Genomic DNA, 55,105 nt, shown 5'->3' on the forward strand with positions numbered 1-55,105 from the left:
TTAAAAATTTTATTAAATTACAATCAGATAAACCGCTGGTATGAATATCGATGTGTGGTAAATAAGCCGCTTGTCATATATGACAACCGAATGTTAAATATTTATTGTTTGGTATTCAAACGGCATTAATATTCTTTCACATAACTAGGGTTGGCGCTTACTTTTATTTAATAGCAATGATTAAAATTGGAGATTCTTTATGACATACGGTGTTAAATCTAGTAAGCAAAGCAGTGGTTACACAACAGCAAAAAATGATGCCGCTTGGTGCGACGATGGTTTTAGCGGCGGTTATAATTCCTACGGTCATTATTATGATTATGGCTTCGGTGAAATTTTTTGGGGCGGTTCGGGCCAGGATACATTCGGCTGGCATTCTGGCTCTTGTACCATGAAGGGCGGTGCGGGCAATGATATTTATTGTATAGACGACGAACGTGATTTGATTGTTGAAGACAAAAATGGCGGCTGCGATACGGTACAGACTAAGATTGACTGCGTGTTGGGTGAAAATCTGGAAAATCTGGAAGCCATCGGCAGCAATAAAGTGGTGTTGACCGGCAATGCTTGCGACAACGTTATCAAAGGAAACGATGCGGACAACCATATCAATGGCGGCGACGGCAATGATGTGATTCATGGAAAAGGCGGCAACGATACCATTAATGGCGACGGCGGTAACGACACGCTTTATGGCGGCGACGGTTGCGACACCTTAGACGGCGGTGAAGGTTGCGATACATTGTATGGCGGCAAAGGCGACGATATTCTGATTGGTGGCGGCGGTGAAGACAAATTGTATGGCGGCGACGGCAATGACAATTTGTATGGCAGCAATCAAGCCGACTGCCTGTATGGTGAAAAAGGCGACGATTTGCTCGACGGCGGTTATGGCAACGATTACCTGAACGGCGGTGCGGGCGGCGATACTTATATCATCGGTGCGGGTTACGGCCATGAAACGATTGAGGATTGCGGCAATTCATGCGATACCGATACGGTTTCATTCAAATCGGATATTAACTTGAGCGATGTATGCTTCTCGGTTTGCGGCAGTGATTTGGTGGTTACGGCCAGCAAGTGCGATACGGTAACGATTCAGAATTGGTTTGAAAGCTGCAATAATCAAATCGAAGAATTCAGTTTCTGCAACGGCAGCACGATTACCAACACGCAAATCAACTGTGCGTTAAACGATTGCACCGGTTCCGTGAGCGCTTCGTCTTTATTGAATACAGTGCAGGATCAGGCGCAAAGCGCGGCGGCAACGGGAATGGCCTAACATATTATAGGGATAATGTCTAAATCAGGGAGAGTTATGGGCCGGTTTATCCGGCCTTTTTTCATTTCTATGGCATCATAGTAAGTGGTGCTTGTGAAGCATAATGCCTGTCTGAAACGGGATTTTCAGACAGGCATTTTGTTTTGGGTAGAGAGGTTTAACCGCTTGACCTATCAATTCGGGGTAACGACTTTGCCGTTGATGGAAACGGACGTGAGCTTCAGGTTGTAAGTTTTGCCGTCGTCGGAATAGCTGATTTGTGCCGGAATGTTGTCGATGGCGGTGGCGAAAGAATAATTGACGGTGCTGTCGCCGCGGTTGACGCGGTAGTTTTCAACTTGGGTTTTTCCGCCGGAGAAACGGTATTGTGCGCTGCCGGTTTTGCTCAAACCGCCGACGGAATACAGTTTTTTGCCGTTGGTGATTTTTAGGCCGGCCGGCAGTTTGGCATCGTTGGCGGCAAGCTGCCAGGCCAAGGTGAATAAATCCATTGCCGGGCCGGATACGGTTTCGGTTTTTTGCTCGTTGATTTTGCCGTAGGTAATCTGGTTGCCGTTGAAGCGGGCTTCGGCGTAGGTTTTGCCGCCCCGTACGTCGCGGTAATAGGCGGGTTTCAGAACGTTGCCCGAAATGGTGCCGCCGCTTTCAAAACGAATGCTGTAAAGGGGAACTTTGATGTGGGATACGATGGTGTAATTGTTGCCGTTGCGAGTAAAGGTCATGGTGGCCGGAATGCCGTAGGAGCCGCTGTATTTTAATACGGCGCTCTGCGGTAATTCTGCCGCCAAGGCGGGCAGGGCGGCCGATGCGGCGCCGATGAAGGCAAGAGAGCGGATGAGTTGTTTCATGTTTTTCCTTTCTTGATGTCAGGCAAGCAGGCGGATGTCGGCGTCGGGCATCAGGCTGTTATAAACGCGGTTGCCGCGGATGCTCAGTTTGCCGGCGGCAAAATCGGCCACGGCCTGCGGTAAAAGCTGGTGCTCGGCGGTTAGAACCCGCTTGGCCAAAGTATCGGGCGTATCGTTATCGAAAACGGGCACGACACCTTGTGAAATAATCGGGCCGCAATCCAGTTCAGCCGTAACAAAATGGACGGTGCAGCCGGCGATGCGGCAACCGGTTTCAAGTGCTTTTTCATGTGTGTGGAGGCCGGGGAAGGCGGGCAGCAGCGAGGGATGGATGTTGATAAGACGGTTTTCGTAATGGGCACAGAAATCGGGAGTCAAGATGCGCATGAAGCCGGCCAGCACCACTAAATCAGGTTGATATTGGTCAATCAGGGCCATCATGGCGTGGTCGAAGGCCGCGCGGTCGGCAAAATTTTTGTGATTGAGCGCATGGGTGTCAATGCCGCGTTTGGCCGCCCATGCCAAACCCTGCGCGGCTTCGTTGTTGCTCAAAACGGCACGGATGCGGATATTGGGAATCTGCGCTTCAATAATGGCCTGCATATTGCTGCCGCGGCCGGAAATGAGGATGACGATGTTTTTCATATGGTATGGAATATCAAATCATTGCGGGAAAATTAATGCCTGTCGCTGAGGGCGGCAAGCGGTTTAGCTTATTTTAACGGGATTTTAATCTGAAAACGGTTTTTCAGACAGGCATTGCAACACGGCAATTTTGACGGGCTGGCAAAAGAGGCCATATTCTTTATTTGCTATGCCTATCTGGTTGCGATTTGTGTTTAAAACATTTTAAAGCATGGGAGTTAAGAGCGGGCGGGCCGCTCGGCTTGTAAGCGTATGGCGCGTGCAATGGTTTCGCCGATGAGGCGGCTGCCGGCTTCGGTGTAATGCAGGCCGTCGGATTGTAATAAAGATTCGTATCCGGCCGAGGTTAAAACGGCATGTAAATCGTTGACGGCAAAGCCGTAGGCCGTTGCCAACTCGACGGAGCAGGCATTATACCGCATGATGTCTTCGTCATATCTATGTGATGCTTTAACCGTGTTGTGAACGATTTGGTTAAACGGGGTGCTGGTCGCCCAGATTACGCGGCTTCGGCGCGCTGCCAAATAATCGAAGATGCGGCGCAGGTTGGCTTGGTATTGTGCGAGGCTGTTAACCGGCTGATCTGAGCCGGTATTGTGGCGGATATCGTGCAGGCCGCAGTTGAGATGAACGATGTCGCCTGACTTGGCCGGTGCCCATTCTGCGATGTGCTCGGCCAGAATGTCGGAAGAGCGGCAGTTTTCCGGTGGGGAAGCTACGGTTAGCGGCGCGAGGGCTTGCCGGATGTAGAATTCGGCGTGCAGGCGGATGGAATCGCCAATCAGGTAAATGGTCATCGGGGAGGGCTTTCAATAGAGAACGGCGGATCAAATGATTCGGCTAGGTGCTGCTCAGTAATGCCTGTCTGAAAAATCAGTGTTTGCAGTGCGCTTGCCCTACCGGCTCCCAGAATATGCCTTCCACTTGATTGCTTCGTTTATGGAAAACGATTTTGTATTGGCATTGTTGTATTTTGCCGTTGAACGGGTAGCGGTAAAGGTAATTCCATTCGTTGATGTAAATGTTTTCCTGATACCAAGGTTTGCCCAGAAGCGACCTGACGCTTTCGGCTGCCATTCCGGGGCGGATTTGATCCAGCTTGTTCCAATCGGGTTGGCTGCCGAGCTTGGCATCGTTTACCGTGCGCCATTTGAGCGGATGGTTGACCTTATAGGCTTTTTGTTGGTAAACCACTTCAAACGGCTTGCCAGAGGATTGGCTGTGTGCGGCTGTAACGGGTCTGGGCAAAGGAGCAGTAGAATGCCGGGTAGCGGTGCAGGCGGCCAGTATCACGATGCCGACGGAGATAAGGTATGGTTTCATAATCATGTTGAGCGTAAATAAGCCGATTAGGTTGGGTTAAGGGGCGGGCGTTTTTTATCATTTCGGTAGCCGTGCGTGCCATCTGAGTTGCATCAAAGGTTTTGTCGTTTTTATCATAGAAACAACGGTCTTACCGGTCGTGCTGAGTGTTGTTATTGTACCGCATCCTTTAGGTTTGAGCAGATGATGTCATAAATTACATGTGCGTTTTTTTACGAAGAAATGCCTGTCTGAAAAGCAATTTCAGACAGGCATTCGGTTTGACAGGTTTTTAAAAAACGGCGGCAGGCAGTGAGGCGGCGAGGCGGCGGCTGTTTTCGACGAGTCCGTTATCTTTGCCGTCGATGGACAAGGCGCTTTTCATGATAAGCAGATTGGCCGGCCGGCCGGAATGCAGGCTCATTTGGATGTGCGCGGGGGTGAAGGGCAGGTTATGGCGGCGGGCAAAGGCTTCGGCGCGGCGGTTGGCGGTTTCCAGCATGAATTTCAGGCTGATGTCGAGGTGGAAAACGCGTACCTGTAAAATTAAGATGCGGGCGGCAAACCAATCGGCTTCGTCGGTAATAATGTCGGGTGTTTTTTGATCGGCATTTAAGCGGGAAGCGGCAATCATCAAGGCGTATGTGCGGATTTGCGGCAGCATGGCTTCGCAAAACAGCGCGCCTTGGTTGGTTGGCAGTGTAGTTTGCAGCAAGTCGCTGCGGTGGGCATTGCCGTCAACGATGAGATTGCAGCGGCTGAGGGTTTCTGGTTGGGTTCGGTTGAGGCGGGCGGCTCGGGCTTGCATAATCATGTTCCTTTGCAGGTTTGTTAAGCGGCGGCCGTTGGATTTTTCAGGGAAAACAAAAAACCGCCTGTGGTTGTACGGGCGGTTGGGTTTGTTTTCAATCTGTTTTCAGACAAGCACAAACAGGCACCGCGCGTTTGGGCGGTACCAATAAGAAAAAATGTTTGTGCGCAAGGTATTCATAAAAATTTCGCTTGAGGTTTGAAACCGGAAAAGTGGGTTCAAGATTAAAACAGCTTGCCTAGGATTGTCAATATCCATTTTACGAATGTCACAATCATTGCAATAAATTCGCGTAATCCGTCCATTTATCCCCCCCATTTTGGCATAAGAGTGTGTGGAATACTCAATTGATCGAGAATTCTTGCGACAACGAAATCGACGAGGTCGTTTAAGGTTTGCGGATGGTGGTAGAAACCCGGCGAAGGCGGCAGGATAACGGCGCCGAGCTGAGATAAGCGGAGCAAGTTTTCGAGATGTAGGGCGGAAAAAGGCGTTTCGCGGGGCACGATGATCAAAGGGCGGCGCTCTTTCAGGGCAACATCGGCCGCGCGTTCGATAAGGTGGTCGGACGTGCCGTGCGCCACGGCGGCTACCACGCCCATGCTGGCGGGGCAGATAATCATGGCATCGGCCGGATTGGTGCCGGAAGCGGGCGGGGCAAACCATTCGTCTTTGCCGAAGACGCGCAGTTTTTCAGGCGAAATTTGAAAACGTTGGCAAAGCATTTCGCGGCAGGCTTGCGGGTTACCGGGCAGCGTGATGCCCATTTCTTGTTGCGCCACCACTTGAGCCGCTTGGGAATAAAGCAGCCAAACGGTTTTTTCGGCTTTCAGCAGGCATTCGAGCAGGCGCATGCCGTAGGGCAGGCCGGATGCGCCGGTGAAGGCTAAGGTAACGGTTTGAATGGGGCTGCTTGGAGTCATGTGCACAAGTTATTTGGAAAGCTCTGATTATACAGTAATTTAGAATAGGCCAAAATAATGGCAGGTGTAGGCAATCGATAAAACCAGCGGAATAAAGAGCCATTGCAACCGCTTTTTGAGCGCGGTTTGTTTTTTCAAATGGGCGGCCAGCACTTTGAATAACACGTATTTGAATAAAAAAGTGCATTCGCAGGCCAAAATAATGCCGTTGAGCAGATGTTTGGACGGCGTTTGTGCCGGGTTGACGGAAAAATAGGCGATGGTTAGCAGCGGAATAAGGCAGACAATCAGCCAATGTTGCCAAACCCGTGTGTCGGAGGCAGTGTTCATGAGTAATGGATAAGATGAATAAAAAAATAATTTTAACGAATAAATGCCTGTCTGAACATTCTTCAGCTTTTAAGACAGAAATGATTTTTTAAGACAGAAATGATTTTTCGCTTTCAATCTGCATGAGAAATAGCAATTAGGCTATGATGTTTTATATTTCCTTTTGTTTTTACAATACTTTATGTTTATTGGTTAATGAGTTATCATAATCATTATTATTTAATCGAAATACCGGAGGGTATGATGGAAAACAAAGTGTCGCCTGATAAGATAAGCGGGTTGTCGTCTACATTGTTGATTCCTTTGTGGGCCAAAGCGGTGGAATATAATCGGCCGGATGCGCTGTTGCGCGATGCAGAAGCGGTTAGGATGATGGCGTTAATCGATTATGATTTCGACGAGTTTGCTTCGGCCAAAGCCAGTCAAGTGGGCTGCTGCGGAAGGGCGGGCCTGATTGATAAAGAAACGCGCCGTTTTATCGAAGAAACCCCCGATTGCGTGGTGGTACAAATCGGGGCGGGATTGGATGCGCGTTTTGAAAGGCTGGGCAGGCCGCAAGGTGTGGTTTGGTATGACTTGGATTTGCCCGAGGTTATCGATGTGCGCCGTAAGCTGCTGCCGGAAGCCGGTAATCATTATTTGAGCTGTTCGATGTTTGACGAAAGTTGGATGGACACGGTGGCATCTCATGGCAAGCCGGTTTTGGCTGTGTTTGAGGGGGTGTTGATGTATTTTGATGAAGCGGAGGTTAAGGGGTTGCTGGGTAAGATAGCCGGTAAGTTTCCTCAGGTTTCCGTGGTGGCCGATATTCTGCCGAAAATGGCGATAGGAAAAGCCAAGCGTCATGATGCTCTTAAGAAATTAAGCGAGGATAAGCGGCCTGAATTCAAATGGGGGCTGAAAGATCCGCTTGAAATCGAGCAATGGCAGCAGGGCTGGAAACTGACTGCGAAGCATTTTCTAAGTAGTGTCTGCATGCCGCGTTATCCGTTCCTTCTTAGATTGCTTTACAGTACAGGATGGGGGCGGCGGAATCTTGATTTTCCGACCATTCGATTGGATTGTGTGAGAAACGCTTGATATGATGGCATCGTGTTGTTTTGCGAGCGGGTTTGCTGAAGCAGGAATGATTTTTAAAAAGCGACCCGCTTAGATTGGCGATTGTTGATTGTATGATTTGACAATTGTTTTTAAAGCCGATGCCTGTCTGAAAATATTCAGACAGGCATCGGCTTTTTGACTTTAAATGAAATTCTATTCATTCATTTTGATGCAGGCTGCTTGTACGCAATGATAGGGTTTTATCTAACCATCTACCCGAATGCGCTGTTGCGCGGTTTCGGCTTGAGTTTGGGCAGCTTGGTATTCGTTTTCTGTTTCAAAGCGCAACGGGTACAAATCTAATTTGTGCATCAGGAGGCGGTCGCCGTCTTCTTCGGGGTTTTCCGTAGTTAAGAGTTTGTCGCCGTAGAAAATCGAATTGGCACCGGCCAAAAAGCACATGGCCTGCATGGCTTCGGGCATATTGCTGCGGCCGGCCGAGAGGCGAACGTAGCTGCGGGGCATAGCGATGCGAGCCACGGCGATGGTACGCACGAATTCGGTCCAATCCAAGTCTTCGGCATCGGCCAGCGGCGTGCCTTCGACTTTGACCAGTTGGTTAATCGGCACGCTCTCCGGCTGCGGGTCGAGGTTGGCCAGGCTGGCGATGAGGCCGGCGCGCTGCGGGCGGGTTTCGTTCATGCCGACGATGCCGCCGCAGCACACTTTCAGGCCTGCGCCGCGCACTTTACCCAGCGTATCCATGCGGTCTTCATGACGGCGGGTGTGGATGATGTCGTTGTAGCGATCGGGGTCGGTGTCGAGGTTGTGGTTGTAATAATCCAGCCCGGCTTGTTTTAAATCTTCGGCCATGCCGTCTTCCAACATGCCGAAGGTGCCACAGGTTTCCAAGCCCAGCCCTTTAACTTCTTTGATGATTTCGCTGACGGTGGCGACGTCTTTCGGCTTCGGGCCGCGCCATGCGGCGCCCATGCAGAAGCGGCTGGCACCGCGGGCTTTGGCGATTTTGGCTTTTTCAACGATTTCTTCGACGTCCATCATGCGCGATTTTTCCAAGCCGGTGTTGTAGTGCGCCGATTGGGGGCAATATTCGCAATCTTCGGGACAGCCGCCGGTTTTGATGGAAAGCAGGGTGGAAAGTTGGATTTCCTGCGGGTTGAAATGTTGGCGGTGGATTTCGGCGGCCTTGTATACCAAATCGAGAAACGGTAGGGCGAATAGTTCTTCAATCTGGCATTTGCGCCAATATTGGGCGGTTTGGTGCGGCTTGCGCTCGGTTTTGCGGCGCAAGGCAATGGGTGAGACAGTCATGATTTCATACTTTCTTTAAAGGTTTGCAGCGGCGCAATGACGCTGACGTGCCGCCGCAGGCGCAATGACTGGGGCAGCGGTTGGGTAAAACGTAAAACGGTGTGGCAAGTTTAGCGGGTTTGCCGCTTGCGGGCAATGGCTGGATTGGGTGGGATTTTTGAGAATGCTTGTCTGAAAATAAGGCGTTGCGGTTGGGATGAGGTTAGGCAAGCAGCATTTCTTGCATGAGTTTCATGCCCCATTGCCAGCCGCCGAGTGCGCCGTTTAAGTGGCCGGGGTGCGGCGATACCAGCAGGCGGGCGCCCCATAATGAGGCTTGTTCGGCCGCCCATTTTTGCGGCTCGCCGCTATTTTGCCCGACAACCAATGCGGCTTTGTTGCACATGAGGCGGACGTAGCGCACGGCGTTGTGTTGGCAGGCGGCTTGCGGCGGTGCGGCCAGAATCACGCCTTTGATGCGGCGTTGCGCCAGCATGCCGAGCGTGCCGTACCATGCCATGAAGGCGGCGGCGCCCGCGCCGTGAGCCACAACCATAATGCTTTCGCTATGGATGCGGGCAAATGCTTGCGCCACGTGGCTTTGCTGTTCGGCAAGCGGCTGCGTGGCGGCGCATTCGGCGCGTTCGGTTATTGGATAGCTGAGTGCCCAGCGGTCTATCCACATATCCGCTTCGTCGGCATCGCGTATCAGCAGTAGGGTTAAATCTTCCAAGTCGCCCGGTTTCATGATTTCAGGCAGGCATTTAGTAATCGCGCAACGGTTTTTCGGGCTCGTAGCTATCGCCGATTTCTTTGACGATGGCTTGGCCTACCCAGATGCTGGTTCCGTTGTGGGTCATGGTTGGGCTGCCGTGCAATTCCCAGCCTTTTTGCAGTGCTTCGGTTATTCTGCGGCAAAACGTTGAATCGTCGGGGCCGGTTAGCATGCGGTACACTTTCATGGTTTGTCTCCGTTTGCTTTTCAGACAGGCTTTGGTTTGCGGCATGGCTTGTCTGGAAAGGATAAAAAGTGGCTTGAAATGCCTGTCTGAAAAAGGTTTTTGTGTTTCAGACAGGCATTAGCATTAATCAGCGTTTTTCTTGCTTGCGGATGAGATAGACCGCCCATGTGGCGAAAATGGCGGTAGGCAAGATGGCGGCGAGGAAAGGGGGCACGCCGTATAGCTCGCTGGTAAAGCCAAACAGGCGGCCGGCGAAATGGAAGGCCAAGCCGAGGCAGATGCCGCCGAACAGTTTCAGCCCCATATTGCCGTTGCGCGTTGATTGCGGTGTGAAGGCAAAAGCCACCAGCGCCATCACGGCGGCGGCCACCGGATACATCAGCTTGCGCCACCATTCAATCTGATAGCTTTGAATTTGCTGGCTGTTGGATTTCAGGTGGTTGATGTAAGTGGTGAGCGAGCTGAGCGACATTTTGGCCGGATCGGCCAGTAATACGTTGAGCAGGCTGCTTTTGAGGCCGCTTTGCCATTTTTCTTCGGCCGCGGTGGCGGTGCGCACGCTGTCGGAGCCAATCAGGCTGCGTTGGATGTTGTGCAGCGTCCATGTGCCGTCGTTGTCGATGCGGGCGGATTCGGCTTGCAGGCTTTCGGTGAGGCGAAACTGGTCGTTATGCCGATAGATTTTGATGTTGCGCAATGTGCGGTCGGGCAGCATTTCGCCGACGTTGATGATATCGTTGCGCTCTTTCACCCATAAGCCTTGCGAGCCGGTGCTGATTTTGCCGCTGGTGGCGGTGTTTTTCATATTTTCTGCATACTGGCTGGCGCCCGGCGCGGCAAATTCGCCCAGTAAAATGGTTACCAAGGCGAAAATCAGGCCGAACTGAAGCAAAATGGTCAGCAGATTGCGCGTGCTCATGCCGCTGGTTTTGATGACGGTCAGCTCGCTGTTGGCAGCAAGCTGGCTCAGCGCAATCAAGCCGCCGATTAATACGGCCAGCGGCATCAGCTCGTAAGCATGGGCGGGGATTTGCAGAATAACGTATTGCATCATCTTCATGCCACCGTAGCTGCCTTTGCCCATATCGCCGATTTCGTTGATGATATCGAAAAAGCTATAGAGCGCAAGCAAGGCAAGGAGGGCGTAGGCCGACATTACGGTCAGCTGCTTAATCAGATAGCGGTTAATCAGCTTCATCGGGCACCGCCTTTCAGCGCGGCTTTCAGGGCTTGGGTAAACGGCTGGGCAGGCATCGAGCGGATGCGCAGCAGGATAACGGCGGCGGCCAACATCATTAGGTGCATCGGCAGCAGACCGAGCCAGAAATGGATTTTGCCGTCTTCCACCGCGTTGCGCAGGAAGGTCAGGCCGTTTTGGTAAATCAGGAAAAAGCCAATGGCAAACAGAATGTTGTAAGTGTGGCCGGTGCGCGGATTGAAATAAGACAAAGGCACGGCGAGCATGCACAAGAGCAAAACGGAAACGGGCAGGCTCAGCCGCCACATCAATTCGGCGCGGTATTGCGGATTATCGCTGCCGAAAAGTTTCATCGTCGGAATGGTGCGGCGGTGGTCGATGGGGTTGATGATTTTCGGTGTGGTGCTGATGATGAGGCCTAAATGCTGAAAAGAAACCTCGTTCCAGTCGGCCTTGCCGGCAGTGCCGTTGTAACGGTAGCCGTTGCTCAATTCCAGCGTGCGTTTGTTGTCTTTCAGAGAGAAAGTGCCTTCTTTGGCAAACACGATGCTTTCCCGTCCTTTGTCGTCGCGTTCGCGCAGAAACAGGTTTTTCATCACGCCGGAATCGGCATCGAATTTTTCAACGAAATAAACGCGGCCGTTGCTTTTGCCCAGTGCGCGGAACACGCCTTGCTCCACCAGCGAAAGCTCCTGCTTCTGTTTGAGAATTTCGGCAAATTCGCGGCTGCGCAGTTCTGCCCACGGTAAAACGGCAAGCTGCATAACGGCAATTAAAATGGCAAACGGCACGGCAAACTGCATAACTGGCCGAATCCATTGTTTCAAAGCCAAACCGCAGGAAAGCCAAACCGACATTTCACTGTCGCGCCAGTAGCGGGTCAGCACGGTCAGCACGCTGATGTAGGCGGTGAGCACCAATAAAAGCGGGGTCATGCCCAAGGTCCAGAAGCCGATGAGGGCGGCCACCGCATCCACGGCAACCCGGCCGTCGGCGGCGCGGCCGAGCAGGTTGATGGCTTGCGTTGATACCAAAATCGCCAGGAGCACGATGAAAATGCCCATGGCGGTCAGGGTGAGTTCTTTAATAAAATGTCGCTGATAAATCATGTCGGGGTTTCAGACAGGCTCGATTGGAGTACAATCAAATCTTTCTGCTTTATTTATTTTAAGCTTCAGACTAACACAATGCCTGTCTGAAAAAATTAGGAGACGAACGTGGAATTTAGCACAAAAGCCGAAAAATTGCAGCCGGATAGCGCCGCCGCGCTTTATGTTTGCACAAACGACGCCCCCTGCTGCGCCAATAATGCGGAACCTGCCGCCATTTTACTGTGCGACGCATTGGAAGAAGGCGAAAGCTTTACCGCCGCGCAGGCCGTGGAAAACGGCGCTTTGAAAGCGTTGGCCGTGATTCGGCTGGCGGAAACTGAGCGTCAGGCAATGGAAAAAGCCGCTGCCGAAGCGGCGGCTTGGGCGCAAAAGCAAGAAAAGGTAAATGTTTGCTTGGCTGCTTTAGACGAAGCGGCTGCGGTTTTATTTGCGAGCGTGTTCGTGCAGGCGGCGGGGCAGGCGGTTTACCGTTTCGACCGCTTTAAAAAAGAAGCCAAACCGGCCAAGCTCGCTTCGGTAACGTTTTTCCACCCGCAAGCTGCGGATAAAGTGCAGGCTGCCGCGGAAGCCGCCTCTGCTTTGGTGTACGGTATGAACCTCTGCAAAGATTTGGGCAATACCGCGCCGAATGTCTGCACGCCGACTTATCTGGCCGAAACCGCCAAAGCCGAAGCCGAAAAACTCGGTGCGCAAGGCAAAATACTCGGTCGCGACTACATTGAAAAAAACATGCCTTCGTTTTGGGGCGTGGCCAAGGGCAGCGTGCAAGAGCCGAAATTGCTGGAATTGAGCTGGTTCGGCGCCGCCGATAAAAACGCCGCGCCGATTGTGCTGGTGGGCAAAGGCCTGACCTTCGACAGCGGCGGCATCTCGCTCAAACCCGGCGAAGCGATGGATGAAATGAAGTTTGATATGTGCGGTGCCGCCAGCGTTATCGGTGCGTTTGTTGCCGCTGTAAAAGCCAAGCTGCCGATTAACCTGATTACCGTGGTTGCCACTTGTGAAAACATGCCCGACGCCGCTGCAGCCAAACCGGGCGACGTAGTCAAATCGATGAACGGCACCACCATCGAAAACCTCAACACCGATGCCGAAGGCCGTTTGGTTTTGTGCGACGCGTTGACTTATGTCGAGCAGCAATTCAAACCCAAAGCGGTTATCGACGTGGCTACGCTGACCGGCGCCTGCATCATAGCGTTGGGCCACGTTGCCAGCGGTGTAATCGGCAATAATCAGGAATTGGTTGATCAATTGCTGGCCGCATCGAAAGAAGCCAACGATAAAATCTGGCAATTGCCGTTGTTCGACGAATATAAAGAACAGCTCAAATCCAATTTTGCCGATCTACAAAACATCGGCGGCCGCCCGGCCGGCACGATAACCGCCGCCGCCTTCCTTTCCCATTTCACCGAGCATTACCCGTGGGCGCATCTGGATATCGCCGGCACGGCTTGGAAATCGGGCAAAGAAAAAGGCGCTACGGGCCGCCCCGTACCGCTCTTGCTGCAATTCTTGCGCAACGCCGCATCAGCGTAAGGCAGAGTCGCCAAACCGTTTTCAGACAGGCATCAATAATGCCTGTCTGAAAACATATCATCCCGACCGGAAAACCATTTATGAGCCAAGCCACGTTTTACACCCATGTTGCCGATTGCGCCGGATTCATCTGCCGCCTCAGCGCGCGCGCAGTGTCGAAAGGCGAGCGGGTATTGGTGTGGGCTGACGACGAAGCGCAAATGGCGCGTATCGACGCCGATTTGTGGGCCAATCCGCCGGAAGGTTTTTTGCCGCACGAAATCTGGCAGGAGGGCAGCACCTATCCGGAGGATGTGCCGCTGGTGCTGGCGTTTGGCATCGACTTGCCTGCCGTCAGCGATAACACCGTGGTGTTGAACGTTTCCGAAAGTTTCTGGTGTGATGCGCCCGTGCCGCCCAAGCGAGTGCTGGAAATCGTAGGCGGCACGCCTGACGATCTGGCCGCCGCGCGCGAGCGTTTCAGAGCATACCGCCAAAAAGGCTTTGCCATCGACCATCACAATATGCAAGGCAAAGGCTGAAAGAGCCGTTTGATTGGATTTTCCTTTGCGAATCCGACGGCGCTCTTTTAAAATAATATTTTCCAAACAATCATTGCGTTAAGCATCTATGGATCAACCGGATCTGTTTTCCATTCCCAGCCCGTGCATCGGCGTATGCCAAGCCAATGAAAAAGGCTTTTGCAAAGGCTGCTTTCGCAGCCGGGAAGAAAGGCATTACTGGCTCCGGATGACCGACGATCAAAAACACCAAGTGATGCGATTGATTGCTGTACGGCGTAAAAAAGAGCGGCTCGCCCGCTGGGAAGCCGCGCAGCCGCAAGAAGAAGCACCCGAACAGCAAGGCTTGGCGTTTTAACTCAACAACGCCGGCCCTTACCATCATGCCTGTCTGAACATTTTCAGACAGGCATTCGCAGGAACTCACATGAAAACCGACCAACGCAAAACCGCCGCACTTAACCATATTGAACGCGGCCTGGCCTACGCCTTTCGCGACCGCACCCTGCTGGAGCGTGCGCTAACTCACCGCAGTTACAGCGCCAAAAACAACGAGCGTTTTGAATTCGTAGGCGATTCCATCCTCAACTACACCGTTGCCAAAATGCTTTACGACACCTTTCCACGGCTATCCGAAGGCGAACTTTCCCGCCTGCGTGCCAATCTCGTCAACCAAGACATGCTGGCGCAGCTTGCCGGAGAATTGAAAGTGGGCGACGGCCTGTATCTCGGCGCAGGCGAACTCAAAAGCGGCGGCTTCAACCGCCCTTCCATTCTGGCCGACGCAATGGAAGCCATGTTTGCCGCCGTGAGCTTCGACGCAGATTTTCAAACCGCCGAACAAACCGTTCGCCGCCTGTTTGCCGCCAAAATCCGCAGCATCGATTTCAGCCATCAAAGCAAAGACCCGAAAACCCTATTGCAAGAAGCCCTGCAAGCGCGCCGCCTGCCGTTGCCCAAATACCGCATAGAAGCGCAGAAGGGCGAAGGCAGCGAAGCCATTTTCGACATAGCCTGCGATTTGGGCGAACTCGGCTTTATCGCCTACGCACAAGCCTCCAGCCGTCGCGCCGCCGAGCAAACCGCAGCCAAAGAGGCCTACGCATGGCTGGAAACCAACCATCCTTTGAAACAGAAAGCGAAATAAACGATAACTGCCGCCTGTAATATAGAATAAGCCCTCCGCCAAGAATGGGCGGATGGTTTAAAGCAAACGGCTTATAATAAGGCTGCCTGAACTTTTTCAGACAGCCTTATTTCATTCATAAAAAGAGCCTGTTATGAAACCCTTTACCTTCCTATTAACCGCAGCTTTATTATCCGCCGCAAATTTGAGTGCTTGCAGCGGGTCGGATAGCGTTCAAGAACAGACTGAAAAGCGTTTTCAGCTGAATCCCCATCCCAAACAAGCCTACCGGATTAAAGTCAAAATTAATGATGCGCCCGGGCCGTTGAAGTTAATGGATGATATTTATATCCGATATATGGCAAGAAATTGTTCGTATGTTATTAGTAAAATTGCAGGTGCTTCTACAGAGCCTAGGAAATATATCAAGTACAAAGCTCATAAAACCGGGCAGGATGAATATGAAGCTATTGTTTATTTTGATGCAATGCAAGACGAAGATTATTTTGGACAAGGTGTTTGCCGATGGAAGCCGGATGGTTTTGGCGGATCATTTAAGGCAACGGGTAAACCGGAAGAGACAAGATTTAGTATTAGTGATTTAATGAAAAATCTAATAGAGAAAGAAAAACTAGTTCTCTATTATTGGAAAGGTGCATATCCATATTACAAAAATGCCGATGGTTCTATGCAAAAGAGGATTGATGGAGTAGGCGCAACTGAATTTGGAGAGCCTTTAACTAATTATCTCCCAGATCAATATAAAGATTTATTTAAGATAACAGTTACTTTTGAGGAGCTTAAACAATGAATCAGCCTAGCATTTCACAATATGCCGCTACAGTCGCCTATCCAAGCATAAAGCCGTCTGCAAAAGGCAGGTTGGCTGTTTCCCGAATGAGTTTATAATTAAGCCGTTTGAATGTTGTTCAGACGGCTTAATTATCCATTCATAAAGAAAAGGTGCTTTATGAAACGCATTGTTTCCCTATTAACTGTAGCTTTATTATCCATCGCAAATTTGAGTGCATGCAGCGAGCCGGAGAATGGTATGAGTATTCAAGAACAGACGGAAAGGCGCTTCCAGTTAAATCCCCACCCCAAGCAAGCCTATCGCATTAAAGTCAAAATCAACGACGCGCCCGGGCCGTTGAAGCTGATAAATGATATGTACGTTGGCTACAAGGCTGAAAACTGTTCGTATCTTATTAGTAAAGTTGCAGGAGCATATGCAAAACCTGAAAAAACCATCAAAACTAAAATGAATCAAATTGGGCAGGACGAATATGAAACGGTTGTTTATTTTGATGCGATGCAAGATGAAGATTATTTTGGCGAAGGAATATGTCGTTGGAAAATAGAAAATTTTGGTACCTCATTTAAAGCAACAGGTAAGCCTGAAGAGACGGAATTCAATGTTAGTGATTTAATGAAGCATTTGATAGAGAAAAAAACGTTGATTAAATATTACCGAAAAGGAGGCTATCCTTATTTTAAAAATGATGACGGTTCAATATATAATGGTAAAGATATGGTTAGCTTTGGAACCGCTTCTCCGAATGAATACCGTAAAGACTTACAAAAAGATTTATTTTCTATAATGGTTATATTAGAGGGAATTAAAGAATGAATCGACTAAATGTTCAACAAAATGCAGACCTTGCCGCAGATGCTTACAATATACGTGATATTACTCCACCGAATAAAACAATTAATATCGGTGGGCACGAGTATAAGGTTTTAGCATTCCGCAATAACTCTAATACAGGTTATTACGGTGCGGTTTATCAAGATGTCAAAACCAATGAAATTATTGTTGCCCATCGAGGAACAGAATCTGTCCGTGATGGTGCGGTAGATGGCGTTATGGTTTCAAGCCGTTACAACCTGCAAGCCAAAGATGCGGTTGAACTAACCAGAATAGCAATGGAGAAGGCAAACTCATTGCATAAAGATCTTGGTATTCCTACTCCAAAAATTACCCACACAGGCCACTCCCTCGGCGGCACGCTCGCCCAAATCAGTGCCCATTATTTTAATCAGGAAGGCATTACCTTTAATGCCTACGGCGCAGCCAGCCTCGGCCGCCTGCCTAGAGGCGGCGACAAAGTTATCAATTATGTAAAAGCCACCGATGCCGTATCGGCCGCTAGCCCGCATTACGGCAAAGTGGTAACACTGGCGGATAAAAGCGATCTTCTGATGTTGACTAGCGCGGGCTATACCAACAGTAAAGTTGCCAATGCGCTGTTGCCGCATAATACGGTTGGCACAGCAGTTACTTCTGCTTTTTCTGCCCATTCGATTAGCAATTTTACCGGCTCTCATTCTATCTTATCCGATCCAAATGCGCGCAAGCTGGCTGAAGATAACAAAGTGCAGATTGACGCTTACCGTTCGGGTGTTGAGCATACCCGTATCGGCATCAGTATTTTAGGCATCTCGCCTAAGAATGTGGTTGATTTCTTCAGCCCTGATCGGCGCCCGGGCGAGCCGGCCGAAAAAAACCTGCCGCCGTTAACGCAGGATATTACACAGCCGCTGCCTAAAAATGCTTCGGGTCAGGGATTTACCGATTACGGCTTTGCTGCGCTGTTGTCGGATGATGACGATCACCGCTTCGCCGCTTTGGATAGCCTGATGGATTCGCAGGTTGGCCAGCAACTGCAACAAGACGCCCGCAATGCGGCTTTGGCTTTCGATCGAGAACAAGAGCAGCTGCGGCAGCAAAATGCGCCGGTAATGAAAATCTGATTGAAATTGCATGTTTGAATAAGGGGCTGCCGGCATGAGCTTGGAAGAGAAAATCGATAATCTGATTAGAAACATTGTTTTGTTGCAAGGAAAAAATGATCAGCGCCAGAAGCTGATTGAAACGGAACATTGGAAATCTAAGAATGCTCTGGATGAGGCGGGCAGCTCGTTGCGCAGCACGGCGCAGGGGATTCAAAAGTTTACGGCGGATACGGTTGGCCGCGCGGTAGACAAGCCTCTGCAGGCGTTTGAGCAGGGCGTTGAGCAAATTTGCCGCGAGTTTTCGGTGATTGCGTCTAATGCGGAGCGGCAACAGCGCGAGGCGGTTAAAAGGTTGAAAATGCTGCAGTGGACGGCGCTAACCGCGTTAATTGCGGCGCTGGCGATTAGCATTGGCTCTGCTGTGTTTATGATGAAATATGCTCATCAGGAAATTGCGCGTTCGGATTGGGTGGGTAATATCAATAAGGCGATTGACAACGGCAGCTTGGCGCGTTGCGATAATGGCGATGGTATTTGCGCCAAGGTTAAAGGAAAATTGGTGCGGTTGGATAAATAGCCTGTCTGAAGCAGGTTGCGAGTATTCGGCACGGCCTATCGCTGCTTAATTTGATGATGGAAGTTAGCAAGCCCGATGATTTGGGCTATTATGATGCCTGTCTGAAAAATGGTTTTCAGGCAGGCATTGCTTATCTGAAAGACGCTCTATATGAATATTGAAGAATTTTTGTCGGAATCCTCTGCGCCGCAGGGTTATCGTTGCGGGTTTATCGCGATTGTGGGGCGGCCGAATGTCGGCAAGTCTACGCTGATGAACCATTTAATCGGGCAGAAGGTCAGCATTACCAGCAAAAAGGCGCAAACCACACGGCATAAGGTAACGGGGATTTACACTGACGATACGGCGCAGTTTGTGTTTGTCGATACGCCGGGCTTTCAAACGGAGCACCGCAATGCGCTGAACGAGCGCTTGAATCTGAACGTTACCGAAACGATGGGCGGCGTGGATGCGGTGGTGTTTGTGATTGAGGCGATGCAGTTTACCGAGGCCGACCGCCGTGTGATGCGTTTGCTGCCCAAGCATGTGCCGGTGTTGCTGGTTATCAATAAAATCGATTTGGCCAAAACGCATAACCCGGCGGCGCTGGAAGCGTTTGTTGCCCAAGTGCGTGCCGAGTTTGAATTTGCCGGCGTGGAAGTGGTGAGTGCGAAGCACGGTTTGGGCATTGCCGGCCTGTTGCATACGCTCAAGCCTTTTTTGCCTGAAAGTGCACCCCTGTATCCCGAGGATATGGTTACTGATAAATCCAGCCGTTTTCTGGCTACTGAAATCGTGCGCGAGAAGCTGTTTCGTTATTTGGGCGAGGAGCTGCCTTATGCGATGAATGTTGAGATGGAGCAGTTTCAGGAAGACAATGGTTTGTACCGCATTCATATTGCTGTGTTGGTAGAGCGGGAAAATCAGAAGCCGATTGTTATCGGCAAGGGCGGCGAGAAGCTGAAGAAAATTTCGACCGAGGCGCGGTTGGATATGGAAAAGCTATTTGGCTGCAAAGTGTTTTTGAAAGTGTGGGTGAAGGTGAAATCAGGCTGGGCCGATGATGTGCGCTTTTTGCGCGAGCTGGGTTTGTAGCATGGATGCGCATCTGGCACCGGTTTTGCGGTTTGCCCATTCTTTGCTTTATGCCTGTCTGAAAAAGGGCGGCCGGGCTTTGGATGCGACGGCGGGCAACGGGCATGATACGTTGATGTTGGCGCAATGTGTCGGCGCAGAGGGTAAGGTGTGGGCGTTTGACATACAGCCGCAGGCGCTGGCCAATACGGCGGCGCGTTTGCAGGCTGCGGGTGCGGCAGCTCAGGTGGCGCTGATTCTGGCGGGGCATGAAACGCTGGCCGACTATGTGGATCAGCCGCTGGATGCGGCCGTTTTCAATTTCGGCTGGTTGCCCGGCGGCGATAAAAGCTGCACAACGTTGGCGCAAACCAGTGTCGGTGCTCTTGAGGCGGCGTTGGCTTTGCTCAAGCCGCAAGGGCTTTTGCTGGCGGTGCTTTATCCGGGACACGATGCGGGCGCGGCGGAAGCTCGGGCGGTGGAGGCTTGGGCTGCGGCTTTGCCGCAGCAGGTGTATTCTGTGTTGAAGTATGGGTTTATCAATCAGGTAAACTGCCCGCCTTATCTGCTGGCGGTGGAGCGGAAAGCGGCGCCGGTGTGATGGTTTGCCAATTGGCTGGAATGCCTGTCTGAAAAAAGGGTTCAGGCAGGCTTTTTATTTGCCGAACAGGGCGGCCACCATGTCGGCTTGCTCTTGAGTAAAAGCCGGCTCGCCCAAGCGGGCGGAAACGGTAAATTCGTTGGCAAACCCTTGTTGGGCGGAAAGTGTGCGCCATTCTTTGAGTTTGGCTTCTTTGCTGCGCTGGCAGCGGGTTGCGGCCGGTGGTGCGGGTTGTTTGGTTTTCTGCGTCATGATTGGCTCCTGATGGCTTTGGCGATTATGGCGGACGCGTAGGTAAGTTTGGCTGAGCCAGACCTTGATGGTGGTAGTTTGTGGCGCAGTGTTTCGGGCGCTCCGCATCTTTGCAGCCGAACGGGCGGGATGCGGTTGAATATGAGGCTCAAGGCATTGTTTTTGTGGTTGTTCCTGCATTTGGGTTATGCGGCGATTATGGCATATAATCGCGTTCTTTAACAATGATGCCTGTCTGAAAGAATTATGTCGTTACAATGTAAAATCATGCCGGTTACGCCGTTTCGCCAAAATTGCACACTGTTGTGGGATGACGAAACAGGCGAGGCGGTGTTTACCGATGTGGGCGGCGATGTGCCGTTTTTGCTGCAAGAAGCCGATAAGGCGGGGTTGAAGGTGGGGGCCATCTGGCTGACCCACGGCCATCTCGACCATGCGGGCGGTGTGGTGGAAATGACGGCGCAGCGGCCGTTGCCGGTTATCGGGCCGCATCCGGATGATGCGTTTTTGCTGGAAAGCCTGCCGGAAATCACGGCGGCTTACGGTTTTCCCGTTTCGCCTGCGTTCATGCCCGAGCGATGGTTGCAACATGGCGACAGTTTAACGGTGGGCAAGCATCGGTTTGATGTGTTGCATATTCCGGGGCATACGCCCGGTCATGTGGTGTTTCATGCACCGGAAGAAAAGCTGCTGATCGGGGGTGATGTGTTGTTTTATGAGAGCATCGGCCGAACCGATTTTCCGCGCAGCAGCCATGCCGATTTAGTCAGCCACATCCGCCGCTTTTTGTTTGAGTTGCCCGACGATACGCTGGTGATTCCCGGTCACGGTCAAACCACAACCATCGGGCATGAAAAAACACATAATCCTTTTTTGAAATAATGCCTGTCTGAAAACGTTTCTCTTCAGCTTTTTTCCGGAGAGTTATCTTATAATATGCCTGTCTGAACGATTTTTCGTTTTCAGACAGGCATTGTTGATTGTCAACCGGTTAAACAGGCTATGGAACCCAAACCGAATTTGAACCTATGGCGCCGCGCCGACCGCGCGCTGACGCACAAATTGCAGCAAACCCGCCGCCTATCGCGCAAAACGATTGGTTTTTCATTTTTGTTGATTGGGGCGGCTTTGGTGGCGCTGGTGTCTTGGGCATTTGCCAAGATGGCAGATTTTGCCCTAGAGGGAAACGCACACTTGGTGCAGCAATATCCTTGGTTTGCGTGGGTGGCGCTGCCGTTTGGGCTGATGCTGATTGCCTGGCTGACCCGCCGTTTCGCGCCTTACACTTCAGGCAGCGGCATTCCGCAAGTGCTGGCGGCCTTGTCGTTGCCTTACGGCGCGCAGAAAACATGGCCGGTCAAATTTGGCCGGACGCTGCTGAAAATTCCGCTCACGTTTCTCGGCATGCTGGTTGGCGCGTCTATCGGGCGGGAAGGGCCGTCGGTGCAGGTAGGTGCAGCGGTGATGGCTGAATGGGGGCGCTGGTGTAAGAAACGCAATCTGGCGTTTAAAGGCTTGCAGGAAAACGATTTGCTGGCCGCCGGTGCGGCGGGCGGTTTGGCCGCGGCTTTTAATGCGCCGCTGGCCGGGGTGGTGTTTGCCATTGAAGAATTGAGCAGGGGCGTGATGTTGCGCTGGGAGCGGCAAATTTTCATCGGCATTCTGGCGTCGGGTTTCGTATTGGTTGCGTTGGACGGCAACAACCCGTATTTCCGCGGATTTCACGGCCATGAACTGCCGCACATGATTGGCTGGGTGCTGGCTTCCGCTTTGGTGTGCGGCGTGGCGGGCGGCTTGTTTGCCCGTTTTTTATATAAAGGTGTGGATGCTTTCGCTCCCGCCGCGGCGCGCGGCTGGTTGCGGCGGCATCCCGTTTTGATGGCCGGCCTGATGGGCTTGCTGCTGGCTGCGGTGGGTACGCTTTATCACGGCGCCACCTTCGGCACCGGCTATGTGCAGGCTTCCGATGCGTTGCGCGGCATGTACGATGCGCCGCCCGGCGTGGCGGTAGCTAAATGGGCGGCCACGGTATTTTCTTATTGGGCCGGTATTCCGGGCGGTATTTTTACGCCCAGCCTGACAATCGGTGCTATGATAGGTCAGCATATTTCCGATTTGGGCGGCGTGGAAGTGGGGGCGAATGTTATCGCGCTTATCTGCATGACGGCGTTTCTGGCAGCGGCAACCCAATCGCCGTTAACGGCCAGTGTGGTGGTTATGGAGATGACAGGCAGTCAAAACTTGCTTTTCTGGCTGCTGATCGGTTCGATTTTCGCATCGCAGGTTTCGCGCCAGTTTTGCCCGAAGCCGTTTTACCATTTAGCAGGCATGCGTTTCCGTCATCGTGTAAGAGAAGAATTTTCAGCACAACAGGCAGCCAAAGCGGCGCAGGCCGCTGCAGCAATGCAAGAAGCTTCAGAACAACAACATGAGGAGAATAATGATGGCAGTGAATCTACGCGAAAAGCGGGCTGACGAGTTATTAGCGGTTGAGGGCGTTGGCATTTTCATCGGGCAGGCCGGTGTTAAAAAGGCGGCGCACGATGATTTGATTCTGTTTGTGCTGGGGCAGAACAACCGCATCGGAGCGGTGTTCACGCAAAACCGGTTTTGTGCCGCGCCGGTTTATCTGGCTAAACAACATTTGTCGCAAACGGAAAGCGTGCGCGCACTGGTGGTGAATACCGGCAATGCCAATGCCGGCACCGGAGCAGACGGGCGGGCGCGGGCTATGGCGGTGTGCGAAGCGACGGCTAAAGAAGTGGGTTGCGAGGCGTTTCAGGTTTTGCCTTTTTCCACCGGCGTGATATTGGAACCTTTGCCGGCCGATAAGATTGTTGCTGCCTTATCTCGTCTGAGACCTGCCGGCTGGGCAGACGCCGCGCGCGCCATTATGACGACCGATACGATACCCAAAGCGGCCAGCCGCTCGGGCAAAGTAGGGCAGAACCATATGGTAAAAGCCACAGGCATTGCCAAAGGCGCCGGCATGATTCGCCCCAATATGGCAACCATGCTCGGATTTATCGCTTGCGATGCGCACATTGCTCAACCGGTATTGCAGTTGATGACGCAAGAAATCGCCGATGCGACGTTCAACTGCATTACGGTAGACGGCGATACCAGCACCAATGACAGCTTCGTGATTATCGCAACGGGCAAGTGCGGGCAAAGCGAAATTGATAATATTGCCGACCCCCGCTACGACCAATTAAAAGCAATTCTGCAAGATTTGGCGCTGGAGCTGGCGCAGGCGATTGTGCGAGACGGCGAAGGGGCAACCAAATTCATCACGGTCGAAGTGGAAAATGCGGAAAGCAGGGAAGAAGCGCGCCAAGTGGCTTATGCGGTTGCGCATTCGCCTTTGGTGAAAACGGCTTTTTCTGCCAGCGACCCGAATCTTGGTCGCTTGTTGGCGGCCATCGGCTATTCGGGCGCGGATGTAGACACTGATAAGCTCAGAATGTGGCTGGGCGATGTTTTGGTGGCGGAGCATGGCGGCCGTGCAGAAAGTTATACGGAAGAGGCGGGTCAGCGGGTGATGAATGAAGCGGAAATCACAGTGCGTATCGATTTGCGCAAGGGGTTGGCTCGCGCAGCGGTGTATACCTGCGATTTAACCAAGGAATATGTGGCGATTAATGCTGATTACCGCTCTTAAAACTAACTGCGCCGCTAGACAGGTAGGTTTGGTTTGTTGATGTTAAATAAATGCAATTTGCATTTTTAAGATAAAGCTGCTAATTTTCGGCTAAGTTTTTGCATTTAGAATATGCACCTGTTCTTAGTTGATTGGGTGTTATGCGTCGGATGTGGCCGAAAATGCGGAAACACGAATCAATGCCTGTCTGAAACGTTTCAGACAGGCATTGTCGCTAGCCGCCGGATAATCCGGTAAAACAATAACAACACAATGATAAGGACAAAGATATGGCCAATCAATTAATTGCCAATAATACGGAATGTATCGTCGTTGATTTGCAGGAGCGTATAGTGCCGGTGTTGCATGCGTCGGAAGTGATGCTGCAATCGTGCGGAATTTTGCTCAAAGGCTTGAACAAGCTCAATGTGCCGTTGATGGCGACCGAGCAATATCCGAGAGGCTTGGGCAAAACCGTGCCTGAAATTTCGGAATTGCTGGGTAATGCGCCGGTTTTTGAGAAAACCCGCTTTTCGGCCTATACCAACGAGATAGAGAAAAAGCTGGCGAATCGGCAGGTGCAGAATGTGATTTTGATTGGTGCGGAAGCCCATATCTGCATGCTGCAAACGGTGTTCGATTTGTTAAACGCGGGCATCGGAGTGCATGTGCCGTTTGAGTGTACGTCTTCGCGCAAGTTGCAGAATAAGGAAAATGCTTTGCAACAGATGCGGGAAGCGGGTGCGGTGGTGAATAATGTGGAAAGCTTATTGTTTCAGCTTTTGCAAGATGCCAAACATGAAGCGTTTAAAGAAATCTCCGCGTTAATCCGTTAGTAGGTTGAGGCCTGTCTGAAAAGGAAAAACCATGCCGCACTATACCGTTATGTTGGCTCAGCAAAGTGATCTGGCTGAGATTGTCGATATTTATAACAGCACCATTTCAGGCAGGCAATCAACCGCTGATCTGGTGCCGGTAACGGTGGCGCAGCGGCAGGTTTGGTTTGATTCGCATAAGGGCAACCGGCCGCTTTATGTGATGAAAAACGAAGCTGGCGAAGTGGTGGCGTGGGGCAGTTTCAGTGATTATTACCCGCGCCACGCTTATCATATCAGCGCGGAAATCAGCATTTATGTACGCCACAACCTGCGCGGTGTGGGCGTGGGCAAAGATTTGCTACGCTATATGCTGGAAAAGGCGCCGTCGTTGCATATCGAAAATGTGCTGGCGGTTATTTTCGGCCACAACCATGCCAGTATCCGTTTGTTTGAATCATTCGGCTTTCAACAATGGGGCTGTTTGCCTCAAGTGTGTGATTTGGACGGCACAAAAGCGGATATCGTGATTTTGGGGAAACATATTAAAAATTAAAAACAGTTTCAGGAACAGGACACAATCAGGAAAAGGAATAACGAATGAGTGATTCGTACAAAGTGATATTTGAAAACAATAAAGCTTGGGTCGAATCCAAGTTGAAACAGGATTCTGATTTTTTTGAAGAATTATCCAAAGATCAAACGCCTGAATTTCTTTACATCGGCTGCTCCGACAGCCGCGTTTCAGCCGAAGAATTGATGGGATTGCAACCGGGCGAAGTGTTTGTTCACCGCAATGTGGCCAATATCGTGAATCCGATTGATATGAATGCAGCATCGGTTATCCGTTATGCGGTTAAAAATCTGAAGGTCAAGCACATCATTGTGTGCGGCCACTATAACTGCGGCGGCATTTCGGCGGCAATGCAGCAAGAAGATTTTGGTGCGCTCAATGCTTGGCTGCGCAATATCCGCGACGTATACCGCCTGCATCGTAAGGAATTGGACGCGATTGAAGACCAGCATGCGCGTTACGACCGGTTGGTTGAATTGAACGTGCAGGAACAATGCATCAACATCATTAAAATGGCCTGCGTGCAAAAGCGCTATGTTAAAGAAGGCTATCCCATCGTACACGGCTGGGTGTTCGATTTGCGCAGCGGCCTGTTGAAAGATTTGAACATTGATTTCCAAGCCATCTTGCGCGATATCATGAATATTTACAACGTAACCGGCGTGACCGATTCGGAATTGCTTTCGATAACTTCGGCCGAAGAATCCGGTAAAGAAGCCACTTGAGCGTAACAGTTTAGGAAAACCGATGAGGGATACACCGTTTCCAAGTTTGTTGAAAACCCATTTTGCCTCGGGTTTGGTTGTGTTTTTGGTTGCTCTGCCCTTGTGTTTGGGGATTGCCTTGGCATCGGGCGCGCCGCCTTTATCCGGCATTATTTCAGGGATTGTCGGCGGGATTGTGGTGGGCTTGCTCAGCACGTCGCACGTCAGCGTATCGGGGCCGGCAGCGGGGTTGACGGCCATTATCTTGGCTTCGATAACGGAATTGGGTTCGTTTGAACTGTTTCTGGTGGCCGGCTTGATTGCCGGTATCTGTCAAGTGGCCTTGGGTTTTGCCCGCGCCGGCAGCATCGCGAATTACATGCCAAGCGCGGTTATCGAAGGCATGCTGGCCGGTATCGGCATCATTATTATTTTCAAGCAGCTTCCGTATGCCGTCGGTTATGCCGGCACGCAAGATTCGTTATTAAGCCACTTCTCCTTAAGCGATTTTCATATCGGTTCCATCATCATCACCATAGTATCGATGGCGATTCTGATTGTGTGGGATAAAATCGGTTTTTTACGCAATATCAAAATGTTGCCTGCCGCATTGATTGCGGTTGCCGCAGGCATGGCATTGAACGAGGTGTTTGCCCTTATCGGTAACGGCTGGGCGGTGGATGCTTCGCAATTGGTTAGTTTGCCGGTGCCCGAGAGTATCGATGATTTTAAAAACATATTGAGCTTCCCCGATTTTTCAGGTTTTGCTAAGAGTTCGGTTTGGGTAACCGGCCTGACCATTGCCGTGGTTGCATCAATCGAAACTTTGCTGTGCATTGAAGCCGCCGACCGTATCGACAGGCGCCGCCGCATTACCGATACCAATCAGGAATTGCGTGCGCAAGGAGTGGGTAATATTCTGAGCGCCCTAATCGGCGGCCTGCCGATGACGTCGGTTATTGTGCGCACCTCGGCCAATGTCAATGCGGGGGCAACGCACAAGCTTTCTGCCGTGATTCATGGCGTATTGCTGTTGGTTTGCGTGGCTTCGATACCGGCTGTGTTGAATAAAATCCCTCTGGCAACCTTGGCGGCAGTGTTGATTCTGGTGGGTTATAAGCTGGCAAAACCTGCTACCCTCGTACATTTTTGGCATAAAGGCAAATATCAGTTTATGCCGTTTGTGATGACGATGATTGCCGTGGTGTGTTTGGATTTGCTCAAAGGTGTGGCGCTCGGCTTGCTGGTCAGCATTGTGTTTATCCTGCAAGGCAATATGAAACGCGCCTATTATTTGAGCCGTGAGGAATTGGCCGAAGCGGATAAGGTAACGTTGGAATTGTCGGAGGAAGTGTCTTTTCTGAATAAGGCGGCCATTAAAAAAACGCTTAAAAATATTCGGCCCGGTTCAACCGTTGAGATTAATGCGCGGCGTACCACCTATATCGCTACCGATGTGCTCGAACTGATTGAGGATTTTACCAATGTCTTTGCCCGCGAAAACAACATTACCGTGATGTTGAGGGGGTTTAAGGGCAGTTACGAAAGCGTGCCGACGTCGAAAACCAATGTTAAAGTGGAGCATAAGCGGCGTATCTGATTTTGCCGGTGGCTTTAACCGCTAATGCCTGTCTGAAAACGATTTTCAGACAGGCATTGGTTGTGGTGCTTTCAGTAATACCGCTTATCCTTTAGAATAGAATCCGTTTGATTTTTCTGGAGAGCGATGTGTCGTGTCCTTTATGTTCTGCGCAAGAAGAAGACGTTTTACTGCAAACCGATACGCTTCGCGTGATTGCGGTGCATAATGAAACGGGCGTGCCGGCATTTTGCCGCGTTATCTGGCAGGCGCATGTGGCCGAGATGACGGATCTGGCGGCAGAGCAGCGTAACGAATTGATGGATATGGTTTATCGCGTGGAGCGTGCGATGCGCCAAGTGTTCCGACCGGCAAAAATCAATTTGGCCAGTTTGGGCAATGTCGTGCCCCATCTGCACTGGCACGTGATTGCCCGTTTTACCGAAGATGCCCATTTCCCCGCGCCGGTTTGGGCTGCGTCGCAGCGAGGGGGTGCGGTATCGGTGCCGCAGGATTGGCCGCAGAAAATCAAAGCGTTGTTGAATTGAATTCAAACCGATATAAGGAAATAAACATGGATTGGCAAACTTCACGCCGCCGTTTGTTACAGGCCGGCGCTGCCGTAGCCGGCAGCGGCATTTTGCAGGCGTGTACCGGCACAGGCCAGAATAAGCCGACTGTAAAAAACCCTTCCGGCAAGGCCGTGCCTTTAAAGCCTAAGCCGGTTGTCAAACGATCAGGAAATAATGTGTTAAGAGTTGTCGCACCTTCCGGCTTCGCCGAAGACCGAAACCGCATCGAAACTGGCTTAACCCGTCTTTATAACGTGGGTTTCACGGTTACCAACCAAGATGCCGCCTATCGGCGTTATCAGCGTTTTGCCGGCGCCGACGGCCAGCGTATCGCCGACTTTCAGGAAGTGGCTACTGGCAAAACGGCTACACCGAAAGTGTTGATGGGCTTGCGCGGTGGTTATGGCGCCATTCGTTTGCTGCCGCATATCGATTTTGCTTCGCTCGGCGCTAGAATGCGCGAGCGCGGTACGCTGTTTTTCGGCTTCAGCGATGTATGCGCCATTCAGTTGGCATTGTTGGCCAAAGGCAATATGCTGAGTTTTGCCGGCCCGATGATTTACAGTGAGTTCGGCAAAACCACGCCGAGCGCATACACTATGGAATCGTTTATCAGCGGCACCACCAACGAGCAGAATACGATTACCGTTTCGGCCATTCAGCGCCAAAACGTCAATGTGGAAGGCACATTGTGGGGCGGTAATCTGAGCGTATTGGCATCGTTGGCCGGCACGCCCTATATGCCGGATATTCAGGGCGGCATTTTGTTTTTGGAAGATGTGGGCGAGCAGCCTTATCGCATTGAGCGTATGCTGCAAACCTTATTGCTCGCGGGTATATTGAAAAAGCAGCAGGCTATCGTATTGGGTGACTTCCGTATGGGTACGATTCGCGATGTGTATGACAGCAGCTATGATTTTTCCAATGTGATTAATACCATCAGCCATGCGGCCAAGGTGCCTGTGTTAACGAGTTTTCCGTTCGGTCATATTACGAATAAAGCAACCTTCCCGCTGGGCGGCCATGCCAAAGTGAAAAGCAATAGCGACGGCGGCTATTCCGTAACTTTCAGCGGCTATCCTGTGTTGGATAAATCGGCGTTGGCATTCGATACGCTGTTACCGCCGCCGCCATCATTTGATGATGCAGGAAACAGCGGCAGTTACAATCAAATTATCGAGGAAAAGGGCGACTTGGAATAAGCCTAGGTTTTATAACAATTCGATGCCTGTCTGAATATCGGCTTGCCGCGTTCAGACAGGCATTTTCGTTGAGCTATATGTTAGGTTGTATAAAATAATAAGCATAATGTAATGATATATGTTATAGTAAATATTATGGCATTGCAGCGGTATGTTTTTCTGCTGCATTTTTTAATGTTTTTATGTAATTCTATATAATCGGCATGCAAATTTATCATGAATAAGCCGTTTCAAAACATCATACGTTCCGATATACGGGCAATGACTGCTTATGCAGTAGCCGATGTGCCGGAAGGTTCTATTAAGCTGGATGCGATGGAAATGCCTTATCGTTATCCGGAAAATCTGCAGACCGAATTAAGCAATTTATTGGCACAAGCGCCGCAAAATCTTTATCCGAATCCGGCAACCAGCGGTTTGCCGGAGGAGTTAAGACAGGCTTTTTCGATTCCCGATGCGGCCCAGATTGTTTTGGGTAACGGCTCGGACGAATTGATTCAGTCGATGACGATGCTGGTGGCTCAGCAGGGTGCCAAAATGCTGGCGTTGGAACCCAGCTTTGTCATGTATCGCCACAACGCGCAACTTTTCGGCATGGAATATATCGGCGTACCGTTAAAGCCTGATTTCAGTATGGATGTGGATGCGGTATTGGAAGCCATAGCGAAACACCAGCCTGCTTTGGTATTTATTGCTTACCCTAATAATCCGACCGGCGTGTGCTTTAAGCGCGAGGAAGTGGAAGCCGTGCTTGATGCCGCTTCCGGTATTGTGGTGGTCGACGAAGCTTACGGCGCGTTTAGTCGCGATAGTTTTCTGCCCGAGGCCGGAAGCTGTGAAAAACTGGTGGTGATGCGCACGCTTAGCAAAATCGGTTTTGCCGGTTTGCGTATTGGTTATGCCAGCGGCCACCCCGTTGTTATGAGGGAGCTGGCAAAAATCGTACCGCCCTATAATATGAACCAGCTTAGCCTTACCGCTGCCAAATTTGCTTTGCAGCAGCAAAGTTGGATTAATGGATGCATCGATATTTTGAAACGGGAACGGCAACGCTTGACACTCGGTTTGACGGCGCTTGGGATGGAAGTGTTTTCCAGCGAAGCCAATTTCGTTACTGTAAGAGTGAATGATGCTTTGAATGTGTTCGAAACTTTAAAGCAGAATAACATTCTTATTAAAAAACTGCATGGAACGCACCCTCTGCTTGAGCAATGCCTACGCATTACTGTTGGCACACCTGAACAGAATGATGCCGTTCTCACTATTTTAAAAACCATTTCTCTGAAAAAGTAAGTGATACTATGAGTAAAAAAGAAATACGCAATGAAAATTTCAACCGCTTGATTGAAGAAGCCGGTTCGATTTCCGAATTGGCCCGTCGTTGCGGTTATGAAAATCCGGCCTCGCTTTACCAACTTCGCGTACGCCTGAATAAGCAAGAAGAGGGCAGCCGCGGCATTACCAACACATTGGCCGCCAAGCTGGAAGCCGGCATGGGCAAGCCGAAAGGTTGGTTGGATTTGTCGCATAAAGCCAAAGCGGCGCCTGCCCGGGAACAGTCTGGCCAAGGTCAGGCAGCCCGTGTCGACGGGGATCGTACGGCTACCGTAACGCGCAATACCAGCGAAACGCAGATTACGATTTCTTTGAATCTGGACGGTACAGGCGAAGGCCGTTTTGATACCGGCGTGCCTTTTCTTGAGCACATGCTGCATCAAATCGCCCGCCACAGTCTGATTGATTTGGATATTACATGCAAAGGTGATTTGCATATCGATGATCATCATACCGTTGAAGACATTGGCATTACGTTGGGACAGGCCTTGAAGCAGGCGCTGGGCGATAAAGCGGGTATTTGCCGCTACGGTCATGCCTATGTACCGCTGGACGAGGCTTTGAGTCGTGTTGTCGTTGACCTTTCGGGTCGCCCGGGCTTGGTTTACAACGTTGATTTTACGCGCGCTTTGATTGGCCGGTTTGATGTGGATTTGTTCAGCGAATTTTTCCACGGTCTGGTTAACCACAGTATGATGACGTTGCAAATCGACAACTTGCGCGGTACCAATGCGCATCATCAGGCCGAAACTATTTTCAAAGCTCTGGGTCGGGCGTTGCGCATGGCGGTTGAGTATGACCCGCGTATGGAAGGGCAGATGCCTTCTACTAAAGGAACGTTAACTGCATAATGTAAACCTTTGTAATGCTAGAAATTTTGCGGCGGCGGTGGTAGAATCCGCCGCTTTTGTTTTAATTGCCGTTTCAAACGGGGCAACTGATCGGCATGTTCGTTAGCGGCTCTTTGTTTGGGCCGAACCGTTAAACAAATGATTGCGGCTTGTGATAAACCGAACGCTTGATATTTAGCGGTTACGGGTGGTCGCTTGATGCAGGTAAAAGCTATGTTTCAGACGGGCTTATGATGCCTGTCTGAAAACATAATAGAAAACATAATACATAGAATAGGAAAACGTTTTACAAATATGATGAATCAAACCACTCAAACTTGGCATTACACCCGCTTTCGACGGCAGTCGCTGGTGGATATGTGGAAAATCTTGTCGGTTTTCGGGCTGCCCGTGCTGGCCTGCGTTATCTTGACTGTTTACCTCTTTATGTCGCGTGGCATCGGTATCGCTTCAATCAGCAGCGCCTTGTTGAGCGCGGCTTTAATCAGCGCAATCAGTATTTTTATGTGGCGTACTTGGCACGATGTGCGTGATTTTCGTGCCGAAGATAATTATGTGAGTGTTGATGATAAGGGCTTGGATGTGTGCGAAGCAGGCCGTTTGCAGCATTTTGCGTGGAACGACATTTTCACCGTACAGGAATTTTATGCTCTGGGCTACGGCTGTAATTTGAAAGTGGTGTTGAAAAACATACGCGACGACGGCTTATATGAGCATTACAGTTTTAATGTTGACGGTGTGCCCGATGCGGCGGTGATGTATGGAAAAGAATCCATGATGTCGCAGATTCTTGCAAGATGGGAGCGCTGGCAGGCCGATGCCGCTGCCCGATTGGGCGCTTGAAGTGCAGCCGAGATTTTTCAGACAGGCATAAGTCGGCCTGAAAAGGGACGGTATGCCGGTGCGGTCGGTTTCAGGTATGATATAACTGCGCAATGGTATAAGGTATGAATATGAAAGTAGCAATCGTTGACTATGGCATGGGCAATTTGCATTCGGTGCTGAAATCAGTGCAGGCGGCGGCACGGTTGGCCGGCGGCGGAGTGCAGATTGAATTGACCGATAAGCCGGAAATCGTGTTTGCCGCGGATAAGGTTATCTTTCCCGGCCAAGGGGCGATGCCGGATTGCATGAGCGCGCTGCAAAAAAGCGGTTTGGGCGAGGCAGTGGCCGACGGTTTGAAAAACAAGCCTTTTTTTGGGATTTGCGTCGGCGCCCAGTTATTGTTCGACCGCAGCGAGGAAGGCGATACGCCGGGGTTGGGTTGGTTTCAAGGCGAGGTAAAGCGTTTTGGCCGTAATCGCCATGATGCGGAAGGCAACAAATTAAAAGTGCCGCATATGGGTTGGAACCGCGTGCGTCAAACACAGCCTCATTTTTTATTTAAAGATATTCCCGACCAAACCCGTTTTTATTTCGTGCACAGCTATTATTTTTCTCCTCAAGACAGCCGCATTATTTTTGGAACCAGCGATTATCCTGATGAATTTGCCTGCATTGTTGGCGGCGATAATGTGTTTGCCACACAGTTTCATACCGAAAAAAGCCATGACGCAGGCTTATTGCTTTTACGTAATTTTTTACATTGGAACGGATAATTTGTGTTAAAATCACAACATTATTTTTCAGACAGGCATTTCGCAAATGCAATGCCTGTCTGAAAAAATTTGTGCGTTCTTCATTTAAAAACTTTCTACAACGGATTTTTCCATGCTGTTGATTCCTGCGATTGATTTGAAAAACGGCCAGTGCGTACGTTTGAAACAAGGCTTGATGGAACAGGCCACCGTGTTTTCAGACCGGCCGGCCGAAATGGGTGCTCATTGGGTGAAACAAGGGGCGCGCAGATTGCATTTGGTGGATTTGGATGGTGCGTTTGCCGGCGAGCCGAAAAATTTCGGCGCCATCAAGGAAATTCTGGCCGAAATGCCGCAGGATATGCCGGTGCAATTGGGCGGCGGTATCCGCGATTTGGCTACGATTGAAAAATACCTTGATTTAGGCCTGCGCTATGTCATTATCGGTACGGCTGCGGTAAAAAATCCTGAGTTTGTCAGCGAAGCCTGTAAAATGTTCGCCGGGCATATCATTGTCGGCTTGGATGCCAAAGACGGTATGGTTGCTATCGACGGCTGGGCAACGGTGACCGATTATCAAGTGACCGATCTGGCCCGCCGATTTGCCGATGACGGTGTGTGCAGCATTATCTATACCGACATCGGCCGCGACGGCATGTTGAGCGGCGTGAATGTAGAAGCCACTGCCAAGCTGGCGGAAACCGCAGGTTTGCCGGTGATTGCATCCGGCGGCTTAACCAATTTAGACGATATCCGCGCTTTGTGTGCGGTACAGCACAGCGGAATTGAAGGGGCGATTACCGGACGTGCTATTTACGAAGGCAGTATTGATTTCGCCCAAGCTCAGCAGCTGGCGGATGAATTGTCGTAATCAGTTGGTTTGATAGAGGTTGCAGCCCGGCGGCACGCAAATTGGCCGAAACCAAATATATGAAATCGGGTTGCTCACATAAGGGAATAAAATATGTTAGAAGTATTTGTTTTGGGGTTTTGGTTGATTTGGTCGTCGGAGCGCGATATTTCGGCGTTGATGGAAAGTTTGGCTTTCGTCGGGCTGTCGGTGCTGATACGCAGCATCATGGTGTTTTCTCCGCCTGAAATCACTTCGTCTTTTATGGCAGCCATGGCAATCGAATGGGCGTTTGTCGGCATATTGATGTGGGCGATCAATCGGTTTTCCACTAACTTCACGACCACCATACTTTATACCTTGATAGGTGCGTCTGGCTATTATTGGTTGTCTATGCATTCTTTAGAGTTGGCCGAGAAATTCATCGCATAGTAGTATTACTGATGACTAAGGTTATCTGACGCAGGCTGCCGCTCGGGCGGCCTGTTATCGTATTGGAAGGAGTATTTATGGCATTGGCGAAACGTATTATCCCTTGTTTGGATGTAGACAACGGCCGGGTGGTTAAAGGGGTGAATTTTGTCGGCTTGCGCGATGCAGGCAATCCTGTTGATGTGGCTAAACGCTATAACGACGAAGGTGCCGATGAGCTGACCTTTCTGGATATTACCGCTTCGTCTGACGATCGCGACACCATTTTACACGTGATTGAAGAAGTGGCTTCGCAGGTGTTCATTCCGCTGACCGTGGGTGGCGGCGTACGTTCGGTTGCCGATATACGCCGTTTGCTTAACGCAGGAGCGGATAAAGCCAGCATCAATACGGCGGCAGTAACGTATCCTGATTTGGTCAACGAAGCCAGTGGCTTTTTCGGCTCGCAGGCGATTGTGGTGGCGATTGATGCGAAAGCCGTTAACCCTGAAAATACCCGCTGGGAAGTGTTTACCCACGGCGGCCGTAAGGCGACTGGATTGGATGCCGTTGAATGGGCGAAAAACATGCAGGAGCGAGGAGCGGGCGAAATTTTGCTGACCAGCATGGACAGAGACGGTACGAAAGTTGGCTTCAACCTGCCGCTGACCCGTGCGGTTAGCGAGGCGGTTGATATTCCGGTGATTGCATCCGGCGGAGTAGGTGAGGTACGCCACCTTATCGAAGGCGTCAAAGAAGGCAAAGCCGATGCTGTATTGGCGGCGAGTATTTTTCATTTTGGCGAAGTCGGCATACGCGAGGCGAAACTGGCCATGCAGGCGGCGGGCATTGAAGTACGCTTGTAATCAATCAAAAGCAAATGCCTGTCTGAAATCTTTTCAGACAGGCATTCATCTTGCCATTACTTTTTGGCATAATGATTCTATATATAACGGATAAGAAAAACAGCTTTTCTGTTTCATGCCGAAGGCAGTTTCAATCCCTTGTCTGAGCAAGAGTAAGCTGGGAACCGATGCATATAACAAGAAAACAGAGCAGCGTTTTAGCAGAGAAGACGCCCGATAGAGCAATGCCTGATTTCCATGCTTTTGATTAAGAATCAACCGTTACCAATAAGGAAAAAACATGACCTACCACTATCCGCAAGACATTTACACCGAGCCAACCGTTTCTTCCGATACGCTCGCCAATCTTGGCCCGCTGGCGCCATTAGCCGGAAGTTGGGAAGGTACGTTTGGCATGGATACCAATCCCAAAGCCGACGGGCCGGAGCACGATGCTTATATCGAACGCATCCAAATGCAGCCGATTGACGCGCAAGCCAACGGCCCTCAACTTTTTTACGGCCTGCGCTATCATATCCATATTGTTCAGCCCGACGAAGTGGAAACCTTTCACGACCAAGTGGGTTATTGGCTATGGGAGCCGGCAACGGGTAATTTAATCCAAACCTTAACCATTCCGCGCGGGCAGGTTGTGATGGCAACCGGCCAAGTCGCGCCGGATGCCAAAACATTTACGGTTAAAGCCGTGCGCGGCTCCACCGTTAACGGGATTTGTTCCAATCCGTTTTTGGAGCAATCGTTCCGCACCGAAAGCTATACGTCAACCATAACCATCCATGATGACGGAACGTGGTCGTACGAGCAAACTACCATGCTGATTGTGCCCGATTATAAAGAGCCTTTCCCGCATACCGACCATAATACGCTGCATCGAATCGGTGAACCTGTGCTTAACCCGACGGCACAGGCAGAAAAATAAGCAATACAGGCACCATTACAGCTACTTTTAAAATACTGTGATTTAAGCCGTAAGGCAGCAAAAAATGGAGGCTAATGGTTTTGAAGGGTCGGCATGCAATAGAGGTGGATGATGCACGCTGCTGAAAACCGCAATATCTGCCCTGTATAAAGAGGAAGATAAATGCCTGTCTGAAATATTTTCAGACAGGCATTTTATTGCTTTTGCAGTTTGTCGGATTTAACCGTGCAGCGCACGTTTATCCGCGGCCAAAGCCGCTTCGTGCAACACCTCAGATAAAGTGGGGTGAGCATGGACGATGCGGGCGATGTCCTCACTGGATGCCTTGAATTCCAAACCGACCACGCCTTCGGCGACTAGCTCGCTAACCATCGAGCCTATCATGTGCACGCCCAGAATACGGTCGGTTTTGGCATCGGCAAGAATTTTAACGGTACCTTTGGCTTTGCCCAAGCCGAGTGCACGACCATTGGCGGCGAAGCCGGACGTTCCTTTTTTATATTCGATGCCTTCCGCTTTGAGCTGTTCTTCCGTTTTGCCTACCCAAGCGATTTCGGGGTCGGTGTAAATCACAAAAGGAATGGTATTGAAATCCAAATGCGGTTTCTGCCCGGCAATGCGCTCGGCAACGGCTACGCCTTCGTCACTGGCTTTATGAGCCAGCATCGGGCCGCGCACAACATCGCCGATGGCCCACACGTTGGGCAGGTTGGTGCGGCATTCGTCGTCTACTTGAATAAAACCGCGTTCGTCTTTTTTCAGGCCGATGGCTTCTGCATTGAGGCCTTCCGTATTCGGAATGCGGCCGATGGAAACAATCAGTTTGTCAAACGTTTCGGTTTTGGCTTCGCCCTTGGCGGTTTCATAGTGAATGGTAACGCCTTTTTTATTGTTTTTGATTTCGCCGATTTTGACGCCAAGCTGGATATCCAGGCCTTGCTCTTTAGTGAAATATTTCAGCGCTTCCTTGGCGATTTGTTGGTCGGCCGAAGCCAAGAAGGTGGGCAAGGCTTCCAGAATGGTTACTTCGGAGCCGACGCGTTTCCAAACCGAGCCCATTTCCAAACCGATTACGCCTGCGCCGATGATGCCGAGTTTTTTGGGCACTTGGGTCAGATTCAGCGCGCCTTCGTTGTCCAGCACATTAATATTGTCGATGGCGGTTTGCGGAAGCGGGCGCGGTACGGAGCCGGTAGCGACAATCACGGTTTTGGCTTCGATTAAACTTTTTTCGCCTTTGTTGTCGACTTCGATTTGATACAGATCGCCGTTTTTACCTTTAAACGAACCTTTGCCGTGCAGACTTTCGACTTGGTTTTTTTTGAATAGAAACGCAATACCGCCGGTGAGCTTGCTCACGATGCCGTCTTTGCGCTCAATCATTTTGGTCGCGTCGAATTTGATATTGTCTACGCTGATGCCATGCTCGGCGAAATCATGCTGGGCGGCGTGATAATGTTCGCTGGATTGAAGCAGGGCTTTGGAAGGAATGCAGCCGACATTCAGGCAGGTGCCGCCGAGCGCGGGCGCATCGCCGGCTTTGTTCACGCCCGCATCAATACAAGCCGTTTTAAAACCGAGCTGGGCGGCGCGGATAGCGGCAACATAACCGCCGGGGCCGGCACCAATTACAACTACGTCATATTGAGACATGGTTTATCCTTTGTGATGTTCATGTTGAAGCTGGATTGCAGCCTGTCATGTAATTTGAATTTAAAAATAGGGAAGCATAACGGATGGTTTCGTTTCCATAATCCGTTTTAAGAAAGAAAGCGCCAATGGGTGTCAACGGCAGGAATACGGGCTGTATTCGGTTGCTTCCTGACCTGAGATTCTCTTATGAATGCGGATAACGGCATTCGGATAAGTTTTGCATAGCGTATCGCGCATCGTCGGGATGCCTGCTTCGTTAGATGCGAGCTCTACTTTTTTATTTAAAACTTTGCCTTTGGTGGTGTAGGCGGTCAGTACGTAGTTACTTGAAGTAGAACATGCGCCCAATACCAATACGGATAACAATAAAGCGGCATATTTCATGGCTTCCCTCTGCTTGTGAAAGGTTTCAGACAGGCATTGATAAGGCGGTATGCCTGTCTGAAAACGGTTGGTTTACAAATCCAATAACAAACGTGCCGGATCTTCCAGCAAATCTTTAATGGTAACCAATGTCAGCACGGCTTCACGGCCATCAATGATACGGTGGTCGTAGGAGAGTGCCAGATACATCATTGGGCGCACGACAACTTGGCCGTTTTCCACTACGGCACGTTCTTTTGTCGCGTGCATGCCCAGAATGGCCGATTGGGGCGGGTTGATGATGGGAGTAGACATCATGGAACCGAAGGTGCCGCCGTTGGTAATGCTGAAGGTGCCGCCGGTTAAATCTTCAATAGCGATTTTGCCGTCTTTGGCTTTAACCGCGTAATCGACGATTGCTCTTTCGATGTCGGCAATACTCATCTGATCGGCATCGCGTAGAATCGGCACAACCAAACCACGCGGGCTGCCGATGGCAATGCCGATGTCGAAGTAGCCGTGATAAACGATGTCTTTGCCGTCAACCGAAGCATTCACAACCGGGAATTTTTTCAACGCAGCCACAGCGGCTTTTACAAAGAAAGACATAAAGCCGAGTTTTACGCCATGCTCTTTCTCGAATTTTTCTTTGTATTTGTTGCGCAAATCCATAACTGGCTTCATGTTGACTTCATTGAAGGTGGTTAGGATGGCGTTTTCTTGTTGCGATGCCAGCAAGCGTTCGGCTACGCGCGCGCGCAGGCGGCTCATCGGAACGCGTTGTTCCGGGCGGCCGCCCAAGGGCAGGGGAGCCGCAGGTACAGCAGATGCGCGGGAGGCTGTGGCGGACGCTGCGTTTTGCACGTCTCCTTTCAAAACGCGACCGTCTCTTCCCGAGCCTTGTACGCTGCTGATATCCACGCCTTTTTCAGCAGCCAATTTGGCAGCGGCAGGCATGGCGACGCCGGATTGCGTGTTTGAAGCCGGTGCGGTTGCCGGTGCGGCGGGCGCTGCTTCGGCTGCGGGGGCAGCCGTGGCAGATGCAGCGGCTTCGGTATCGATTTTAGCCAGAACTTGCTGCGTTTCAACGGTTTCGCCGTCTTGAACAATAATTTCAACCAATACGCCAGCTTGGGGCGCAGGCACTTCCAGCACCACTTTATCGGTTTCAATGTCTACTAAAACTTCGTCGCGGGCAACAGATTCACCTACTTTTTTATGCCATGCCAGCAAAGTACCTTCAGTAATGCTTTCGGCAAATACAGGAACATTTACTTCAACAATCATTTTTTTCTCCGGTTTGGTGTGTGCCTGTCTGAAAAAATTCAGTGTGTTCAGACAGGCATTTGTGGTTTGGTCAATTTAAATTCAAAGCATCGTCAACCAGTTGTTTCAACTGGGCAACGTGTTTGCTCATATAGCCTACGGCAGGTGAAGCACTGGTCGGACGACCGGCATAACCGAGTTTTTGCGATTCGCCCAACACCCTTTCGATACGATGGCGCAGTTGGTGGAACGCACCTTGGTTGCGCGGTTCTTCTTGAGTCCAGAACACTTCTTTGGCATTCGGATATTTGGCCAATTCGGCTCGAACCTCGTCGTAAGGGAAAGGATAGAGCTGCTCGACTCGAACGATGGCAACTTCATCGGTGAGTTTCCGCTCTTCGCGCGCCGAAGCCAAGTCGTAATACACCTGACCGGCACACAAGAGAACGCGTTTTACGCTGCCGTTATCGGGGCGGTCAATCACATCGCCGATAACCGGCCGGAAAGTGGTGCCTTCGGTAAAGTTTTCCAGCGGGCTCATGGAGTCTTTAAAACGCAGGAGGCGTTTCGACATAAAGATAGCCAAGGGTTTGCGATACGCGCGCAACGTTTGCCGGCGCAGAATGTGGAACATTTGCGAGGCTTCGGAAGGCATGATGATTTGCATGTTTTCTTCGGAGCACAACTGCAACCAGCGTTCCAAACGAGCGGAGGAATGCTCGGGGCCTTGGCCGTCGTAACCGTGCGGCAGGATGGTGGTCAAGCCGCATAAGCGACCCCATTTGGTCTCGCCGGAAGAAACGAATTGGTCGATAACCACCTGAGCGCCATTGGCAAAATCGCCGAACTGAGCTTCCCAGATAACCAGTTTGTCGGGAGCGGAGCAAGCGTAGCCATATTCATAAGCCATAACGGCTTCTTCGTTCAGAATTGAATCGATGACCAGAAAGTTCGCTTGGTTTTCACTCATATTACGCAGCGGAATATAAGCCCCCGCATCCGATTTTTCACGTTTCTGATCGTGCAATACCGCATGGCGGTGGGAGAAGGTGCCGCGGCCGGAATCCTCACCGGAAATTCTTACCCCGATGCCGTTGGTCACCATGCTGGCGTAAGCAATGGTTTCGGCCATGCCCCAGTCGATAGGTTGTTCCCCTGCAGCCATGGCTTTGCGCGCTTCGATAACGCGTTTTGCCGTGTTGTGTAACGTGAAGTTTTCCGGCACCTCGGTAAATTTGTCGGCCAGGCGCTTGATGTCGGCGGCGGGCAGGCCGCTCTCGGTTTTTTCGCGCCAGTCTTTGCTTTGGTATTTCGACCAATCTACACGGTGCTTGCTTTCGTAATCAGTCAAGCGGGTTTGCTCGACGTGTTCGCCTTTATCCAACGCATCGCGGTAAGCTTGAATATAACCGTCGGCCTCTTGCTGAGTGACCACGCCTTCTGCAATCAATTTATCCGCATACAAAGCGCGCGTGCCCGGATGCTGAGCTACTTTTTTATACATCATGGGCTGGGTCAATGTCGGATCGTCGCCTTCGTTGTGGCCGAGTTTGCGATAGCAAACCAAATCGATGACCACGTCTTTTTTGAATTGTTTGCGGTAATCCAGAGCGGCTTGCACAACAAAGCAGACCGCTTCGGGATCATCACCGTTAACGTGGAAAATCGGCGCTTCCACCATTTTCGCAATATCGGTGCAGTATACTGTCGAGCGTACGTCGCGCGTATCGGAAGTGGTAAAGCCGATTTGGTTGTTGATAACGAGATGGATGGTTCCGCCGGTGGTATAGCCGCGCGTTTTGGACAGGTTGAATGTTGCTTGGTTTACGCCCAAGCCGATGAAAGCAGAATCACCGTGGATTAAAACGGGTAAAACCTGATCTTGCCCCGCATCGCCGCGGCGGCGCTGTTTGGCGCGAACCGAACCTTCAACAACAGGATTCACGATTTCCAAGTGGGAAGGGTTGAAAGCAAGCGTTACGTGCATGGCACCGTTGGGTGTGGCAATATCGGAGCTGAAACCCATATGATATTTCACGTCGCCGCTGGGCAAGGTGGCGGCGACTTTTCCTTCAAATTCTGCAAATAGATTACTGGGCTGTTTGCCTAGTGTGTTAACTAACACATTCAGACGGCCGCGGTGTGCCATCCCGATAACCACTTCTTCCACGCCGTCTTTGCCGGCGTTTTGAATCAAATAATTCAACCCTGCAATCGAACTTTCGCCACCTTCGACCGAGAAGCGTTTCTGTCCCACATATTTGGTATGCAGGTAGCGCTCCATGGTTTCTGCGGCAGTGATTTGTTTCAGGATATAGCGTTTTTGCTCTTTATCGAACGAAGGCGTAGACAAAGAACCTTCAAAATAATTGCGAATCCAACGGCGTTCGTCGGTGTTGGCGATATACATGTATTCGATGCCGATATGCCCGCAATAAGTTTGTTTCAATTTGCTGACAATATCCGACAAGGTCATTTTGTCGTCGCCGGAAAAATCGCCTTCTCCTACGCTGAAACGAACCGCCATGTCCGTATCGCTCAGGCCGTGGAATTTCGGATCCAGCGCATCGATATTGCGGGGCGGCATCCGTTTGAGCGGATCAAGCTGGGCAGCGCCTATGCCTTGGATGCGATAGGCAGACATCAATCTCAATACGCCTACTTGTTTTTTCAGCATATTTTCGTCTAAGCCGCCGGAGATGGCCGCCGTTGCTTTGTGTTTTGCCAGATTGGCAAAAGATTCCTGAATCGGACGGTGGGCAACGTCACGTTCGACTGCGCCGGGTTGGGCGGCCAATTGAGTGAAGTATTGCTTCCAATGGTCATCAACGGAGTTGGGATCATTAAGATAGTTCTCGTACAATTCCTCAATATAGGGAGCGTTGGAACCAAACAGATATGAGAGGCTTTGTCGTTCTTCCATCATGGCTATATCTTTGTCTTAAAAGTGAAAAAAGTAGAATATTTCTGATTCCGCCCTATTTTTTGATAGTCGGAATACAGTTTCATATTCTACTCCTGATATATCATTTTGATAATGTATTTCTTCGAGTTTTCAGACAGGCATCAGCATAAGTAAAAGCCTGTCTGAAAATACGTTGGGAAAATGAATCAGCGTTTGTTTAATGGAACAAAATCTCGGCGGTCGGCACCGGTATAAAGTTGGCGAGGACGGCCGATTTTTTGGCTCGGATCGCTAATCATTTCATGCCAGTGGGAAATCCAGCCAACCGTGCGGGCCAGCGCGAAAACAACGGTAAACATCGATACCGGAATGCCCAGAGCGGATAGAACGATGCCGGAATAGAAATCAACGTTCGGATAAAGTTTGCGCTCAATGAAGAAAGGATCGTTCAGTGCGATTTTCTCCAATTCCATCGCCAACTTGAATTTCGGGTCGTTTTCCAAACCGAGTTCTTTCAACACTTCGTAGCAGGTTTCGCGCATGATATTCGCACGCGGATCCATGTTGCGGTATACGCGGTGACCGAAGCCCATCAAACGGTATTTGCGCTCTTTCACGCCTTCCATAAATGCGGCTACGTTTGAAACGTCGCCGATTTCATCCAGCATTTTCAACACGGCTTCGTTGGCGCCGCCGTGTGCGGGGCCCCACAAACAGGCAATACCGGCGGCAATACAGGCAAACGGATTGGCGCCTGAAGAACCGGCCAAACGCACGGTGGAGGTAGAAGCGTTTTGTTCGTGGTCGGCATGCAGGATGAAGATGCGATCCAATGCTTTGACAAGCGTCGGGTTGGGCGTATAGGGTGCACAAGGCGTAGCAAACATCATGTGCATGAAGTTGGCGGTGTAGGACAAGTCATTGCGCGGATAATTGAAAGGCAAACCATTTGAATAACGGTAGCACATTGCCGCAATGGTCGGGATTTTAGAAATCAAGCGGTAAATCGCAATTTGACGATGTTCCGGATCGGCAATTTCCAGGCTGTCTTGATAAAACGCAGACAAAGCGCCCACAACACCGACCATCATGGCCATCGGATGCGCATCGCGACGGAAGCCGCGGAAGAACCAAGTGAGCTGCTCGTGAACCATGGTGTGTTTGGTTACGGTGCTTACGAATTGTTCTTTTTCTTTTTCGGTAGGTAGTTCGCCGTAGATCAGAAGATAACAGGTTTCTAGATAATCGCTATGTTCGGCGAGTTGTTCGATAGGATAGCCGCGATAATACAACTGGCCTTTTTCGCCGTCGATGAAGGTGATTTTAGATTCGCAGCTTGCAGTCGATACGAAACCCGGGTCAAACGTAAACATGCCGGAACCTTTGGTGAAGGTTCGGATATCGACGACATCGTTGCCCAGAGTACCTTTCAAAACAGGTAGTTCTAGGTTTTCTTTGCCTTCAATTTGCACTTTAACGGTTTTAGACATCTCTTCACTCCTTTATTCTTATGTTCAAATTTTGGTTTAAGCCTCAGAAAAAGCCGTTAAGCATTTCTGATTTTTTCCAGTAGCGGTTTGAAATCATCGCGTTCGGCTTGCTCTTTCTGATTGACCAAGGCCAAGAATTCTTGGTCTGGCAAATCTAAAATGGCAATAAACACGGCAATTTCCTGATCGCTTAAATGCTGGAATTCTGTTGCCATAAAACGCTCAAGCAGGATATCCAGCTCAAGCAGTCCGCGGCGTGTCAGGAAGCGGATGCGCCTTTTCGCTGCTTCGTCAAAAGCGACCATATTCAGACAGCCCGTTTTAACATGATTTCTTTAATCTTACCGATGGCGCGTGTCGGGTTCAGATGCTTCGGACAAACGTCTACGCAGTTCATAATCGTATGGCAGCGGAACAATCGGTAAGGGTCGTTTAGGTTGTCTAAACGCTCGTTGGTAATCGTATCGCGGCTGTCGGCAATGAAACGGTATGCGTTGAGCAGACCGGATGGGCCGACGAATTTATCCGGATTCCACCAGAAAGACGGGCATGCGGTTGAGCAGCAAGCGCAGAGGATGCATTCGTACAAGCCGTCTAGTTCTTTGCGGTCTTCCTGCGACTGTATGCGCTCACGCTCTGGCGGCGGCGTATCGTTGACCACATAGGGTTTGATTGAGTGATACTGTTTGAAAAATTGCGTCATATCCACAATCAAATCACGGATAACGGGCAGGCCGGGCAGCGGGCGCAGAGTAATCGGCTGTTGCAGGCTGCGAATGTCGGTCAGGCATGCCAAACCGTTTTTGCCGTTGATATTCATGCCGTCGGAACCGCAAATGCCTTCACGACAGGAACGTCTGAATGAAAAGCTGTCGTCCTGCGCTTTGATTTTGACCATCGCATCCAAGAGCTTGACATCGGTCGGTTCAATTTCTATTTCATAGTCTTTCATGTACGGCTTGGCATCCACATCGGGATTGTAGCGATACACTTTGAAACGTAGTTTTTCCATTTTTTCTGTTCCTTAGTAAACGCGTTTGGCCGGCTCGATATAGTCTACGGTCAATGGTTTGGTGTGAACCGGTTTGTAGTGCAGGCTGTTGTCTGCAGAATAAAACAGGGAGTGTTTCATCCAGTTGATATCGTCACGTTCCGGATGATCGTCTGAAGCGTGTGCTCCGCGCGATTCTTTTCGTGCTTCCGCAGAGATCAGAGTGGCTTTGGCAACTTCCATCAGATTATCCAGCTCCAACGCTTCGATGCGGGCTGTATTCCAGACTTGGCTCTTGTCTTTGATTTCCGTGTTTTTGCTGCGGTTGTACAGCGCCAAAACCTTATCCACTCCTTCTTTCAGAATGGCGTCGGTACGGAATACTCCGGCGTGTAATTGCACGGTGCGTTGCAATTCACGGCGCAATTCATCAACATTTTCTCCGCCGGTTTGCGTATTCAAACGTTCGAGGCGTTCTCGGGTGAAGTCACCCGCATTTTCAGGCAGGCTTTTCCAGCCGGATTGCTGTTTGATGTATTCAATCATGCTGTCGCCGGCCGATTTGCCGAATACGACCAAGTCTAATAAAGAATTGGTACCTAAACGGTTGGCGCCGTGTACTGAAGCACAGGCGCATTCGCCGGCGGCATACAAACCGTTGACGACGGTTTCGGCCCCTTTATTACCGGGAACCACCACTTCTCCTAAGTAATTGGTCGGGATGCCGCCCATCATGTAGTGCGTGGTAGGTACGACGGGAATCGGATCTTTAATCGGGTCGATGCCGGCAAATTGGATGGAGATTTCCCGAATGCCGGGTAATTTCTCCATGATTTTTTCGGCACCGATGTGATCGATTTTCAGCAATACGTGGTCTTTGTTTTTTCCGCAGCCGCGACCTTCGTAAATCTCCATTGCCATAGCGCGGGAAACCACGTCTCGAGATGCCAAGTCTTTTACTGTCGGGGCATACCGCTCCATAAAACGTTCGCCGTCGCAGTTCAGCAGAATTCCGCCCTCGCCGCGTACGCCTTCGGTAATCAATACGCCGGCACCGGCCACACCGGTAGGGTGGAATTGCCAGAATTCCATATCTTCCAGCGGGATGCCGGCGCGGGCACAAATACCCAGGCCGTCGCCGGTATTCATAAATGCGTTGGTAGAGGAGGCATAGATACGGCCGCCGCCGCCGGTTGCAAACAACACGGCTTTGGCATGGAAAATATAAATGTCGCCACTTTCCATTTCCATGACGGTTACGCCGACTACATCGCCGTTTTCGTTGCGAATCAGGTCGAGTGCCGTCCACTCTACGAAGAATTGTGTGTTGGCGCGCACATTTTGTTGATACAGAGTATGCAACATGGCATGGCCGGTGCGGTCTGCAACGGCGCAAGCGCGCTCTACGGCTCTCTTGCCGTGTTCTGCGGTGTGGCCGCCAAAGGGGCGTTGGTAAATTTTGCCGCTTTCTACGCGGTCGAAAGGCATGCCCATGTGTTCCAACTCGATAACCGCTTCCGGTGCGCGACGGCACATAAATTCGATGGCGTCTTGGTCGCCCAGCCAATCGGAACCTTTTACAGTGTCGTACATATGCCAATCCCAGCGGTCTTCCTGCACGTTGCCTAACGATGCGGAAATGCCGCCCTGTGCGGCAACTGTATGGGAACGGGTGGGGAATACTTTGGATAAAACGGCGGTATTCAGGCCGGCTTTGGAAAGTTGGAGGGCAGCTCGTAAACCGGCACCGCCGCCACCTACGATTACTGCGTCAAATTTGCGTACAGGAAAAGTCATCATTAACCCCAAATCACTTTAATTGAATAAATGGCACAACCGATCAGCCAGACGATGGTGGCCGATTGTAGGAACAGGCGCAGACCGAATGGTTTGATATAGTCCATCCAAAGGTCGCGGATGCCTACCCATGCGTGTAAAAATACGGCGATGAAGGTGGTTTGGGTGAAGACTTTAACCCATGTTTTGGCGAAAAACTGTTGCCATTCGGTGTAATCTTGCGCACCGAACATGCTTAACAGGAAAAAGAAAAAAATGAAGGTGTATATCAGCATCACGACAGCGGTAATACGCTGCATCGCCCAATCGCGCAGGCCATAATGCGCTCCGGCCAGTTTGCGGTTTACCATAGCGCGACTCCTAACACGAGAGCCGAGACAATGCCCGCATAAAGCACGATACGGGCGGTTTTGCGGGCAGTTTGGAGTTCCAGACCTTTATGAGCGTCTAAAAGCAGGAAGCGTATTCCGGCAAACAGATGATGCATCAAGGCCCATAAGATACCGATTAAAGCCAGTTTTACTAAAAAATGACTGGTAAAGGATTTATAGGTTTCAAAGGTTTCGTTGCTGCTTAGCGAGCCGTTGAGCAAGGTTAGTAAAACGGGCAGCATGATGAATAGGATGACGCCGCTGATTCGATGCAAAATCGAAACGATTCCCGGAATGGGCAGTTTTATCTGCTGCAAATCCAGAAATACAGGTCGTTTTTTGGTCTGCATTTCAATTCCTCTTTATTTTAATTCTCATCAAAACATACTCAAAACCACGCAGTTTGAAGTCAACCGAAAAATTACAGCAAACTACGTTGAAGCATAATTTACCTTGTTTGGTTGAGATTGTGTAGTCTTTTTTGATAAATAATTGATGAAATTTACCATCTGCATTAAAAAATTAATGATATTGGTTTGCTAGCGAATAAAAAAACTTTAACAGGCATAATTGTTTACAATTTTTTGATGTATTCAAGGTGCATTGGCATCAGTGTGGCTTGAATACATTATTTTTATTTTCGATTGAATAAGGTGGAAGTTGGAGGAAGGAGTGGGGTATAGGGTGTTTTATTAAAAATTAAATTACAACTTCCTACAATTGTTGGTATGATAGAACCGTTGTGAAAATGGTCGTATCCGATTTGCGGCCTGTTTTTTTGGATCTGTTACAGAGCTGTTGGCGATCATTTTCCGCTCTGGTAATTTTCAAGTACAGGCAGGTTTGAATGCCGAATAAGCACCTTGGTCGTTAAGATTTAAGATTGATGATTTTGACTGTGTGTTCAAGGTGGAAACAAACTACATTCTCAGGAGAGTTTTAAGTATGAAAAAACCCGTTCGTGTAGCCGTTACCGGCGCAGCAGGTCAAATTGGTTATAGTTTGCTATTCCGTATTGCAAGCGGAGAAATGCTGGGTAAAGACCAGCCGGTTATTTTGCAATTGTTGGATCTGCCTCAGGCGCAAAATGCCGTAAAAGGCGTGATGATGGAGTTGCAGGATTGCGCGTTTCCGCTGCTGGCGGGAATGGTTGCTTCGGATAATCCTGAAGTGGCTTTTAAAGATGCGGATGTTGCCATTTTGGTGGGTGCGCGCCCGAGAAGCAAAGGCATGGAGCGTGCCGATTTGCTGCAGGCCAATGCTGAAATCTTTACGGTGCAGGGTGCGGCTTTGAATAAAGTGGCCAGCAGGGATGTGAAGGTGCTGGTTGTGGGCAATCCGGCCAATACCAATGCTTATATCGCAATGAAATCGGCGCCCGACTTGCCGGCTAAAAACTTTACTTCGATGATGCGCCTGGATCATAATCGTGCGGCCAGCCAGATTGCGGAGAAAACAGGCAAGTCTGTTCAGCAGATTGAGAAGCTTTGTGTTTGGGGCAACCATTCTCCAACCATGTATGCCGATTACCGGTTCGCTACGATTGACGGCCAAAGCGTGAAAGACTTGATTAATGATCAGGTTTGGAATGAGGAAGTCTTCCTGCCGACGGTTGGTAAGCGCGGTGCGGCGATTATTGAGGCGCGGGGATTGTCTTCCGCGGCATCCGCGGCCAATGCAGCCATCGACCATGTGCGCGATTGGGTTTTGGGTACGAATGGTAAATGGGTGACTATGGGCGTTCCTTCCGATGGTTCGTACGGTATTCCCGAAGGCACTTTGTTCGGCTTTCCGGTAACGTGTGAAAACGGCGAATATCAGATTATCAAAGGCCTGGATATTGATGCGTTCAGCCAAGAGCGGATTAACAAAACGCTGAACGAGCTGGAAGAGGAAAAAGCGGGCGTGGCGCATTTGCTGTAAAGTCGGCTTTTGATTGTTACGTTTGAATGAACGAATGCCTGTCTGAATGTTTCAGACAGGCATTCGTTTTGAAATACAGATTGCTTACCTTAAGGCGTGCCGCCAATTTCGATCTTGTTGGTTTTCTTTGAGGCTTTTCTCGAAATCTTCCAGCATGTCCAGCTCGAAACGGCTGAATCCGGCGCGTTCCCGTGCTTCGATGTTTACATATCCTCGGAAAATAAACATGTCGAAACGCGATAGCAAACGGCGGAATAAAGGTAAAGGCTCTAAACCGCGCATCCGGCAGAGCCACATATACCAGTGGTTGCCGATTTGTACATGGCCTACTTCGTCCCGATAGATGATGTCTAACACCGCACAGGTTTCTTCATCGTTGCGTTGAGCTACTTTGGCTCGTATGGCCGGTGTGACGTCCAAGCCGCGAGCTTCCAGCACCCTGGGCACCAAGGCCATGCGTAAAAGCGGATCGAAAGCGGTTTTGTATGCCATGTCCCATAAATGACCGTGTGCTTCAAAATCGCCGTAATCATAGCCGTATGAGCGCAACCGTTGTCGCATCAGGGTAAAGTGGTGCGCTTCTTCTTCGGCCACTTTCAGCCAGTCGCCGGTAAATGATTTGGGCAACGTACGGAAGCGATATGCTGCATCAAGTGCGAGATTGATGGCGTTGAATTCGATATGGCAAATGGCATGCAACATGGCGGCATAGCCTTCCGGCGTATTCATTTTGCGCTGTGCGACGGCTGACGGCGGCACTAAATCGGGTTTGGCAGGGTGGCCGGCCAGACGGAAATCAACGGGTGCTTGATCCGGCAACGCATCCAATGCTCCGTTGCGCCAATCTTTGGCAGCTTGTTGCGTTAAGCGGCATTTTTGTGTCGGATCGGTGGCAGTGAGTGCGGCAAAAAGGTGAGGGTAGATGCTTTTCATGCGGGCATTATACGCCGATTGGCCAAGCTGCTTGATTGTTGCATTTAGCATAGGTAAACAGGCATTAAATTCAAGTTAAACCTGCTTTTATTGCCGCTTGAATTTGCAGGGATTTTATTTTGACCCCTGTCTTTACAATTAAACTATGCCTGTCTGAAAGCCTCCAAATGCTTGTAAATTCCGTGCAATCCCTTAAGATTAGGCCGGAAAGATAACAAATCATGCTAATGATGAAAGGATCACACATGAAAAAACTTTATGCTGTTGCGGTCATGATTACACTGGGCATGGGCACTGCTCACGCCGGTGGAATAGATGCCTTGAAGCAATTTAATAACGATGCCGACGGCATCAGCGGCAGCTTCAGCCAAACCGTAAAAAGTAAAAAGAAAAACCAAACTGCCAGCGGGGTTTTTCAAATCCGCCGCCCCGGTTTGTTTCGCTGGGAATACACCAAGCCATACAAGCAAACCATTGTAGGCGACGGCAAAACCATCTGGCTGTATGATGTTGACCTGAAACAGGTGACCAAATCAGACCAAAGCCAAACCATTGGCGACAGCCCCGCCGCCATTTTGGCTAATAAAACCGCGCTGGAAAGCAGCTATACGTTAAAAGAAGACGGTAGCACGGGCGGTATTGATTATGTGTTGGCAACGCCCAAGAAAAACAATGCGGGCTATCAATATATCCGCATTGGTTTCAAAGGCAGTGCGCTGAGCACCATGCAGCTCAAAGACAGCTTCGGCAACCAAACGGATATTCAGTTTAGCAATTTGAATAATAAGCCCGTATTTTCCGGCAACACATTCCGTTTTACGCCGCCTAAGGGTGTAGATGTATTGAGCAACTAAGCGGGTTTGCCCAACAAATGCCTGTCTGAAAACGATTCAGACAGGCATTTTGGTTTATAATCGTGGCTTCTTATTTCGCTCTGAAAATACGCCCCTTTTCATGAAAACCGTAGAAAAAAACGTATTGGTTCTGCATTCGGCCGAGCAAATGTTCGACTTGGTCGACCGTGCCGAAGATTACCCCGAATTTCTGCCTTGGTATGGCAAAACCGAAATTATTTCGCGTGAAGGCAACGAATTGAAAGCCCGCCTGTTTATGGATTACAAAGGCGTCAAGCAATCTTTTGCTACGCATAACCGCAATACCCCCGGCCGTGAAATCCAAATGGATTTACTGGAAGGGCCGTTTAAAACCCTTCACGGCACATGGAAATTCATTCCTTTGGGCGACGACGCCTGTAAAATCGAATTCAAACTGCAATATGACTTTTCCAACCCCGTATTATCCGCGCTGATAAGCCCGGTGTTCCATCATTTGAGCGGCAAGCTCGTCGATGCCTTTGTTCAGGAAGCCAACCGCCGTTATGGATGAAATTAATGTCGAGGTTGTTTACGGAACGGCCAACAAGCAGCATTTGCAATGTTTGCGTGTGCCATCGGGAACCACTGCGCGGCAGGCGGTTTTACAAAGTGGCATGACTGAACTGTTTCCACAGGCGGATTTGCTCAATGCGCCGCTGGGTATTTTCGGCAAGGCCGTGAAAGACGATACGGTTTTGCGTGACAAAGATCGGGTGGAAATTTACCGGCCTCTGCTGCTCGACCCTAAAGAAGCGCGGCGTTTGAGAGCAGCACAAAAAGCATCGGAAACCGAAAATTAAACCGCCCTGACAGGAAAAAAAACGATGACCATCAAGATGATTGCCGGTTTGGGTAACCCCGGTAAAGAATACGAACAAACCCGCCATAATGCAGGTTTCTGGCTGCTTGACGAGCTGGCTTGGCATTGGAAGGTTCAATTTAAAGAAGAAAAGAAATATTTCGGCGAAATAGCCCGCGTCAATTTGCCTGAAATCGGCGAGGTATGGCTGATTAAACCGAATACATTTATGAATTTGTCCGGCAAAGCCGTCGGTGCATTGGCGCAATTTTTCAAAATCAAGCCGGAAGAGATTTTGGTGGTGCATGATGAATTGGATATCCCTTGCGGCCGCATCCGTTTTAAACTTGGCGGTGGCAACGGCGGGCATAATGGTTTGAAAGATATTCAAGCTAAGCTGGGAACGCCGAATTTTTACCGTTTGCGCTTGGGTATCGACCATCCCGGAGATCGTAATTTGGTCATCGGTTATGTGTTGAACAAACCTGCCAGCCAAGAGCGGCAGCTGATTGATGAGGCCATCCGAAAATCCATTCAAGGATTGCCGCTGATTATGTCGGGGAATATGGAAGAGGCCGTACGCTTTTTGCATAGCGGAGCATAACAGCCGGTGTCACAAAATTCGGCGTTTATTTAAAAATACTGAATGCCTGTCTGAAATGGTTCAGACAGGCATTCTATTAATCTGCTTTATCTATTTAATCGTCAAATAAGCCGTTTAGCGAAGATGATTTTTTATAATAGGGTAATCGGATATGAACACGGAAAATCGTTGCCGTTTGTTCGGTTTTGGCTGCTGCTTCGTTATCGTACATCAGCGCCAAACGTTCCCTTAAGTTTCTCAATGCCATCGAATTGCCTTTGTGCGGTTTGACATTCAACTCGCTGTCTTGCGGGATATAAGGGTTTTCGATAGTGATGTAAATCCAGCGGTTTTTCAATTCGGTAATGACATTGATGCAGCCGGGGCGGTGAGTGGATTCGATGCCGTGAAATACGGCATTTTCCAGCAGCGGTTGCAGCAATAAGTGGGGTGTTTCTGCGTCGTCGGGCGCGTTGTGGTGCCACATAACCTGCACGCGGGTCGGGCCCATGCGGATTTGTTCAATCGCCATATATTCCTGTGCCCATTCGATTTCTTGGCCTAGTGTGCTGCTCTGGCTGCCATCGCGCAGCTGAGCGCGGAACAGATTGGCCAGATTTTCGAGTAAGGTTTCTGCATCATAAGGCCGCAACCGAATCAGGCTGATTGCCGCATTCAAGCTGTTGAATAAAAAATGCGGGCGGATGCGAGCCGTTAGTGCGGTTAAACGGGCTTCTGCCAATGCGGGCTGCAAGGACTGGCGGCGATTGGCTTCATAAAACATCAGGCCGAACACGACTATATTGAATTGACAGAAGTGAATCCAGAAATAGGCACGCTCTTCCAGTAGCAAATAATTGATGACCACAAAAATCGCGACATTACTCAGATAGGATATGGCCACTTCCTTTTCACGCTGCAATTTGCTGCTGTATGAGTGCATCAGGTAGCCCTTGACCAAAATCGCCAGTAATGTCGGGGCAACCCAGTGTACCGAAATTAAAACCTGTTCTAAATAAGGCTGGTATGAAACCGTAACTAAAGGTAAAAATAAAACAATGGCGCCGATAATTAGAATGATGCGGGCTTGCGAGCCCAGGTTCCTCATGTTGGGTACTGCGAATTTAGAAAGAAAGTGACGTATAATGTTGGGCATGAGTTTGGCAGTCTTGCTTTGTAACGTTTCTTTAAATAATGAATAATTATGGAAGTAAAAATGAATGATAACAAAACTTGGTCGGGTCGTTTTAATGAACCTGTGTCAGAATTAGTAAAAAAATATACCGGCTCGATTGATTTTGACAAAAGGCTCGCCAAATGGGATATCCAAGGCTCTTTGGCTCATGCCGAGATGCTTCGTCAGGCCGGTATGCTCAGCGACGATGATGTATCCAACATACAACAAGGCATGGCGGAAATAGGGCGGGAAATCGAATCCGGCACAATGCCTTGGTCGCTTGATCTCGAAGACGTTCATATGAATATAGAACGCCGTCTTACCGATAAAATCGGTGATGCGGGCAAACGCCTGCATACGGGGCGCAGCCGCAATGACCAAGTGGCAACCGACATCCGTTTATGGTTGCGCGATGAAATCGGCGCAATCCGCTTGCTGATTCAGGCGTTGCAATCGGCTCTGGTGGATTTGGCCGAAAAACATGCCGAGACAGTCATGCCGGGTTTCACTCATCTGCAGGTCGCCCAGCCGGTTAGTTTCGGTCATCATATGCTGGCTTATGTGGAAATGCTGGGGCGGGATGACGAACGTATGGCGGATTGCTGTAAACGGGTTAATCGGATGCCGTTGGGTGCTGCGGCACTGGCCGGTACAACCTATCCTGTTCGGCGCGAGACAACGGCCGAATTGCTGGGTTTTGAGCAAATTTGCCAAAATTCGCTGGATGCGGTGTCGGACCGTGATTTTGCGATTGAATTCACTGCCGCTGCATCTTTGGTTATGGTGCATCTGAGCCGTTTGAGCGAAGAATTGATTTTGTGGATCAGCCCGCGTTTCGGTTTTATCGATATTGCAGACCGTTTCTGCACGGGTTCTTCTATTATGCCGCAAAAGAAAAATCCGGACGTGCCGGAGTTGGTGCGTGGTAAAGCAGGCCGGGTTGTCGGCCATCTTACTGGTTTGATTATGCTTATGAAGTCACAACCGTTGGCTTATAACAAGGATAATCAGGAAGATAAAGAGCCTTTGTTTGATACCGTTGATACCTTGGTTGATACGTTGCGGATTTATGCGGACATGGTTCGCGGTATTATTGTTAAGCCGGAAAATATGCGGGCTGCAGTGATGCAGGGTTTTGCAACAGCAACCGACTTGGCGGATTATCTGGTGAAAAAAGGCATGCCGTTCCGCGACAGTCATGAAGTGGTTGCGCAGGCGGTGCGTTATGCCGATGAGGAAAAAGTTGATTTGAGCGGGTTGCCGCTGGATGTGCTGCAACGTTTTTCCGATTTGATTGAACAAGATGTTTACGAGGTGCTCACACCGGAGGGAAGTATGAATGCGCGCAATCATTTAGGCGGCACCGCGCCTGAGCAAGTTCGCTTGCAGGTTGAGCGTTGGAAGCAGCGGTTGGCAGAGGGTTGATATGCCTGTCTGAAAAAAAACACCGCCGGTTATTTTGTAACCAGCGGTGTTTTTTTTCAGATAGGCATTAGCGACGCAATAACTTATCTGTTGCTTGCTGTGCCATGATTTTAATGTCTTCGGTCAAGTAAGATTTCATTTGCGAGTAAACCAATGCGATAACGGCGATGTCGTCGGTAAACCCTAATGGGCCGAGCAAGTCGGGGATACTGTCGATCGGGCTGAAAAAATAAATCAGTGCGCCGACAATAATCAGCTTGGCCCGTTTGGGTACATTCGGCGATTTGTAGAGAAAATACAAAGCATAAAGCTGCCTGACGGCAGGTGCACCCAGCCGAACGGCCACACGTGCGATTTTCTTTAGAAATCCGGGTTCGTCAAGTTTGCGGCGGCGGAACGAGGGAATATAATCTTCCGGTTTTTTATTATGATCCATGTGCAGTCCTTTAACGTGTGGTTGGTAGTATTGTTTTCTTAAAATGGCATTATCTATTTCAAATTTCAAGCGGCTAT

At 50.2% G+C, this 55,105-nt stretch carries 62 protein-coding genes; 35 read left to right on the plus strand and 27 right to left on the minus strand.

What is annotated here, in order from left to right; genetic code table 11:
- Positions 1–199 precede the first annotated feature (199 nt).
- Complete coding sequence (locus Q4A84_RS02245) at positions 200–1,282, plus strand: calcium-binding protein (RefSeq protein WP_303087299.1); 1,083 nt, start codon at positions 200–202, stop codon at positions 1,280–1,282.
- A 173-nt stretch (positions 1,283–1,455) separates the two neighbouring features.
- Here the strand turns inward: Q4A84_RS02245 and Q4A84_RS02250 are convergent, their stop codons facing one another.
- From Q4A84_RS02250 to Q4A84_RS02280, 7 genes are all read right to left on the minus strand, one after another.
- Positions 1,456–2,130 carry a DUF3108 domain-containing protein gene (locus Q4A84_RS02250; RefSeq protein ID WP_303087300.1) on the minus strand — a complete coding sequence of 225 codons (675 nt, stop codon included), beginning with the start codon at positions 2,128–2,130 and terminating at the stop codon, positions 1,456–1,458.
- Positions 2,131–2,148: 18 nt separating this feature from the next.
- Positions 2,149–2,775, minus strand: a complete 627-nt coding sequence (purN, locus tag Q4A84_RS02255) for a phosphoribosylglycinamide formyltransferase (RefSeq protein ID WP_303087301.1) — start codon at positions 2,773–2,775, stop codon at positions 2,149–2,151.
- A gap of 218 nt (positions 2,776–2,993) precedes the next feature.
- Complete coding sequence (locus Q4A84_RS02260; RefSeq protein ID WP_303087302.1) at positions 2,994–3,572, minus strand: SGNH/GDSL hydrolase family protein; 579 nt, start codon at positions 3,570–3,572, stop codon at positions 2,994–2,996.
- Between the two features lie 76 nt (positions 3,573–3,648).
- Positions 3,649–4,098 carry an outer membrane protein assembly factor BamE gene (locus Q4A84_RS02265; RefSeq protein WP_303087303.1) on the minus strand — a complete coding sequence of 150 codons (450 nt, stop codon included), beginning with the start codon at positions 4,096–4,098 and terminating at the stop codon, positions 3,649–3,651.
- A 271-nt stretch (positions 4,099–4,369) separates the two neighbouring features.
- Entirely contained in the window at positions 4,370–4,885 is a 516-nt protein-coding gene (locus tag Q4A84_RS02270) for a hypothetical protein (protein ID WP_303087304.1), read from the minus strand.
- A gap of 308 nt (positions 4,886–5,193) precedes the next feature.
- Positions 5,194–5,811, minus strand: coding sequence for a flavin prenyltransferase UbiX (locus tag Q4A84_RS02275; protein ID WP_303087305.1), 618 nt, complete (start codon positions 5,809–5,811; stop codon positions 5,194–5,196).
- A gap of 39 nt (positions 5,812–5,850) precedes the next feature.
- Entirely contained in the window at positions 5,851–6,141 is a 291-nt protein-coding gene (locus Q4A84_RS02280) for a hypothetical protein (protein WP_303087306.1), read from the minus strand.
- Positions 6,142–6,384: 243 nt separating this feature from the next.
- Between Q4A84_RS02280 and Q4A84_RS02285 the strand changes: the two genes are divergently transcribed.
- A complete protein-coding gene (locus tag Q4A84_RS02285; protein ID WP_303087371.1) occupies positions 6,385–7,221 on the plus strand; it encodes a class I SAM-dependent methyltransferase in 837 nt (278 codons plus the stop codon).
- Positions 7,222–7,446: 225 nt separating this feature from the next.
- Here Q4A84_RS02285 and bioB read toward each other — a convergent pair whose 3' ends face one another.
- The 6 genes from bioB to lptF all read right to left on the minus strand — a co-directional run bounded on the left by bioB (position 7,447) and on the right by lptF (position 11,762).
- The gene (gene bioB / locus Q4A84_RS02290) at positions 7,447–8,514 is read right to left on the minus strand and encodes a biotin synthase BioB (RefSeq protein ID WP_303087307.1); all 1,068 of its coding nucleotides are present in this window, start codon (positions 8,512–8,514) and stop codon (positions 7,447–7,449) included.
- 15 nt (positions 8,515–8,529) lie between these two features.
- Positions 8,530–8,724 (minus strand): hypothetical protein, encoded by a 195-nt coding sequence (locus Q4A84_RS02295; RefSeq protein WP_303087308.1) that lies wholly within the window; start codon positions 8,722–8,724, stop codon positions 8,530–8,532.
- Complete coding sequence (locus tag Q4A84_RS02300) at positions 8,717–9,241, minus strand: alpha/beta hydrolase (RefSeq protein WP_303087309.1); 525 nt, start codon at positions 9,239–9,241, stop codon at positions 8,717–8,719. Before Q4A84_RS02300 ends, Q4A84_RS02295 begins: the two co-directional genes overlap by 8 nt.
- A gap of 16 nt (positions 9,242–9,257) precedes the next feature.
- Positions 9,258–9,455 carry a DUF1737 domain-containing protein gene (locus Q4A84_RS02305; protein ID WP_303087372.1) on the minus strand — a complete coding sequence of 66 codons (198 nt, stop codon included), beginning with the start codon at positions 9,453–9,455 and terminating at the stop codon, positions 9,258–9,260.
- A gap of 127 nt (positions 9,456–9,582) precedes the next feature.
- Positions 9,583–10,653, minus strand: a complete 1,071-nt coding sequence (gene lptG, locus Q4A84_RS02310; protein WP_303087310.1) for an LPS export ABC transporter permease LptG — start codon at positions 10,651–10,653, stop codon at positions 9,583–9,585.
- Complete coding sequence (gene lptF, locus Q4A84_RS02315) at positions 10,650–11,762, minus strand: LPS export ABC transporter permease LptF (RefSeq protein WP_303087311.1); 1,113 nt, start codon at positions 11,760–11,762, stop codon at positions 10,650–10,652. The genes lptG and lptF overlap by 4 nt, the downstream gene beginning before the upstream one ends.
- A 108-nt stretch (positions 11,763–11,870) precedes the next feature.
- Between lptF and Q4A84_RS02320 the strand changes: the two genes are divergently transcribed.
- From Q4A84_RS02320 to Q4A84_RS02365, 10 genes are all read left to right on the plus strand, one after another.
- The gene (locus Q4A84_RS02320) at positions 11,871–13,301 is read left to right on the plus strand and encodes a leucyl aminopeptidase (protein WP_303087312.1); all 1,431 of its coding nucleotides are present in this window, start codon (positions 11,871–11,873) and stop codon (positions 13,299–13,301) included.
- An 80-nt stretch (positions 13,302–13,381) separates the two neighbouring features.
- Positions 13,382–13,822, plus strand: coding sequence for a DNA polymerase III subunit chi (locus Q4A84_RS02325; protein WP_303087313.1), 441 nt, complete (start codon positions 13,382–13,384; stop codon positions 13,820–13,822).
- Between the two features lie 88 nt (positions 13,823–13,910).
- Positions 13,911–14,159 (plus strand): DUF1289 domain-containing protein, encoded by a 249-nt coding sequence (locus Q4A84_RS02330; protein WP_303087314.1) that lies wholly within the window; start codon positions 13,911–13,913, stop codon positions 14,157–14,159.
- Positions 14,160–14,228: 69 nt separating this feature from the next.
- Entirely contained in the window at positions 14,229–14,948 is a 720-nt protein-coding gene (gene rnc / locus Q4A84_RS02335) for a ribonuclease III (protein ID WP_303087315.1), read from the plus strand.
- A gap of 133 nt (positions 14,949–15,081) precedes the next feature.
- Entirely contained in the window at positions 15,082–15,738 is a 657-nt protein-coding gene (locus Q4A84_RS02340; RefSeq protein WP_303087316.1) for a hypothetical protein, read from the plus strand.
- A 159-nt stretch (positions 15,739–15,897) separates the two neighbouring features.
- Entirely contained in the window at positions 15,898–16,557 is a 660-nt protein-coding gene (locus tag Q4A84_RS02345) for a hypothetical protein (RefSeq protein ID WP_303087317.1), read from the plus strand.
- Entirely contained in the window at positions 16,554–17,681 is a 1,128-nt protein-coding gene (locus Q4A84_RS02350; protein WP_303087318.1) for a lipase, read from the plus strand. Before Q4A84_RS02345 ends, Q4A84_RS02350 begins: the two co-directional genes overlap by 4 nt.
- Before the next feature lie 34 nt (positions 17,682–17,715).
- Positions 17,716–18,240, plus strand: a complete 525-nt coding sequence (locus Q4A84_RS02355; RefSeq protein WP_303087319.1) for a hypothetical protein — start codon at positions 17,716–17,718, stop codon at positions 18,238–18,240.
- 150 nt (positions 18,241–18,390) lie between these two features.
- Entirely contained in the window at positions 18,391–19,314 is a 924-nt protein-coding gene (gene era, locus Q4A84_RS02360; protein WP_303087320.1) for a GTPase Era, read from the plus strand.
- A 1-nt stretch (position 19,315) separates the two neighbouring features.
- Complete coding sequence (locus Q4A84_RS02365) at positions 19,316–19,894, plus strand: class I SAM-dependent methyltransferase (RefSeq protein WP_303087321.1); 579 nt, start codon at positions 19,316–19,318, stop codon at positions 19,892–19,894.
- Between the two features lie 54 nt (positions 19,895–19,948).
- Here the strand turns inward: Q4A84_RS02365 and Q4A84_RS02370 are convergent, their stop codons facing one another.
- Positions 19,949–20,326: a hypothetical protein gene (locus Q4A84_RS02370; protein ID WP_303087322.1), complete on the minus strand. Its 378-nt coding sequence runs from the start codon at positions 20,324–20,326 to the stop codon at positions 19,949–19,951.
- A gap of 66 nt (positions 20,327–20,392) precedes the next feature.
- Between Q4A84_RS02370 and Q4A84_RS02375 the strand changes: the two genes are divergently transcribed.
- The 17 genes from Q4A84_RS02375 to Q4A84_RS02455 all read left to right on the plus strand — a co-directional run bounded on the left by Q4A84_RS02375 (position 20,393) and on the right by Q4A84_RS02455 (position 36,041).
- Positions 20,393–21,028 carry an MBL fold metallo-hydrolase gene (locus Q4A84_RS02375; protein WP_303087323.1) on the plus strand — a complete coding sequence of 212 codons (636 nt, stop codon included), beginning with the start codon at positions 20,393–20,395 and terminating at the stop codon, positions 21,026–21,028.
- A gap of 120 nt (positions 21,029–21,148) precedes the next feature.
- Complete coding sequence (locus Q4A84_RS02380; protein WP_303087324.1) at positions 21,149–22,621, plus strand: chloride channel protein; 1,473 nt, start codon at positions 21,149–21,151, stop codon at positions 22,619–22,621.
- On the plus strand, positions 22,590–23,807 hold the full coding sequence (gene argJ, locus Q4A84_RS02385; protein ID WP_303087373.1) for a bifunctional glutamate N-acetyltransferase/amino-acid acetyltransferase ArgJ: 1,218 nt from the start codon (positions 22,590–22,592) through the stop codon (positions 23,805–23,807). Before Q4A84_RS02380 ends, argJ begins: the two co-directional genes overlap by 32 nt.
- Before the next feature lie 269 nt (positions 23,808–24,076).
- Positions 24,077–24,622, plus strand: coding sequence for an isochorismatase family protein (locus Q4A84_RS02390; RefSeq protein ID WP_303087325.1), 546 nt, complete (start codon positions 24,077–24,079; stop codon positions 24,620–24,622).
- A 31-nt stretch (positions 24,623–24,653) separates the two neighbouring features.
- The gene (locus Q4A84_RS02395) at positions 24,654–25,157 is read left to right on the plus strand and encodes a GNAT family N-acetyltransferase (protein ID WP_303087326.1); all 504 of its coding nucleotides are present in this window, start codon (positions 24,654–24,656) and stop codon (positions 25,155–25,157) included.
- Positions 25,158–25,201: 44 nt separating this feature from the next.
- Complete coding sequence (locus Q4A84_RS02400) at positions 25,202–25,900, plus strand: carbonic anhydrase (RefSeq protein ID WP_303087327.1); 699 nt, start codon at positions 25,202–25,204, stop codon at positions 25,898–25,900.
- Positions 25,901–25,922: 22 nt separating this feature from the next.
- A complete protein-coding gene (locus Q4A84_RS02405) occupies positions 25,923–27,479 on the plus strand; it encodes a SulP family inorganic anion transporter (protein WP_303087328.1) in 1,557 nt (518 codons plus the stop codon).
- Between the two features lie 128 nt (positions 27,480–27,607).
- Complete coding sequence (locus Q4A84_RS02410; RefSeq protein ID WP_303087329.1) at positions 27,608–28,006, plus strand: HIT family protein; 399 nt, start codon at positions 27,608–27,610, stop codon at positions 28,004–28,006.
- A 26-nt stretch (positions 28,007–28,032) separates the two neighbouring features.
- Positions 28,033–29,232 carry an LD-carboxypeptidase gene (locus tag Q4A84_RS02415; RefSeq protein WP_303087330.1) on the plus strand — a complete coding sequence of 400 codons (1,200 nt, stop codon included), beginning with the start codon at positions 28,033–28,035 and terminating at the stop codon, positions 29,230–29,232.
- A gap of 216 nt (positions 29,233–29,448) precedes the next feature.
- Positions 29,449–30,525 (plus strand): histidinol-phosphate transaminase, encoded by a 1,077-nt coding sequence (gene hisC, locus Q4A84_RS02420; RefSeq protein WP_303087331.1) that lies wholly within the window; start codon positions 29,449–29,451, stop codon positions 30,523–30,525.
- A gap of 8 nt (positions 30,526–30,533) precedes the next feature.
- Positions 30,534–31,418: an imidazoleglycerol-phosphate dehydratase HisB gene (hisB, locus tag Q4A84_RS02425; protein WP_303087332.1), complete on the plus strand. Its 885-nt coding sequence runs from the start codon at positions 30,534–30,536 to the stop codon at positions 31,416–31,418.
- 294 nt (positions 31,419–31,712) lie between these two features.
- Entirely contained in the window at positions 31,713–32,261 is a 549-nt protein-coding gene (locus Q4A84_RS02430) for a hypothetical protein (RefSeq protein ID WP_303087333.1), read from the plus strand.
- 110 nt (positions 32,262–32,371) lie between these two features.
- Positions 32,372–33,016: an imidazole glycerol phosphate synthase subunit HisH gene (gene hisH, locus Q4A84_RS02435; RefSeq protein WP_303087334.1), complete on the plus strand. Its 645-nt coding sequence runs from the start codon at positions 32,372–32,374 to the stop codon at positions 33,014–33,016.
- A 112-nt stretch (positions 33,017–33,128) separates the two neighbouring features.
- Positions 33,129–33,866 (plus strand): 1-(5-phosphoribosyl)-5-[(5-phosphoribosylamino)methylideneamino]imidazole-4-carboxamide isomerase, encoded by a 738-nt coding sequence (gene hisA / locus Q4A84_RS02440; RefSeq protein WP_303087335.1) that lies wholly within the window; start codon positions 33,129–33,131, stop codon positions 33,864–33,866.
- Positions 33,867–33,959: 93 nt separating this feature from the next.
- Positions 33,960–34,277, plus strand: a complete 318-nt coding sequence (locus Q4A84_RS02445; protein WP_303087336.1) for a diguanylate cyclase — start codon at positions 33,960–33,962, stop codon at positions 34,275–34,277.
- Between the two features lie 77 nt (positions 34,278–34,354).
- A complete protein-coding gene (hisF, locus tag Q4A84_RS02450) occupies positions 34,355–35,122 on the plus strand; it encodes an imidazole glycerol phosphate synthase subunit HisF (RefSeq protein WP_303087337.1) in 768 nt (255 codons plus the stop codon).
- A 280-nt stretch (positions 35,123–35,402) separates the two neighbouring features.
- The gene (locus Q4A84_RS02455) at positions 35,403–36,041 is read left to right on the plus strand and encodes an FABP family protein (RefSeq protein ID WP_303087338.1); all 639 of its coding nucleotides are present in this window, start codon (positions 35,403–35,405) and stop codon (positions 36,039–36,041) included.
- Positions 36,042–36,260: 219 nt separating this feature from the next.
- Here the strand turns inward: Q4A84_RS02455 and lpdA are convergent, their stop codons facing one another.
- The 10 genes from lpdA to sdhC all read right to left on the minus strand — a co-directional run bounded on the left by lpdA (position 36,261) and on the right by sdhC (position 47,227).
- Positions 36,261–37,694 carry a dihydrolipoyl dehydrogenase gene (lpdA, locus tag Q4A84_RS02460; protein WP_303087339.1) on the minus strand — a complete coding sequence of 478 codons (1,434 nt, stop codon included), beginning with the start codon at positions 37,692–37,694 and terminating at the stop codon, positions 36,261–36,263.
- A 132-nt stretch (positions 37,695–37,826) separates the two neighbouring features.
- The gene (locus Q4A84_RS02465; protein WP_303087340.1) at positions 37,827–38,078 is read right to left on the minus strand and encodes a hypothetical protein; all 252 of its coding nucleotides are present in this window, start codon (positions 38,076–38,078) and stop codon (positions 37,827–37,829) included.
- Between the two features lie 72 nt (positions 38,079–38,150).
- Positions 38,151–39,344, minus strand: a complete 1,194-nt coding sequence (gene odhB, locus Q4A84_RS02470; protein ID WP_303087341.1) for a 2-oxoglutarate dehydrogenase complex dihydrolipoyllysine-residue succinyltransferase — start codon at positions 39,342–39,344, stop codon at positions 38,151–38,153.
- Positions 39,345–39,414: 70 nt separating this feature from the next.
- Positions 39,415–42,249: a 2-oxoglutarate dehydrogenase E1 component gene (locus tag Q4A84_RS02475; protein ID WP_303087342.1), complete on the minus strand. Its 2,835-nt coding sequence runs from the start codon at positions 42,247–42,249 to the stop codon at positions 39,415–39,417.
- A gap of 185 nt (positions 42,250–42,434) precedes the next feature.
- Entirely contained in the window at positions 42,435–43,718 is a 1,284-nt protein-coding gene (gltA, locus tag Q4A84_RS02480; protein WP_303087343.1) for a citrate synthase, read from the minus strand.
- Between the two features lie 56 nt (positions 43,719–43,774).
- A complete protein-coding gene (locus Q4A84_RS02485; protein ID WP_303087344.1) occupies positions 43,775–44,023 on the minus strand; it encodes a succinate dehydrogenase assembly factor 2 in 249 nt (82 codons plus the stop codon).
- Between the two features lie 2 nt (positions 44,024–44,025).
- The gene (locus Q4A84_RS02490) at positions 44,026–44,730 is read right to left on the minus strand and encodes a succinate dehydrogenase iron-sulfur subunit (RefSeq protein ID WP_303087345.1); all 705 of its coding nucleotides are present in this window, start codon (positions 44,728–44,730) and stop codon (positions 44,026–44,028) included.
- Positions 44,731–44,742: 12 nt separating this feature from the next.
- Positions 44,743–46,506: a succinate dehydrogenase flavoprotein subunit gene (gene sdhA / locus Q4A84_RS02495; protein WP_303087374.1), complete on the minus strand. Its 1,764-nt coding sequence runs from the start codon at positions 46,504–46,506 to the stop codon at positions 44,743–44,745.
- 2 nt (positions 46,507–46,508) lie between these two features.
- The gene (gene sdhD / locus Q4A84_RS02500; RefSeq protein WP_303087346.1) at positions 46,509–46,856 is read right to left on the minus strand and encodes a succinate dehydrogenase, hydrophobic membrane anchor protein; all 348 of its coding nucleotides are present in this window, start codon (positions 46,854–46,856) and stop codon (positions 46,509–46,511) included.
- Positions 46,850–47,227, minus strand: coding sequence for a succinate dehydrogenase, cytochrome b556 subunit (gene sdhC, locus Q4A84_RS02505; RefSeq protein WP_303087347.1), 378 nt, complete (start codon positions 47,225–47,227; stop codon positions 46,850–46,852). The genes sdhD and sdhC overlap by 7 nt, the downstream gene beginning before the upstream one ends.
- Positions 47,228–47,822: 595 nt before the next feature.
- Between sdhC and Q4A84_RS02510 the strand changes: the two genes are divergently transcribed.
- Positions 47,823–48,800: a malate dehydrogenase gene (locus Q4A84_RS02510; protein WP_303087348.1), complete on the plus strand. Its 978-nt coding sequence runs from the start codon at positions 47,823–47,825 to the stop codon at positions 48,798–48,800.
- Between the two features lie 84 nt (positions 48,801–48,884).
- On the opposite strand, the gene Q4A84_RS02515 is transcribed toward Q4A84_RS02510, so the two are convergent.
- Complete coding sequence (locus Q4A84_RS02515) at positions 48,885–49,733, minus strand: ferritin-like domain-containing protein (protein WP_303087375.1); 849 nt, start codon at positions 49,731–49,733, stop codon at positions 48,885–48,887.
- A 227-nt stretch (positions 49,734–49,960) separates the two neighbouring features.
- Between Q4A84_RS02515 and lolA the strand changes: the two genes are divergently transcribed.
- From lolA to pth, 4 genes are all read left to right on the plus strand, one after another.
- Entirely contained in the window at positions 49,961–50,587 is a 627-nt protein-coding gene (gene lolA, locus Q4A84_RS02520; RefSeq protein ID WP_303087376.1) for an outer membrane lipoprotein chaperone LolA, read from the plus strand.
- A gap of 100 nt (positions 50,588–50,687) precedes the next feature.
- A complete protein-coding gene (locus Q4A84_RS02525; protein WP_303087349.1) occupies positions 50,688–51,119 on the plus strand; it encodes a type II toxin-antitoxin system RatA family toxin in 432 nt (143 codons plus the stop codon).
- Complete coding sequence (locus Q4A84_RS02530; RefSeq protein WP_303087350.1) at positions 51,112–51,408, plus strand: RnfH family protein; 297 nt, start codon at positions 51,112–51,114, stop codon at positions 51,406–51,408. The genes Q4A84_RS02525 and Q4A84_RS02530 overlap by 8 nt, the downstream gene beginning before the upstream one ends.
- Before the next feature lie 24 nt (positions 51,409–51,432).
- Positions 51,433–52,011 (plus strand): aminoacyl-tRNA hydrolase, encoded by a 579-nt coding sequence (gene pth / locus Q4A84_RS02535; RefSeq protein WP_303087351.1) that lies wholly within the window; start codon positions 51,433–51,435, stop codon positions 52,009–52,011.
- 94 nt (positions 52,012–52,105) lie between these two features.
- Here pth and Q4A84_RS02540 read toward each other — a convergent pair whose 3' ends face one another.
- Positions 52,106–53,146: a sensor histidine kinase gene (locus tag Q4A84_RS02540; protein WP_303087352.1), complete on the minus strand. Its 1,041-nt coding sequence runs from the start codon at positions 53,144–53,146 to the stop codon at positions 52,106–52,108.
- A gap of 60 nt (positions 53,147–53,206) precedes the next feature.
- On the opposite strand from Q4A84_RS02540, the gene argH reads away from it, so the two are divergent.
- Positions 53,207–54,592 carry an argininosuccinate lyase gene (gene argH / locus Q4A84_RS02545; RefSeq protein WP_303087353.1) on the plus strand — a complete coding sequence of 462 codons (1,386 nt, stop codon included), beginning with the start codon at positions 53,207–53,209 and terminating at the stop codon, positions 54,590–54,592.
- Positions 54,593–54,659: 67 nt separating this feature from the next.
- On the opposite strand, the gene Q4A84_RS02550 is transcribed toward argH, so the two are convergent.
- Entirely contained in the window at positions 54,660–55,028 is a 369-nt protein-coding gene (locus Q4A84_RS02550; RefSeq protein ID WP_303087354.1) for a YkvA family protein, read from the minus strand.
- Positions 55,029–55,105: the final 77 nt, after the last annotated feature.

Source organism: Neisseria sp. (genome assembly GCF_030527965.1).
GTDB lineage: Bacteria > Pseudomonadota > Gammaproteobacteria > Burkholderiales > Neisseriaceae > Neisseria.

Coding starts and splice junctions, on each gene's coding strand:
- Q4A84_RS02245 (WP_303087299.1), top strand. CDS start 200: ATGACATACGGTGTTAAATCTAGTAAGCAAAGCAGTGGTTACACAACA.
- Q4A84_RS02250 (WP_303087300.1), bottom strand. CDS start 2,130: ATGAAACAACTCATCCGCTCTCTTGCCTTCATCGGCGCCGCATCGGCC.
- purN (WP_303087301.1), bottom strand. CDS start 2,775: ATGAAAAACATCGTCATCCTCATTTCCGGCCGCGGCAGCAATATGCAG.
- Q4A84_RS02260 (WP_303087302.1), bottom strand. CDS start 3,572: ATGACCATTTACCTGATTGGCGATTCCATCCGCCTGCACGCCGAATTC.
- Q4A84_RS02265 (WP_303087303.1), bottom strand. CDS start 4,098: ATGAAACCATACCTTATCTCCGTCGGCATCGTGATACTGGCCGCCTGC.
- Q4A84_RS02270 (WP_303087304.1), bottom strand. CDS start 4,885: ATGCAAGCCCGAGCCGCCCGCCTCAACCGAACCCAACCAGAAACCCTC.
- Q4A84_RS02275 (WP_303087305.1), bottom strand. CDS start 5,811: ATGACTCCAAGCAGCCCCATTCAAACCGTTACCTTAGCCTTCACCGGC.
- Q4A84_RS02280 (WP_303087306.1), bottom strand. CDS start 6,141: ATGAACACTGCCTCCGACACACGGGTTTGGCAACATTGGCTGATTGTC.
- Q4A84_RS02285 (WP_303087371.1), top strand. CDS start 6,385: ATGGAAAACAAAGTGTCGCCTGATAAGATAAGCGGGTTGTCGTCTACA.
- bioB (WP_303087307.1), bottom strand. CDS start 8,514: ATGACTGTCTCACCCATTGCCTTGCGCCGCAAAACCGAGCGCAAGCCG.
- Q4A84_RS02300 (WP_303087309.1), bottom strand. CDS start 9,241: ATGAAACCGGGCGACTTGGAAGATTTAACCCTACTGCTGATACGCGAT.
- Q4A84_RS02305 (WP_303087372.1), bottom strand. CDS start 9,455: ATGAAAGTGTACCGCATGCTAACCGGCCCCGACGATTCAACGTTTTGC.
- lptG (WP_303087310.1), bottom strand. CDS start 10,653: ATGAAGCTGATTAACCGCTATCTGATTAAGCAGCTGACCGTAATGTCG.
- lptF (WP_303087311.1), bottom strand. CDS start 11,762: ATGATTTATCAGCGACATTTTATTAAAGAACTCACCCTGACCGCCATG.
- Q4A84_RS02325 (WP_303087313.1), top strand. CDS start 13,382: ATGAGCCAAGCCACGTTTTACACCCATGTTGCCGATTGCGCCGGATTC.
- Q4A84_RS02330 (WP_303087314.1), top strand. CDS start 13,911: ATGGATCAACCGGATCTGTTTTCCATTCCCAGCCCGTGCATCGGCGTA.
- rnc (WP_303087315.1), top strand. CDS start 14,229: ATGAAAACCGACCAACGCAAAACCGCCGCACTTAACCATATTGAACGC.
- Q4A84_RS02340 (WP_303087316.1), top strand. CDS start 15,082: ATGAAACCCTTTACCTTCCTATTAACCGCAGCTTTATTATCCGCCGCA.
- Q4A84_RS02345 (WP_303087317.1), top strand. CDS start 15,898: ATGAAACGCATTGTTTCCCTATTAACTGTAGCTTTATTATCCATCGCA.
- Q4A84_RS02350 (WP_303087318.1), top strand. CDS start 16,554: ATGAATCGACTAAATGTTCAACAAAATGCAGACCTTGCCGCAGATGCT.
- Q4A84_RS02355 (WP_303087319.1), top strand. CDS start 17,716: ATGAGCTTGGAAGAGAAAATCGATAATCTGATTAGAAACATTGTTTTG.
- era (WP_303087320.1), top strand. CDS start 18,391: ATGAATATTGAAGAATTTTTGTCGGAATCCTCTGCGCCGCAGGGTTAT.
- Q4A84_RS02365 (WP_303087321.1), top strand. CDS start 19,316: ATGGATGCGCATCTGGCACCGGTTTTGCGGTTTGCCCATTCTTTGCTT.
- Q4A84_RS02370 (WP_303087322.1), bottom strand. CDS start 20,326: ATGCAGGAACAACCACAAAAACAATGCCTTGAGCCTCATATTCAACCG.
- Q4A84_RS02375 (WP_303087323.1), top strand. CDS start 20,393: ATGTCGTTACAATGTAAAATCATGCCGGTTACGCCGTTTCGCCAAAAT.
- Q4A84_RS02380 (WP_303087324.1), top strand. CDS start 21,149: ATGGAACCCAAACCGAATTTGAACCTATGGCGCCGCGCCGACCGCGCG.
- argJ (WP_303087373.1), top strand. CDS start 22,590: ATGGCAGTGAATCTACGCGAAAAGCGGGCTGACGAGTTATTAGCGGTT.
- Q4A84_RS02390 (WP_303087325.1), top strand. CDS start 24,077: ATGGCCAATCAATTAATTGCCAATAATACGGAATGTATCGTCGTTGAT.
- Q4A84_RS02395 (WP_303087326.1), top strand. CDS start 24,654: ATGCCGCACTATACCGTTATGTTGGCTCAGCAAAGTGATCTGGCTGAG.
- Q4A84_RS02400 (WP_303087327.1), top strand. CDS start 25,202: ATGAGTGATTCGTACAAAGTGATATTTGAAAACAATAAAGCTTGGGTC.
- Q4A84_RS02405 (WP_303087328.1), top strand. CDS start 25,923: ATGAGGGATACACCGTTTCCAAGTTTGTTGAAAACCCATTTTGCCTCG.
- Q4A84_RS02415 (WP_303087330.1), top strand. CDS start 28,033: ATGGATTGGCAAACTTCACGCCGCCGTTTGTTACAGGCCGGCGCTGCC.
- hisC (WP_303087331.1), top strand. CDS start 29,449: ATGAATAAGCCGTTTCAAAACATCATACGTTCCGATATACGGGCAATG.
- hisB (WP_303087332.1), top strand. CDS start 30,534: ATGAGTAAAAAAGAAATACGCAATGAAAATTTCAACCGCTTGATTGAA.
- Q4A84_RS02430 (WP_303087333.1), top strand. CDS start 31,713: ATGATGAATCAAACCACTCAAACTTGGCATTACACCCGCTTTCGACGG.
- hisH (WP_303087334.1), top strand. CDS start 32,372: ATGAAAGTAGCAATCGTTGACTATGGCATGGGCAATTTGCATTCGGTG.
- hisA (WP_303087335.1), top strand. CDS start 33,129: ATGCTGTTGATTCCTGCGATTGATTTGAAAAACGGCCAGTGCGTACGT.
- Q4A84_RS02445 (WP_303087336.1), top strand. CDS start 33,960: ATGTTAGAAGTATTTGTTTTGGGGTTTTGGTTGATTTGGTCGTCGGAG.
- hisF (WP_303087337.1), top strand. CDS start 34,355: ATGGCATTGGCGAAACGTATTATCCCTTGTTTGGATGTAGACAACGGC.
- Q4A84_RS02455 (WP_303087338.1), top strand. CDS start 35,403: ATGACCTACCACTATCCGCAAGACATTTACACCGAGCCAACCGTTTCT.
- lpdA (WP_303087339.1), bottom strand. CDS start 37,694: ATGTCTCAATATGACGTAGTTGTAATTGGTGCCGGCCCCGGCGGTTAT.
- Q4A84_RS02465 (WP_303087340.1), bottom strand. CDS start 38,078: ATGAAATATGCCGCTTTATTGTTATCCGTATTGGTATTGGGCGCATGT.
- odhB (WP_303087341.1), bottom strand. CDS start 39,344: ATGATTGTTGAAGTAAATGTTCCTGTATTTGCCGAAAGCATTACTGAA.
- Q4A84_RS02475 (WP_303087342.1), bottom strand. CDS start 42,249: ATGATGGAAGAACGACAAAGCCTCTCATATCTGTTTGGTTCCAACGCT.
- gltA (WP_303087343.1), bottom strand. CDS start 43,718: ATGTCTAAAACCGTTAAAGTGCAAATTGAAGGCAAAGAAAACCTAGAA.
- Q4A84_RS02485 (WP_303087344.1), bottom strand. CDS start 44,023: ATGGTCGCTTTTGACGAAGCAGCGAAAAGGCGCATCCGCTTCCTGACA.
- Q4A84_RS02490 (WP_303087345.1), bottom strand. CDS start 44,730: ATGGAAAAACTACGTTTCAAAGTGTATCGCTACAATCCCGATGTGGAT.
- sdhA (WP_303087374.1), bottom strand. CDS start 46,506: ATGACTTTTCCTGTACGCAAATTTGACGCAGTAATCGTAGGTGGCGGC.
- sdhD (WP_303087346.1), bottom strand. CDS start 46,856: ATGGTAAACCGCAAACTGGCCGGAGCGCATTATGGCCTGCGCGATTGG.
- sdhC (WP_303087347.1), bottom strand. CDS start 47,227: ATGCAGACCAAAAAACGACCTGTATTTCTGGATTTGCAGCAGATAAAA.
- Q4A84_RS02510 (WP_303087348.1), top strand. CDS start 47,823: ATGAAAAAACCCGTTCGTGTAGCCGTTACCGGCGCAGCAGGTCAAATT.
- Q4A84_RS02515 (WP_303087375.1), bottom strand. CDS start 49,733: ATGAAAAGCATCTACCCTCACCTTTTTGCCGCACTCACTGCCACCGAT.
- lolA (WP_303087376.1), top strand. CDS start 49,961: ATGATGAAAGGATCACACATGAAAAAACTTTATGCTGTTGCGGTCATG.
- Q4A84_RS02525 (WP_303087349.1), top strand. CDS start 50,688: ATGAAAACCGTAGAAAAAAACGTATTGGTTCTGCATTCGGCCGAGCAA.
- Q4A84_RS02530 (WP_303087350.1), top strand. CDS start 51,112: ATGGATGAAATTAATGTCGAGGTTGTTTACGGAACGGCCAACAAGCAG.
- pth (WP_303087351.1), top strand. CDS start 51,433: ATGACCATCAAGATGATTGCCGGTTTGGGTAACCCCGGTAAAGAATAC.
- Q4A84_RS02540 (WP_303087352.1), bottom strand. CDS start 53,146: ATGCCCAACATTATACGTCACTTTCTTTCTAAATTCGCAGTACCCAAC.
- argH (WP_303087353.1), top strand. CDS start 53,207: ATGAATGATAACAAAACTTGGTCGGGTCGTTTTAATGAACCTGTGTCA.
- Q4A84_RS02550 (WP_303087354.1), bottom strand. CDS start 55,028: ATGGATCATAATAAAAAACCGGAAGATTATATTCCCTCGTTCCGCCGC.